Annotated in this window: 57 protein-coding genes, 1 other RNA gene and 2 pseudogenes (1 of these 60 cut by a window edge); 41 read left to right on the forward strand and 19 right to left on the reverse strand. The window is 63.8% G+C overall.

What is annotated here, in order from left to right; all coding sequences use genetic code 11:
• Window positions 1-237 (reverse strand): transposase (locus YUU_RS0122315; RefSeq protein ID WP_027524408.1); only part of this gene is annotated, 237 nt, incomplete at its 3' end.
• A gap of 283 nt (window positions 238-520) precedes the next feature.
• Here YUU_RS0122315 and YUU_RS0122320 point away from each other — a divergent pair.
• The 3 genes from YUU_RS0122320 to YUU_RS0122330 all read left to right on the forward strand — a co-directional run bounded on the left by YUU_RS0122320 (window position 521) and on the right by YUU_RS0122330 (window position 2,942).
• Window positions 521-1,645, forward strand: coding sequence for a DUF2336 domain-containing protein (locus YUU_RS0122320; RefSeq protein WP_027524409.1), 1,125 nt, complete (start codon window positions 521-523; stop codon window positions 1,643-1,645).
• Between the two features lie 28 nt (window positions 1,646-1,673).
• Complete coding sequence (locus tag YUU_RS0122325) at window positions 1,674-1,925, forward strand: hypothetical protein (protein WP_027524410.1); 252 nt, start codon at window positions 1,674-1,676, stop codon at window positions 1,923-1,925.
• A gap of 339 nt (window positions 1,926-2,264) precedes the next feature.
• Window positions 2,265-2,942: a hypothetical protein gene (locus YUU_RS0122330; RefSeq protein ID WP_027524411.1), complete on the forward strand. Its 678-nt coding sequence runs from the start codon at window positions 2,265-2,267 to the stop codon at window positions 2,940-2,942.
• Between the two features lie 27 nt (window positions 2,943-2,969).
• On the opposite strand, the gene YUU_RS55170 is transcribed toward YUU_RS0122330, so the two are convergent.
• The 3 genes from YUU_RS55170 to YUU_RS0122345 all read right to left on the reverse strand — a co-directional run bounded on the left by YUU_RS55170 (window position 2,970) and on the right by YUU_RS0122345 (window position 5,916).
• The gene (locus tag YUU_RS55170; protein ID WP_051389840.1) at window positions 2,970-3,560 is read right to left on the reverse strand and encodes a hypothetical protein; all 591 of its coding nucleotides are present in this window, start codon (window positions 3,558-3,560) and stop codon (window positions 2,970-2,972) included.
• A gap of 262 nt (window positions 3,561-3,822) precedes the next feature.
• Entirely contained in the window at window positions 3,823-4,200 is a 378-nt protein-coding gene (locus YUU_RS0122340) for a nuclear transport factor 2 family protein (protein WP_027524412.1), read from the reverse strand.
• 51 nt (window positions 4,201-4,251) lie between these two features.
• On the reverse strand, window positions 4,252-5,916 hold the full coding sequence (locus YUU_RS0122345) for a sulfatase-like hydrolase/transferase (RefSeq protein WP_027524413.1): 1,665 nt from the start codon (window positions 5,914-5,916) through the stop codon (window positions 4,252-4,254).
• 205 nt (window positions 5,917-6,121) lie between these two features.
• On the opposite strand from YUU_RS0122345, the gene YUU_RS0122350 reads away from it, so the two are divergent.
• Window positions 6,122-6,469, forward strand: a complete 348-nt coding sequence (locus YUU_RS0122350; protein ID WP_027524414.1) for a hypothetical protein — start codon at window positions 6,122-6,124, stop codon at window positions 6,467-6,469.
• A gap of 162 nt (window positions 6,470-6,631) precedes the next feature.
• Here YUU_RS0122350 and YUU_RS0122355 read toward each other — a convergent pair whose 3' ends face one another.
• The 8 genes from YUU_RS0122355 to ssrA all read right to left on the reverse strand — a co-directional run bounded on the left by YUU_RS0122355 (window position 6,632) and on the right by ssrA (window position 12,777).
• Window positions 6,632-6,913 carry a hypothetical protein gene (locus YUU_RS0122355; protein WP_027524415.1) on the reverse strand — a complete coding sequence of 94 codons (282 nt, stop codon included), beginning with the start codon at window positions 6,911-6,913 and terminating at the stop codon, window positions 6,632-6,634.
• Window positions 6,914-7,199: 286 nt separating this feature from the next.
• Entirely contained in the window at window positions 7,200-9,071 is a 1,872-nt protein-coding gene (locus tag YUU_RS0122360) for a ferrous iron transporter B (RefSeq protein ID WP_027524416.1), read from the reverse strand.
• Between the two features lie 22 nt (window positions 9,072-9,093).
• Window positions 9,094-9,405, reverse strand: coding sequence for a FeoA family protein (locus YUU_RS0122365; RefSeq protein WP_027524417.1), 312 nt, complete (start codon window positions 9,403-9,405; stop codon window positions 9,094-9,096).
• A gap of 118 nt (window positions 9,406-9,523) precedes the next feature.
• On the reverse strand, window positions 9,524-9,778 hold the full coding sequence (locus YUU_RS0122370; RefSeq protein ID WP_027524418.1) for a ribbon-helix-helix domain-containing protein: 255 nt from the start codon (window positions 9,776-9,778) through the stop codon (window positions 9,524-9,526).
• Window positions 9,775-9,963 (reverse strand): DUF4169 family protein, encoded by a 189-nt coding sequence (locus YUU_RS0122375; protein ID WP_027524419.1) that lies wholly within the window; start codon window positions 9,961-9,963, stop codon window positions 9,775-9,777. Before YUU_RS0122375 ends, YUU_RS0122370 begins: the two co-directional genes overlap by 4 nt.
• 275 nt (window positions 9,964-10,238) lie before the next feature.
• Window positions 10,239-11,669 (reverse strand): class II fumarate hydratase, encoded by a 1,431-nt coding sequence (fumC, locus tag YUU_RS0122380; RefSeq protein WP_027524420.1) that lies wholly within the window; start codon window positions 11,667-11,669, stop codon window positions 10,239-10,241.
• An 88-nt stretch (window positions 11,670-11,757) separates the two neighbouring features.
• Window positions 11,758-12,276, reverse strand: coding sequence for an SspB family protein (locus YUU_RS0122385; protein WP_027524421.1), 519 nt, complete (start codon window positions 12,274-12,276; stop codon window positions 11,758-11,760).
• A 136-nt stretch (window positions 12,277-12,412) separates the two neighbouring features.
• Window positions 12,413-12,777: a transfer-messenger RNA gene (gene ssrA / locus YUU_RS55785) on the reverse strand.
• A gap of 85 nt (window positions 12,778-12,862) precedes the next feature.
• On the opposite strand from ssrA, the gene YUU_RS0122390 reads away from it, so the two are divergent.
• The 11 genes from YUU_RS0122390 to YUU_RS0122440 all read left to right on the forward strand — a co-directional run bounded on the left by YUU_RS0122390 (window position 12,863) and on the right by YUU_RS0122440 (window position 22,557).
• On the forward strand, window positions 12,863-13,465 hold the full coding sequence (locus tag YUU_RS0122390) for a chromate transporter (RefSeq protein WP_027524422.1): 603 nt from the start codon (window positions 12,863-12,865) through the stop codon (window positions 13,463-13,465).
• Window positions 13,462-13,992, forward strand: coding sequence for a chromate transporter (locus tag YUU_RS0122395; protein ID WP_027524423.1), 531 nt, complete (start codon window positions 13,462-13,464; stop codon window positions 13,990-13,992). The genes YUU_RS0122390 and YUU_RS0122395 overlap by 4 nt, the downstream gene beginning before the upstream one ends.
• 95 nt (window positions 13,993-14,087) lie before the next feature.
• Window positions 14,088-14,852, forward strand: coding sequence for a tripartite tricarboxylate transporter TctB family protein (locus tag YUU_RS0122400; protein WP_027524424.1), 765 nt, complete (start codon window positions 14,088-14,090; stop codon window positions 14,850-14,852).
• A gap of 7 nt (window positions 14,853-14,859) precedes the next feature.
• Entirely contained in the window at window positions 14,860-16,425 is a 1,566-nt protein-coding gene (locus YUU_RS0122405; RefSeq protein WP_027524425.1) for a tripartite tricarboxylate transporter permease, read from the forward strand.
• 197 nt (window positions 16,426-16,622) lie between these two features.
• Window positions 16,623-17,417 carry a thymidylate synthase gene (locus YUU_RS0122410; RefSeq protein ID WP_027524426.1) on the forward strand — a complete coding sequence of 265 codons (795 nt, stop codon included), beginning with the start codon at window positions 16,623-16,625 and terminating at the stop codon, window positions 17,415-17,417.
• A complete protein-coding gene (locus tag YUU_RS0122415) occupies window positions 17,418-17,903 on the forward strand; it encodes a GNAT family N-acetyltransferase (RefSeq protein ID WP_027524427.1) in 486 nt (161 codons plus the stop codon).
• Window positions 17,903-18,412: a dihydrofolate reductase gene (locus tag YUU_RS0122420; RefSeq protein ID WP_027524428.1), complete on the forward strand. Its 510-nt coding sequence runs from the start codon at window positions 17,903-17,905 to the stop codon at window positions 18,410-18,412. The genes YUU_RS0122415 and YUU_RS0122420 overlap by 1 nt, the downstream gene beginning before the upstream one ends.
• Window positions 18,413-18,566: 154 nt before the next feature.
• Window positions 18,567-19,706: an FtsH protease activity modulator HflK gene (gene hflK / locus YUU_RS0122425; protein ID WP_027524429.1), complete on the forward strand. Its 1,140-nt coding sequence runs from the start codon at window positions 18,567-18,569 to the stop codon at window positions 19,704-19,706.
• Window positions 19,703-20,608, forward strand: a complete 906-nt coding sequence (gene hflC, locus YUU_RS0122430; protein WP_027524430.1) for a protease modulator HflC — start codon at window positions 19,703-19,705, stop codon at window positions 20,606-20,608. The genes hflK and hflC overlap by 4 nt, the downstream gene beginning before the upstream one ends.
• 72 nt (window positions 20,609-20,680) lie before the next feature.
• Complete coding sequence (locus YUU_RS0122435) at window positions 20,681-20,884, forward strand: DUF2065 domain-containing protein (RefSeq protein WP_027524431.1); 204 nt, start codon at window positions 20,681-20,683, stop codon at window positions 20,882-20,884.
• A gap of 158 nt (window positions 20,885-21,042) precedes the next feature.
• Window positions 21,043-22,557, forward strand: a complete 1,515-nt coding sequence (locus YUU_RS0122440; protein ID WP_027524432.1) for a Do family serine endopeptidase — start codon at window positions 21,043-21,045, stop codon at window positions 22,555-22,557.
• A gap of 138 nt (window positions 22,558-22,695) precedes the next feature.
• On the opposite strand, the gene serB is transcribed toward YUU_RS0122440, so the two are convergent.
• A complete protein-coding gene (gene serB / locus YUU_RS0122445; RefSeq protein ID WP_027524433.1) occupies window positions 22,696-23,601 on the reverse strand; it encodes a phosphoserine phosphatase SerB in 906 nt (301 codons plus the stop codon).
• Between the two features lie 11 nt (window positions 23,602-23,612).
• Here serB and miaA point away from each other — a divergent pair, with 11 nt between their 5' ends.
• The 8 genes and pseudogenes from miaA (at window position 23,613) to ilvC (ending at window position 31,863) form a co-directional block, all read left to right on the forward strand.
• Window positions 23,613-24,542, forward strand: a complete 930-nt coding sequence (miaA, locus tag YUU_RS0122450) for a tRNA (adenosine(37)-N6)-dimethylallyltransferase MiaA (RefSeq protein ID WP_027524434.1) — start codon at window positions 23,613-23,615, stop codon at window positions 24,540-24,542.
• A gap of 492 nt (window positions 24,543-25,034) precedes the next feature.
• A complete protein-coding gene (locus YUU_RS0122455; RefSeq protein ID WP_027524435.1) occupies window positions 25,035-26,810 on the forward strand; it encodes an acetolactate synthase 3 large subunit in 1,776 nt (591 codons plus the stop codon).
• Between the two features lie 4 nt (window positions 26,811-26,814).
• A complete protein-coding gene (locus YUU_RS0122460) occupies window positions 26,815-27,798 on the forward strand; it encodes a threonine dehydratase (RefSeq protein WP_027524436.1) in 984 nt (327 codons plus the stop codon).
• Between the two features lie 153 nt (window positions 27,799-27,951).
• Entirely contained in the window at window positions 27,952-28,494 is a 543-nt protein-coding gene (gene ilvN / locus YUU_RS0122465) for an acetolactate synthase small subunit (RefSeq protein ID WP_027524437.1), read from the forward strand.
• 3 nt (window positions 28,495-28,497) lie between these two features.
• Entirely contained in the window at window positions 28,498-29,187 is a 690-nt protein-coding gene (locus YUU_RS0122470; protein WP_027524438.1) for a class I SAM-dependent methyltransferase, read from the forward strand.
• 61 nt (window positions 29,188-29,248) lie between these two features.
• Window positions 29,249-30,124 (forward strand): EamA family transporter, encoded by an 876-nt coding sequence (locus tag YUU_RS0122475; RefSeq protein WP_027524439.1) that lies wholly within the window; start codon window positions 29,249-29,251, stop codon window positions 30,122-30,124.
• Window position 30,125: 1 nt separating this feature from the next.
• A pseudogene (locus YUU_RS51385) lies at window positions 30,126-30,711 on the forward strand (LysE family translocator).
• Between the two features lie 132 nt (window positions 30,712-30,843).
• Window positions 30,844-31,863 carry a ketol-acid reductoisomerase gene (gene ilvC, locus YUU_RS0122485; RefSeq protein WP_027524440.1) on the forward strand — a complete coding sequence of 340 codons (1,020 nt, stop codon included), beginning with the start codon at window positions 30,844-30,846 and terminating at the stop codon, window positions 31,861-31,863.
• A gap of 504 nt (window positions 31,864-32,367) precedes the next feature.
• On the opposite strand, the gene YUU_RS0122490 is transcribed toward ilvC, so the two are convergent.
• Window positions 32,368-32,988, reverse strand: a complete 621-nt coding sequence (locus YUU_RS0122490) for a hypothetical protein (protein WP_035663051.1) — start codon at window positions 32,986-32,988, stop codon at window positions 32,368-32,370.
• 110 nt (window positions 32,989-33,098) lie between these two features.
• Between YUU_RS0122490 and YUU_RS0122495 the strand changes: the two genes are divergently transcribed.
• Window positions 33,099-33,758 (forward strand): TetR/AcrR family transcriptional regulator, encoded by a 660-nt coding sequence (locus tag YUU_RS0122495; RefSeq protein WP_027524442.1) that lies wholly within the window; start codon window positions 33,099-33,101, stop codon window positions 33,756-33,758.
• Window positions 33,759-34,110: 352 nt separating this feature from the next.
• Entirely contained in the window at window positions 34,111-35,823 is a 1,713-nt protein-coding gene (locus YUU_RS0122500) for a sulfatase-like hydrolase/transferase (RefSeq protein WP_027524443.1), read from the forward strand.
• Between the two features lie 188 nt (window positions 35,824-36,011).
• Here YUU_RS0122500 and YUU_RS0122505 read toward each other — a convergent pair whose 3' ends face one another.
• Window positions 36,012-37,571, reverse strand: coding sequence for an ABC transporter permease/substrate-binding protein (locus tag YUU_RS0122505; RefSeq protein WP_027524444.1), 1,560 nt, complete (start codon window positions 37,569-37,571; stop codon window positions 36,012-36,014).
• The gene (locus YUU_RS0122510; protein WP_027524445.1) at window positions 37,568-38,350 is read right to left on the reverse strand and encodes an ABC transporter ATP-binding protein; all 783 of its coding nucleotides are present in this window, start codon (window positions 38,348-38,350) and stop codon (window positions 37,568-37,570) included. Before YUU_RS0122510 ends, YUU_RS0122505 begins: the two co-directional genes overlap by 4 nt.
• 141 nt (window positions 38,351-38,491) lie before the next feature.
• Between YUU_RS0122510 and YUU_RS0122515 the strand changes: the two genes are divergently transcribed.
• Together YUU_RS0122515 and YUU_RS0122520 are read left to right on the forward strand one after the other, a co-directional pair.
• Entirely contained in the window at window positions 38,492-39,307 is an 816-nt protein-coding gene (locus YUU_RS0122515) for an ABC transporter ATP-binding protein (protein ID WP_027524446.1), read from the forward strand.
• Entirely contained in the window at window positions 39,307-40,095 is a 789-nt protein-coding gene (locus tag YUU_RS0122520) for an ABC transporter permease (RefSeq protein ID WP_027524447.1), read from the forward strand. The genes YUU_RS0122515 and YUU_RS0122520 overlap by 1 nt, the downstream gene beginning before the upstream one ends.
• Window positions 40,096-40,163: 68 nt before the next feature.
• Here YUU_RS0122520 and YUU_RS0122525 read toward each other — a convergent pair whose 3' ends face one another.
• Window positions 40,164-40,613, reverse strand: coding sequence for a cupin domain-containing protein (locus YUU_RS0122525; protein WP_027524448.1), 450 nt, complete (start codon window positions 40,611-40,613; stop codon window positions 40,164-40,166).
• A 137-nt stretch (window positions 40,614-40,750) separates the two neighbouring features.
• Between YUU_RS0122525 and YUU_RS0122530 the strand changes: the two genes are divergently transcribed.
• The 9 genes and pseudogenes from YUU_RS0122530 (at window position 40,751) to YUU_RS0122570 (ending at window position 49,316) form a co-directional block, all read left to right on the forward strand.
• Complete coding sequence (locus YUU_RS0122530; protein ID WP_027524449.1) at window positions 40,751-41,779, forward strand: ABC transporter substrate-binding protein; 1,029 nt, start codon at window positions 40,751-40,753, stop codon at window positions 41,777-41,779.
• Between the two features lie 42 nt (window positions 41,780-41,821).
• Window positions 41,822-42,526, forward strand: coding sequence for a hypothetical protein (locus YUU_RS0122535; RefSeq protein WP_027524450.1), 705 nt, complete (start codon window positions 41,822-41,824; stop codon window positions 42,524-42,526).
• A 112-nt stretch (window positions 42,527-42,638) separates the two neighbouring features.
• Window positions 42,639-43,985, forward strand: a complete 1,347-nt coding sequence (locus tag YUU_RS0122540) for an ABC transporter substrate-binding protein (protein WP_027524451.1) — start codon at window positions 42,639-42,641, stop codon at window positions 43,983-43,985.
• Window positions 43,986-44,002: 17 nt separating this feature from the next.
• Window positions 44,003-44,770, forward strand: coding sequence for an ABC transporter ATP-binding protein (locus YUU_RS0122545; RefSeq protein ID WP_027524452.1), 768 nt, complete (start codon window positions 44,003-44,005; stop codon window positions 44,768-44,770).
• A 5-nt stretch (window positions 44,771-44,775) separates the two neighbouring features.
• Window positions 44,776-45,480 (forward strand): ABC transporter ATP-binding protein, encoded by a 705-nt coding sequence (locus tag YUU_RS0122550; protein ID WP_027524453.1) that lies wholly within the window; start codon window positions 44,776-44,778, stop codon window positions 45,478-45,480.
• Window positions 45,481-45,494: 14 nt separating this feature from the next.
• Window positions 45,495-46,376, forward strand: coding sequence for a branched-chain amino acid ABC transporter permease (locus tag YUU_RS0122555; protein ID WP_027524454.1), 882 nt, complete (start codon window positions 45,495-45,497; stop codon window positions 46,374-46,376).
• Window positions 46,373-47,381 (forward strand): annotated as a pseudogene (locus YUU_RS51390) (branched-chain amino acid ABC transporter permease); the annotation flags it as partial. The gene YUU_RS0122555 and the pseudogene YUU_RS51390, both read left to right, overlap by 4 nt.
• Window positions 47,353-48,282: a polyphosphate kinase 2 family protein gene (locus tag YUU_RS0122565; protein WP_027524455.1), complete on the forward strand. Its 930-nt coding sequence runs from the start codon at window positions 47,353-47,355 to the stop codon at window positions 48,280-48,282. The pseudogene YUU_RS51390 and the gene YUU_RS0122565, both read left to right, overlap by 29 nt.
• Window positions 48,279-49,316 (forward strand): patatin-like phospholipase family protein, encoded by a 1,038-nt coding sequence (locus tag YUU_RS0122570; RefSeq protein ID WP_027524456.1) that lies wholly within the window; start codon window positions 48,279-48,281, stop codon window positions 49,314-49,316. Before YUU_RS0122565 ends, YUU_RS0122570 begins: the two co-directional genes overlap by 4 nt.
• A 93-nt stretch (window positions 49,317-49,409) precedes the next feature.
• Here YUU_RS0122570 and YUU_RS0122575 read toward each other — a convergent pair whose 3' ends face one another.
• Both YUU_RS0122575 and YUU_RS51395 read right to left on the reverse strand, forming a co-directional pair.
• Complete coding sequence (locus YUU_RS0122575; protein WP_245288071.1) at window positions 49,410-50,345, reverse strand: MurR/RpiR family transcriptional regulator; 936 nt, start codon at window positions 50,343-50,345, stop codon at window positions 49,410-49,412.
• A 2-nt stretch (window positions 50,346-50,347) separates the two neighbouring features.
• A complete protein-coding gene (locus YUU_RS51395; protein WP_051389841.1) occupies window positions 50,348-51,064 on the reverse strand; it encodes an HAD-IIA family hydrolase in 717 nt (238 codons plus the stop codon).
• Between the two features lie 246 nt (window positions 51,065-51,310).
• Between YUU_RS51395 and YUU_RS0122585 the strand changes: the two genes are divergently transcribed.
• The 5 genes from YUU_RS0122585 to YUU_RS0122615 all read left to right on the forward strand — a co-directional run.
• Window positions 51,311-51,880, forward strand: coding sequence for a sigma-70 family RNA polymerase sigma factor (locus YUU_RS0122585; protein ID WP_027524458.1), 570 nt, complete (start codon window positions 51,311-51,313; stop codon window positions 51,878-51,880).
• Between the two features lie 550 nt (window positions 51,881-52,430).
• Entirely contained in the window at window positions 52,431-53,606 is a 1,176-nt protein-coding gene (locus YUU_RS0122600; protein ID WP_027524459.1) for an ABC transporter ATP-binding protein, read from the forward strand.
• Window positions 53,599-54,540 carry a carbohydrate ABC transporter permease gene (locus tag YUU_RS0122605; RefSeq protein WP_027524460.1) on the forward strand — a complete coding sequence of 314 codons (942 nt, stop codon included), beginning with the start codon at window positions 53,599-53,601 and terminating at the stop codon, window positions 54,538-54,540. Before YUU_RS0122600 ends, YUU_RS0122605 begins: the two co-directional genes overlap by 8 nt.
• A 5-nt stretch (window positions 54,541-54,545) precedes the next feature.
• Complete coding sequence (locus tag YUU_RS0122610; RefSeq protein WP_027524461.1) at window positions 54,546-55,388, forward strand: carbohydrate ABC transporter permease; 843 nt, start codon at window positions 54,546-54,548, stop codon at window positions 55,386-55,388.
• 41 nt (window positions 55,389-55,429) lie between these two features.
• Window positions 55,430-55,846 carry the start of an extracellular solute-binding protein gene (locus YUU_RS0122615; RefSeq protein ID WP_027524462.1) on the forward strand. It continues 876 nt past the right edge of the window, so the window shows 417 of its 1,293 coding nt (coding positions 1-417); its start codon is at window positions 55,430-55,432; its stop codon lies beyond the right edge, outside the window.

Below are 55,846 nucleotides of genomic sequence, written 5' to 3' on the forward strand. Positions count from 1 at the left end.
CTCGAGCTCACGCTCCGAAAGACCGTAGAGCGACTGCAACAGCAGCGCGCGAAACAGCACCAGCACCGGATAGCCCGGTCGGCCAGGGCTTCCTTCATCCCGCAAATGCGCCATCAGCTTCTCGAACCGGTACCATTTGACCAAGCCCGACAACCGATTCAGCGCCGCATTGGCACCGGCTCCCTTCGGCAACCACGCCTCAATAAAACTCGGCTGCCCAGTCTGCTTCACTGCCATCGTTACCTCCAAGGCTTCTGCCCTAGAGAATCACAATCGCGGATTACGCAACAGGCCCACAAGCAATGCGCAGCGCGTTTGTTGCGTTTGACCTTAATCCGCCTGCCTTGCGCTCTTACGCTGGCGTAAAGCTATCAGCGCAAATTTTAGGGAATTTTGCTCGGAAAAACTGATTTGCCGATTTTACCGAATTCTCGCGTTTTACGGCTAGCGTGGTTCCCAGAGGAATTCGGCGTGCTGCCAAGCGGACAGGGCGGCCCGCCAAGAACTGGGGACATTCGCCATGAACGAAGCGAAATCGCTTCTGCAGGATCTGGATGACGCGATCGCGCGCGGCACCGACGAAAGCCGTGCACGTGCGTTGTGGCATGCGACCGACCTGTTGATCACCGGCCGCTACAGCGCCGACGAGATCAGCATGTTCGGCGAGGTGATCGGCAAGCTCGCCGACGAGATCGAGGTGGCGGCGCGGGCGCAGCTCTCCGATCTGATGGTCGCCTGCGACCATGCCCCGCTCAACGTGTTGCATCAGCTCGCCTTCGACGACGAGATCGCAGTCGCGGGCCCCGTTCTGCGCGAGTCCGACCGGCTCGACGAGAAGACGCTGATCGAGAACGCCCTGCGCAAGGGGCAGGATCATCTGCTGGCAATCTCCCAGCGCAAGTCGATCGGCGAAGCCGTGACCGACGTGCTGGTCAAGCGCGGCAACCAGGAGGTCGTGACTTCGGTCGCCAGGAACGAGGGCGCGCGCTTCTCGGGCTCCAGCTTGTTGCACATGGTGAGGCGCGCCGATGGCGATTCGATCCTTGCCGAGCAGCTTGGCCTCCGCAAGGACGTGCCCCGGCACATCTTCCAGCAGCTCATTGCGAAAGCGTCGGAGGACGTCCGCCGCCGGCTCGAGAGCGAGCGGCCGGAGATGATGTCGCAGATCCAGAGCTCGGTGACTGGCGTCACCGGCGACCTGCAATCGAAATTCGGACCGTCCTCGCGGACCTATTTCGTCGCCAAGCGCGTGGTGACGACGCAGCACCGCCAGGGCAACCTCAACCAGGATTCGATCTCGAACTATGCGCGCCAGCACCGTTTCGATGAGGTGCAGATCGGCCTGTCGCTGCTCTCGGCGCTGCCGGTCGACGTGATCGAGCGCGCGCTGATGGACCGCAATCGCGAGATGCTGCTGGTGCTGTGCAAGGCGCTGAATTTCTCGTGGGATACGACCATGTCGCTGCTGTTCCTCGGCGCCAAGGATCATCTGATCACCGCGCGCGACCTCAAGGACAATGAGCGCGACTTCGGCCGGCTCAAGATCGAGACGTCACGCAGCATCCTGAAGTTCTACCAGTCGCGCAAGAACAGCACCGCTGCCGATCCGGCGGCAGGCCGCAGCGCCGAACTCCAGATGCACTGAACAGGGAATTGGCAGGGGAGTATTTGCCATGTTGCCTCAATTCGGCACCGCAGCCCGCAAGAATCTCAACAAGACCCTCAACAAGCCGCTGAGTGCCGATGCCGGCGGAGCGAAACCGGACAAGGCCTCGGTCGATGCGGCCTGGCTCGTGCTCGAGGCCGCCAACGATCTCGGCGACCACGCCGCCGTGGAAGCCTGCCGCCGGGTGATCGACGCCGACCTCAACGGCGCCGCCGCCGGCCGCTCCGACCTCGATCTGGTGCTGGATTATTTCCGCTAGGGGTAAGTCTGCTGACCGCCGCGTAGACTCATTGGCAAGTCGCGCTCACCGAGCGCAGCAAAAGAGCGTCCGCTAAGACTGTAGGATGGGTAGAGCGAAGCGAAACCCATCATTCCTCCCCTGATCAGGCACACCTCTGTCATCGTCCCTGGCTCCGGCTACAGAGGGCGGCGTTGATCTTGATCAATAGTTTGGGCTGAGAACCACATGCAATGACCTGCTTCGTCCGCGGGCAGATCGATCGTGGCGATTCCCGGCCTCGTTTCCGTGCCTCACAGGTATCGCGCTCTGGGCGGTGATGGTCCCCGCGGGCAATTTTCTTGAGAGGGGAGCACTGCCATGCGCGATTCTGCTGACCGGCCGAGCGTGATGCACGCCCATTTGCGAACCCCGCGAGCCGCCGCCATCGCGGGTGTCGTGTTCTCGATCCTGCTCTTTGCAGTCTTCCTGCTCATGCGGCATTCGGTGCCGCGGGATCCCATGGAAACGGGCGCCTGGCTGCACACCGGAGCGACCAACGTCGTGATCGCGTTGAATCTGGTGCCTTTTGCCGGAATAGCCTTTCTCTGGTTCGTCGGTGCACTCCGCGACAGGCTTGGGCAGCGCGAGGACCAGTTCTTCGCAACCGTATTTTTCGGCAGCGGTCTTCTGCTCCTGGCGATGCTGTTTGCGGCAGCGGCCGTCGTGGGGGCGATCATACTGGCGTTTCACGCCGCCCCGGAGGTTCCGGTCGATTCGACGACGTTCCATTTCGGACGCGCGCTGGCCTACGGCATGATCAACATCTATGTGGTGAAGACAGCATCCGTTTTCATGATCACGACGTCGACGATCGGCGTCTACACCGGCCTTACGCCGCGCTGGCTGGCGCTTGGCGGATACGCGATCGCAGCGATCCTTCTGGTCGGCAGCTACTATTTCGACTGGAGCATCGTGGTTTTTCCGGTTTGGGTTCTCCTGATCAGCATCAGCATTCTGACCGACAAGAATGCCGCAACGACCGGGCCAACCGCATAGTGCCTCCCGGAGGCGCTCCCGAAGTTCTCAAAGGGCTGCGAGGATCAGAAGAACGAGGCCCAGGATGGCAAATCCAACCAGGCCATAGGTGATCGTCCATGCCAGGCTGTCACGCGCGAGCCTGATCCCGAACCACGGCAGCACGCGCCTGACGACCGCCGTCGAGACGGCCGTGAGCAGGGCGCATCCGACGGCCATGGCAACAAGCATGGACCAGGGCGGATCGACGAGACCGAGCGGCACCAGCCAGGCGGGTGCGGCCGCCCTCCAATGCGTGAGCAAGATGGATGCGCCGGTCCCCCACACAAAGGAATGCACGAACGTCTCGCCGAGCGAGTCGGGAACGAGCCGTATCCCGACCTTGCGCAACGCCCACTCGGTCATCCTCTCACTGGTGAAGAAGATGAACAGGCCGAGATCGAGCGGAAATCGCGTCCGCAACAAGCCTGCGATGAGGCCGAAGAACAGCACATGAAAGATGAACGACACGAAATATTCGGGGGCAGCCCATTCGGAGCCGGATGGCTGTGCCGATGCTTTCGAAGGGCCGGCCGCCGGGACGCGTGGGGGCGGAGGCGCCGGCGGCGTCCATTGGCGTGGCTCCTTGCGTGGCTGCATTGATTTAACCCCTGCGGAAGGATGGATAACCTGGCATGCCCCCCGCATGGACCGCCACTTCGAACGCTGTAGTGGGATTAGTCGTCGATAGCGCGGGACCGGTTCAGGCGCGAACGGCATCCCGGCGACGCGCCAGATCCGATGATGCCGTAGCCCGGATGGAGCGAAGCGCAATCCGGGGCGGCTGTGGTCGCTGGTGCGGGATCCCGGATTTCGCTTCGCTCCATCCGGGCTACGCGTGCTGGTCCAAAAGACTGTCCATTCAAGCGCGCGCGACGAGATGCGCACGCGAGGGCGCGGGCTCGAATTCGTCTGCGAAATATTGCGTTTCGTGCGCCACCAGTCCCTCGCGGAATTCCATGATGCTCACGGCATAAGAGGGGATGTCATCATAGCTGAGCGTGAATTCAGTCACCCAGAGATCGCCGCCGCCAACAATTCGCCGGACCGCAAAGCGCTTCCTGTTCGGCTGCACGAACCGGCTCTCCCTGATGTTATGCCGGCCACGGATACGCTCGCCGGACTGCGGATAATCCAGCACGGCATCCTCGCGGTAGATGTCATGCTCGACGTCGAAATCGCCGGCATCCGACGCATTCCAGTGACGCTCCAGCGCAAGCCGCACGGTCCGGTCATCCATATGAGCCTCCTGCATGGGGGCGCCGAGCAAAGCATGGAAGAAAGCGCCACGCTAGCGGGCGTGCTGAACGCGCGGCTTCAAGTCTATCAAGCCCCGATTCACAAGTGTGCGGTGGAATCGGCGTTTCCGTTCGGAGGCCGATGCAAAGTAGGTTTCTCCGCAATCGTCAAGCAAGCTCGCACGCGTGGCGAATATTGGGTCAAGCGGGAGGCCCGCACGTTGCAACGCGACGGTTCCAAGAAAAGCGATATCGAGGTCCGCGCCCCGTCCGGGGTCGAACTGGGGGATATTCAAAGCCTCGATCGCGTAGAATGTGCGAAACGGACGCCGGCCGTCTCCCGGACCTTCCAGGTGGCGATCGATACGTCTCGTCAATACGGGTTGGTGGTCTCCATAGTGCATCACGAGAACAGGGCGCCCCGGAAAACGGTTTGCCAGCTTCTCTCTGAGCTGTTGCCAGGTCGAGGCGGTCTCGACGAGCCGCGCGTAGTATTCGGCATATTCGGCATCGGCGAGGCTGGCCATGGCAAAGGCGCGCTCCCGCTCAAGCTGTCCTGGCGGCACAAGCCGCCGATTATGCGGACCGTGATTGAAGTTGGTCAGCACGTAGAGAAATCGAGGTGATGGGTCGTCGACAATCCTCTTGGCATGAGCATCGATCACCGCTTCCAGAAACGTCGCGTCCGAATTTGTCGCCTCGAAACGCCTGATATCAAAGGGTGGCGGAAAATCGTCGATGAAGATGCGTTCGTCGATGCCGATCGAGCCGTAAAACTCGTCGTAGTCGAGAAAGTCGCGACGACAACTCGATGTGAGTGTCGTCTTGTAGCCGAGCGAGGCCAGCGAGCGCGGCAGGCTGCTGTGGAACCGGCCGGCGCCTTTCCTGAAGAGGTAGTAGGCGCTTGAACCGAAGCTGGCGCTTGAAAGACCGGTCAGCAGGCTGAATTCCGACTGCCACGAGCCGCCACCGTAGATGTCCACGTTGAGGCGCCCGAATTCCCCCTCTGCCGGAGACAGGAACGCTTCGACGACCGGCTCGATGGGCAGTCCAAAGATGCGCGGGTCGAAGATCGACTCGTGCTGGATGACGATGATGTCCGGACGGTCGCCGGAGCGCTCGGGAATCGCCTCCTTCAGCGTCAGCGGTTCGTTTGCGATATCGCTCAGAGCCAGCCCATTGAACTGCCGCCAGGACGCGGGGTCGATGAGCGAGGCCATGAAGGTGGAATAAAAGCACCGCCCTTGCGTCAGCGTAAGCCGCAGGGACGTGGCGCCCTTTATGGCGGAAGCCTTCGCAAAGCCGATGAGTGCAAGGCAGAACAAGGGAATTCGAAAGGCCACAGAAATCGGAGATCCGGCGGCGTAGACCAGAACCGCGATCGAAGCGAGAGCGAGCAGGATGCCGGCGAACAGGACACCCAGCATCATGCGTGGGTATTGCAACACAAAGAATGGGACTGTGCCTGCAAACGCAAGCGGCAGATCGGAAACGATCAGTTTGAGTGCGCTGTGCTTGAATTTGACGATCGATACACCGGCGATTGCGACTGCCAGCACGCCGGACAGCAGGATCGCTCTCTCGAGATCGGCAACGAAAACCAGCAGCAGAGCTGCGTTCAGGAAGAGCGCTGCGATCGCAAACAGCAGGTGCTCAACGCTGCGCTCTGTCAGCGCAACGGCGCAGATGGTCGTCACAAGTGCCAGGGTCAAAGCCATGGCAGCAGAATGCCCTGAGCAATCGGTTTCTTCAATTTGGCTCGCGGGCTCTGATGGTTTTTGTGGACCATCGCCAGTCAAACTTGGGCGCTGACGGCGGGAACCGGCCGGGCATTGATCTAGCTCAATGGCTTGTGAGGGCCCTTCGGAGAGGTGGCGTCGGCAAACATTCCCGAATAGCATCGGGCGTCCCAAGGAGGGCGCGATGGACAGGACGGACCGGTATATCGCCCAGGCCAACATCGACCACTATCTCAGCCTCCTGAACAGCGCTGATCTCAGCGAGAAAAATCGCGACACGATCATGAAGCTGCTGCTCGCCAACGAGGACATGCTGAGCCATGATCTCGAGCAGCTTGAATTCGCCGAGCGTAGGGCGGCCAATGGCCGAAACCGCGTAACCTACCTTACAATTCTGCGAAATAGCTTTGTTGCGGGGTCAGCGGATCGCGAACAAGCCGACAAGTTGCTCGCGAATTTCGAGGCCATCCAGCGTCAGTTGGAAGCCTTTTGTCACAGGATGCGTGAAAAGGTGAATTCGCGTCCGATGTGACGAACGTCTTCGTGCGGCGCGACCATGGTCGAGAGGCGTTTTCGAAAGACCGCGGATGGCGTGCCCGGGCAGAAGCCGCACCGCAAACGTCCCGCTGACCGAGAGGATGAGGAAAGAAGCGACGAGGCTCGTCGCGGCCAAGCAACGAGCCTCCCGCGAGCCTCAATAGCAGGGCGGATACGGATAGTAGCCACAAGCCCGGCGATAGCCATAGGCTCCGTAGGCTGCGGCTCCTGCCGCGGCCGCACCGTAATAGGCGCGACGATGTACTCTGCGGTTGACGCCTGCAACGCTCATGGGCGTCAGTGGCCGCCCAACGCGCGCCTCGGCGCGATCGACGGACACCGACAGCGCCTCCGTCGGCGAATAACTGAACGACAGAGGGGCTGCCGTTAAGAGCGCGGCACTCACGATCAGTCCAAGAAGCCTGGCATGTCCAGTCATTTGCTCTCTCCTTGCAGGACGATGAGAAGACGTGACATGCGACCGGGTCCCGCCATTGATCGAAATCAATGCGGAACCGGCGACCGGTCGGGGCTGACGAGCCTTGATGTTGCAAGCTGGGCGCGACTCAGTGCCGGCGATTTGCCCGACGTGTCAACGGATTTTCCGAATATGCAGGGGCGGCGTCGGCCGCCGCCGGCTACTTTGCATGGGGTTGTTTTCGAGATTTTGGTTTTGGGGGCCGGAGGCTCCGCGAAAGCGAGCCCGCCGAACGTAACGTGAAGTGTTAGCCGGCGCCCAGCGCCACTGCGATGTTGTAGGTCGCAAGGCTCGCGGCATAGGCCAGCGCCAGCATGTAGGCGAAAGTGGTCGCCATCCATTTCCAGCTTCCGGTCTCGCGCCGGATCACCGCGAGCGTGGAGGCGCATTGCGGGGCAAAGATGTACCAGGCGAGCAGCGACAGGGCGGTTGCCAGCGACCATTTCGTCGCCAGCACCTGGCCGATCTGCTCGGCCGCTTCCTTGCCGCCCTCGATCGCATAGACGGTGCCGAGGGCTGCCACCGCGACCTCGCGCGCCGCCATGCCCGGGATCAGCGCCACCGCGATCTGCCAGTTGAAACCGACGGGCGCGAGCAGCGGCGCGATCGCCTTGCCGAGGATCGCGGCGAGGCTGTAGTTGATGGCGGGGTCCGCGGCGCCCACCGGCGGCTGCGGGAACGAGGCCAGGAACCAGATCAGGACCATCATCGAGAAGATCGTGGTGCCGGCGCGCTGCAAAAACATCTTTGCGCGCGTGAAAATGCCGATCGCGATCGATTTGAGCCGCGGCATCTTGTAGTCGGGCAGCTCCAGCATGAACGGCGCCGGCGCGTAGTCTCGCAGCATGAAGAACTTGATCAGGAACGAGACGAGAAGCGCGCTGGTGATGCCGGCGGCGTAGAGCCCGAACATCACGAGGCCCTGGAGATTGACGAAGCCCCAGACCTGCTTGGCCGGAATGAAGGCGGAGATGATCAGCGTGTAGACGGGAATGCGCGCCGAGCAGGTCATCAGCGGTGCGATCAGGATCGTGGTCAGCCGGTCGCGCCTGTTGTCGATCACGCGCGTCGCCATGATGCCGGGAATCGCGCAGGCAAAGCTCGACAGCAGCGGAATGAAGGCGCGGCCGTGCAGGCCGGCGCCGCCCATGATGCGGTCCATCAGGAAGGCCGCGCGCGCCATGTAGCCGAAATCTTCAAGCAGCAGGATGAACAGGAAGATGATGATGATCTGCGGCAGGAACACGATGACGCTGCCGACGCCGGAGATTACGCCGTTCTGCAGGAAGCTCTGCAACAGGCCGGCGGGCAGGGTGTCGTGCACGAACTGCCCGAGCGCGTCGAACGAGGACGACAGCAGCTCCATCAGCGGCTGCGCCCAGGCGAACACCGCCTGGAACATCACGAACAGGATGAGGGCGAGCACGATGAGGCCGCCGACGGGATGCAGCACCACGGCGTCGATCCGCGCGGTCCAGGTGTCGGGCCGGCTCGGCAGGCTCACTGTGGAAGCGATGATGCGGTCGGCCTCGCGCTGGGTGGCGCGCAGCTCGGCGACGCTGAGCGGCCGCCACGTGTTCTCTTGCGGCTCGGGCTGAATCTGCGCCGAGATCTCGTCGGTCAGCTTGAGCAGGTCGGCGGTGCCGCCCTTGCGCACCGCGATCGAGGTGACCACGGGCACGTCGAGCGCGTTGGCCATCTGCGCCACGTCCACCGTGATGCCGCGGCGCGTCGCGATGTCGAACATGTTGAGCACCAGCACGATCGGCCGTCCGGTGCGCTTGAGCTCGAGCAGAAGGCGGATGGTCAGGCGCAGATTGGTGGAATCGGCCACGCACAGCACGAGATCGGGCCGCGTCTCGCCCGACGCCTTGCCGAGTACGATGTCGCGGGTGATCTCCTCGTCCGGGCTGCGGCCGCGCAGCGAATAGGTGCCGGGCAGGTCGACCACCGAGACCTGGCGTCCCAAGGGAGTGACGAAGAAGCCTTCCTTGCGCTCGACGGTGACGCCGGGATAGTTCGCGACCTTCTGCCGGCTGCCGGTCAGCGCATTGAACAGCGAGGTCTTGCCGCTGTTCGGCGTGCCTACGAGGGCCAGATGCAGCAGGGGAGCTTCCATGGGATCAAGGTCCGGTCGCTATCTACGCGACGATGATGGCCATGGCTTCGCGACGGCGCACCGCGATGGTGACGTTGTCGACGCGCACGGCGATCGGGTCACGGCCGACGATGCCCTCGTGCAGGATCTCGACCTTGGCACCCTCGACGAAGCCGAGCTCGATCAGGCGGCTTTCCAGCTCGACGTCCGACAGGGCCGAGCCCGCATCGCTGGCGGAAAGATGCTGGATGACGCCCGAATAGCCGCGTTCGGCCAGCCCCAAGGGCAAACTCGAGGGTGAACCCGAGGGCATGTGCGTGGATATTTGCGGGCGCGTGATCTTGTCGTCGGTCATGCCCTGTATTTTCAACGGCAGCGGGACAGGTCAAGCGCGCTCACGCAGCCGCGCCCGCACCTTAGAGTGATTATAAAGTGCGGGTCTCGCGACGGGTTTTGTCGAGCGCCTTCGCGCTCTATTGCGCCGGGACCTTCTGCTCGGGCAGGACGGCCATGGCGCGGGCCTTGAAGTAATCCAGCACGAACAGGCGGATCGCGGACGACAGGTTGCCCTGCTGGCGGTTGTTGTCGATCTCGCCGACCAGTTCCGACAGCGTCATGTTGCGCAGGCCGGAGATCTCCTTCATGCCGTTCCAGAAGGCCTCTTCCAGGCTGACGCTGGTCTTGTGGCCGGCGACGACGATCGATCGCTTGACGACGGGCGATTTCATGGCTGTTCCTCGCGCTCGATCCGATGCTGATCCAGGCGCTCCTTCGCTTGGGCCTCGCGCTTCTCCTCCGCCGATCGCTCGGCCTTGGTGCGGCCGAACTTCGCCCGGTTGGCCTCCGCCTGCTTCTCCGAGGCTTCCCGCTCGGCGCGCTTCCGGAAGCGGTTCAGGTTGATGACGTTCCCCATGCCGCGTCTCCATCAGCCGGTCCTCGGCAGGGAGGATGAAATCTTCAGAAATGATGCGCTGCGTTGCGTCCCATGAGACTTGATCGCCATTTGGTCCTCGTCAATCGGCCTCTGATACCATCAAACAATCAATTTCGCCCGGTCGTGGGCAAACACCCGCCTAGCATGCGCCAAGGCCAGAACATTGACGGTAATCAAATCCCCTTGCCCGGATCTTATATTTCTTGCCATTTTTTCCTCCGTATCTTTACGGAGGTCTAGCGAAATTCGGCAATTCAACCGGGACGGGTCATCTTCTCGGGCTGGACCAGCCGCTCGAACTCGTCGGACGACACCAAGCCGAGCCGGAGCGCCTCTTCCTTTAACGTGGTACCGTTGGCATGCGCCGTTTTCGCCACCTTGGCCGCATTGTCGTAGCCGATCTTCGGCGCCAGTGCCGTGACCAGCATCAGCGAGCGCTCCATCAGCTCGCGGATCCGCTTCTCGTCGGCGCGGATGCCCGAGACGCAATGCTCGGTGAAGGAGCGCGCGGCGTCGGCCATCAGCCGGATCGAATGCAGCATGTTGTAGGCGAGCACGGGCTTGAAGACGTTGAGCTCGAAATGGCCCTGGCTGCCGGCCACCGTGATCGCGGTGTGATTGCCGAACACCTGGCAGCACACCATGGTCATCGCCTCGCACTGGGTCGGGTTGACCTTGCCGGGCATGATCGAGGATCCCGGCTCGTTCTCAGGGAGGATCAGTTCGCCCAGCCCCGAGCGCGGGCCCGATCCCAGCAGGCGGATGTCGTTGGCGATCTTGAACAGCCCCGTGGCCACCGAATTGATTGCGCCGTGCACCAGCACGTAGGCATCGTTCGACGCCAGCGCCTCGAACTTGTTGGCGGCGCTGGTGAAGGGCAGTTTCGTGATTCCGGCGACATGCTTGGCGAACAGCTTTGCAAAGCGCGGCTTTGAATTGAGACCGGTGCCGACTGCGGTACCGCCTTGCGCGAGCGGATAGAGATCCTTCACCGCGACCTTCAATCGCGCGATGCCGCTTTCGACCTGTGCGGCATAGCCGGAAAATTCCTGGCCGAGCGTCAGGGGCGTCGCGTCCTGGGTATGAGTGCGGCCGATCTTGACGATCTCCGCGAATGCCTTCTCCTTCTTGCGCAGCGCGCCGAGCAGCTCGGACAGCGCGGGAATGAGATCGGCCGTGATCCGGCCGGCGGCCGCGATATGCATCGCGGTGGGAAAAGAGTCGTTCGACGACTGGCTCATGTTGACGTGGTCGTTGGGATGAACCGGCTTCTTGGTGCCGAGCTCACCGCCGAGCAGCTCGTTGGCGCGGTTGGCGATCACCTCGTTGAGGTTCATGTTGCTCTGGGTGCCCGAGCCGGTCTGCCAGACCACCAGCGGAAAGTGGTCGTCGAGCTTGCCCTCGACCACCTCGCGCGCAGCGCGGATGATGGCATTCGCACGGCGCTGGTCGATGAGGCCGAGCTCGCGATTGGTCTGGGCTGCGGCCAGCTTGACGATGCCGAGCGCATGCACGAGCGAAATCGGCATGCGGTCTTCCCCGATGCGGAAATTCTGCCGCGAGCGTTCGGTCTGCGCGCCCCAGTAACGGTCGGCGGGGACCTCGATGGGACCAAAACTGTCGGTCTCGATCCGGGTGGAAGAGCGGCGTGAGGGGCGGGTCGTCTTGTCCATGAGCACATCCATTCCGCCGCGCAGAATGCGCGCGGCTTCTCGATGCTCATCTATATAGATGGTTTGGCCGCGCTTGCGCTCTCGCGCGCCGCGACCTCAATCATTTCTTGCGGAAGCGATCCAGCCGCACGACCTCGGCGCCGCCTTGGTTGGGCGCGGTCGGCTCGTCCTCGGCTTCCGCCTTCTCGGCAGCCGGCGCGGGGACCGACACGGCCGACGGAGCAGGGGCCGCAGGGAGTGCCGCGGGCGGCACTTCGGCGACATCGGAGGTGTCGAACTGGAGGCCGAATTTCACCGACGGGTCGAGGAAGCTCTTGATCGCGCTGAACGGCACAACCAGGCGCTCCGGGATGCCGCCAAAGGACAGGCCAACCTCGAAGCGGTCCTCGAGCACGGTCAGATCCCAGAACTGGTGCTGCAGGATGATCGTCATTTCGTCGGGGTATTGCGCGAGCAGCCGCGGCGACAGCTTTGCGCCCTCCGCCTTCGACACGAAGGTGATGAAGAAGTGATGCTCGCCCGGCAATCCGTGCGCTGCGGCATCGCTCAGCACCTTCCGCAGCACGCCGCGCAATGCGTCGCGTGCCAGGACGTCGTATCGGATATGATCGGTCGCCATTATGGATCCTGACTATCGGTCCTGTCGTATTTCCCTAGCCGGTGCCGCGCCGACTCGCCAAGCCGCAATGGTACCGCGCCCGACCGGCCAACAGGAGTCCCCGCCCGCGAGAAAAAATGGGCGGGAGAAAAATGGAAGTGGAGGCTTCTGTTGCCAGGTGCCTCCGAACCCCGCCTAGCGGAGCTTAACCCACTAGGACTTTAAAGTGGTCTTTCAAACTGCGTTACGCAGCCTGAGCAACCTGAGCAACGTTGTCGTTGGCAACTATTGCAGTAGCCCGATAACGGCGGAACAATACCGGGAAAAAGTACGCCCTTTACGCCCTCGTCGATCCTATTTCGCCCCCGCCAAAGCCCGCTTCTCGGGTAGCTCTAGTGGGCTTTGGTGGAGGCGCCGGGTACCGCCCCCGGGTCCGAATGGTTTATTGCGACGACCGTTTATTTCCATAGCCGGCAAGCCGGCATCCCCAATATAGGGGGCAAAGGTCGGGAAAGACAGAGATTTGATGTGAGTTCCTTTGGATAGGTGCCGGCCGCCCGCAAGGCCGGCCTTGGCGCCGGGATAATCGCCCCCTTAAGCTGCCGCCATGTCCTCGGATTCCGCACCGGCCGTTCAAGAGCCGGATAGTCCCGCCAAGACCGTCCCGCCGGGCCTCTTCGCCCTGTTCATGGCCTTCGCCAGGATGTCGCTGGCCGGTTTCGGCGGCGTCCTGGTGTTCGCGCGGCGGGCGATCGTGGACGACCACCGCTGGATGACGGCGGACGAGTTCAACGAGACCTTTGCGCTTTGCCACTTCCTCCCCGGTCCCAACATCGTCAACCTGTCGATGGTGTTCGGCTCTCGCCTGCGCGGGCTGGCCGGCGGTATCGCTGCCTTCGCCGGGCTATTGGTGCCGCCGACGCTGATCATGACGGCTCTGGCCGTGCTCTATGCCCATTTCGGCGAGCTGGAGGTTTTGCGCCGCACCCTTGCCGGGGTGTCCTGCGCGGCGGTCGGGCTGCTGATTGCGGTGGTCTTTCGCATGATGACGCCGCTCTTGAAGCGGGCCGACGCCATCGCCCTCGTCCTGATGGCCGCCGTGTTCGTCGCGATCGGCGTAGCTCGGCTGCCGCTCCAGGCTGTGCTGCTGGTCGCGATCCCCACCAGCATCGCGATCACGGTTGCCCTGCGACGGAAGGTAGCAGCATGAACAGCGACAACCCGATCTGGGCGCTGATCTCGACCTTCGGCCTGATGTCGCTGTTCGCGGTCGGCGGCGCGGCTGCCGCGGTGCCGGAGATGCACCGCATCGCCGTCGACGTGCATCACTGGATGACCGACAAGCAGTTCGCCGACGCCTTTGCGATCTCGCAGCTCTCGCCCGGCCCGAACGTCCTGATCGTCACGCTGATCGGCTATGCGGTTGCCGGGATTCCCGGCGCGCTCGCGGCAACGCTCGCGATGTGCCTGCCGACGGCCCTGCTTGCCTACTATGTGAGCCGCCTCCTCAACCATCCCAGCCAATCACGCTGGCCCGCCATGATCCAGGCTGCACTGGTTCCGCTGTCTATCGGCCTGATGGCGGCAAGCGCCCTGATCCTAGCTCGATCCACCTCGCACACGCTGATTGCCGCGCTGCTGATGGCGGCCGTTGCGGTGCTTGCCTCGGTGTCGCGCGTCAATCCGCTCTGGCTGTTGCTCGCCGGGGGCATCTTGGGTTTTGCTGGCGTTGTGTAATGAAAGTCGCTAGGCAATGATGCTGGTGGTGGGGGTCCAATTCCATCCAATAGAACAACAAGGCTCGTGACTTAGGGGTCGCGGAGGAGACATGCATGGCCGACACGATGGGCCACTCGGCGACAACGACGCGAAACACATCGGTCGCGATCGGCATCGTCCTGCTGGCGTTCGCGCCGCAGATATTCGAATTCATCTGGTCGATCGGCACGATCTTCGGATGGGGTAGCGGGCCTGGCCCGGCAACCGTCCTGATCAGCCATGCGACAGCGTTGTTTGGCGGAGCTCCCGGCGCGATGCTGGGATCTTTTGCTGCCGATGCCAAGAAGACACTGTCTTCCGACGTCCTGCTGGCGCTGATCTACTCCTATCCTCTGATCGTGGTCGCGATCCTCACGCTCTTCATGATCATCCGCGCGCCGCAGGACTATATCGGCGGCATCGTGTTGATGGCGGTGGCCCTGTTCGCGCTGTGGGCCTCGAGCGATCTGCACGGCATGCAGGGCTTCAAGTTCGGTGCGGGCACCGCGCCGCGCATGTTTGGCGGGCTGCTGGTCGCGCTGTCCGCGGCCATCGCGCTGACGGGACTGCTGAGCGAAGGAGCGGGGCTGTCGCATTATTCCTGGCGCGGGCCGCTGTTCGTGATGGCGGCGATTGTCTTCTTCGCCCTGGCGATCCGGCCGCTCGGCCTCGTGGTCACAGCCTTCGTGAGCTTCCTGATCGCGGCGACCGGCTCGCACGAGACACGCTGGATCGAAGCCGCCATCGTCGGCGCCTGCCTGACGCTCGGCTGCGCGCTGCTATTCCCTTACGTGCTGGGATTGCCGATGCCGATGTTCCCGCGATTCCTGGTCCAGTGAGGGCGTGATGGTCGATCTCTTTCACAATCTGGGCCTCGGCTTCGGCGTCGTGTTCCAAGTCAGCTGGTGGTCACCCTGGTGGCTCTTCGGCCTGTCGCTTCCGATCTCGATCAATATCCTGATGTGCCTGATCGGGGCCCTCGTCGGCACGCTGGTCGGCGTGCTGCCGGGCATCGGCACGGTTGCAACGGTTGCGATGCTGCTGCCGATCACGTTCGGGCTGCCGCCGGTCGGCGCGCTGATCATGCTCGCCGGCATCTATTACGGCGCCCAATATGGCGGCTCGACCACCTCGATCCTGGTCAATATCCCCGGTGAAGCGACCTCCGTCGTCACGGCCATCGACGGCCATCAGATGGCCAAGCAGGGCCGTGCCGGTCCGGCGCTGGCGATTGCGGCGATCGGCTCGTTCTTCGCCGGCTGCGTGGCGACCGTCCTGATCGCCGTTCTCGGCGCGCCGCTCACAAAACTCGCGCTGGCGTTCGGTCCGGCCGAATACTTCTCGCTGATGGTGCTCGGCCTGATCTTCGCAGTGGTGCTGGCGAAAGGTTCGGTGCTCAAGGCGATTGCCATGATCGTGTTCGGCCTTTTGCTGTCGATGGTCGGCTCCGACATCGAGACCGGTGCCTCGCGCATGGCCTTCAACATCCCCGAACTCGCCGACGGCCTCGGCTTTGCGACGGTGGCGATGGGCGTGTTCGGCTTTGCCGAGATCATCCGCAACCTCGACGCCGGCGCGGAGATGAACCGCGATCTCGTGCAGCAGAAGATCACGGGCTTGATGCCGACCAGGAAAGACCTGATCGACTCGGCGCCCGCGATCGGACGCGGCACCATCCTCGGATCGATCCTCGGCATCCTCCCCGGTGGCGGCGCGGTCATCGCGTCCTTCGCCGCCTATACGCTGGAGAAGAAGATTGCGAGGAATCCGTCGCGGTTCGGCCGCGGCGCGATCGAAGGCGTGGCTTCGCCGGAGAGCGCCAACAACGCTGCGGCGCAGACGTCCTTCATCCCGCTGCTCACGCTCGGCATCCCGCCGAACGCGGTGATGGCGCTGATGGTCGGCGCGATGACCATTCACGGCATCGTGCCGGGCCCGCAGGTGATGCAGAAGCAGCCGGACCTCGTCTGGGGCATGATCGCCTCGATGTGGATCGGCAACCTCATGCTGATCATCATCAACCTGCCGCTGGTCGGCATCTGGGTGCGCCTGTTGCGCGTGCCCTACCGGCTGATGTTCCCCTCGATCGTGATCTTCTGCGCGATCGGCATCTACTCGGTGAACAACGCGCCGGTCGACGTCATTCTCGCAGGCGTGTTTGGCCTCGTCGGCTACTGGCTGATCAAGCACGATTTCGAGCCGGCACCGCTGCTGCTCGGCATGGTGCTCGGACCGCTGATGGAGGAGAACCTGCGCCGCGCGCTGCTGATCTCGCGCGGCGACTGGAGCGTGTTCGTGACGCGTCCGCTCTCCGCCGTGCTGCTCGCGATCGCAGCCGCCCTCCTGGTGCTCACGGTTCTGCCGGTGCTGCGCGCCAAGCGCGACGAGGTGTTCACGGAATCGGAGAATTGAGGCCGGCGTTTGCCCACTTGGCCAGTATTATCAAGAGGGTAGGGCAGGGGCGGGACGCAAGTTCCGCCCCTTGTCGTTTGCCGGCGGAACGCTCACTTTTCCGGGTATAATCTGTGCGAAGCAGCGAATCGCTGCTGTCGAAGCACGGGACCGGCCGCTAAGTTCGCCGTCCCCCAAAAGGCCCATAGCGCACGCAAATGCACCAGTATCAGGACCTGCTCGAGCGGATTCTTTCGGACGGCGCCGAGAAGCGCGACCGGACCGGCACCGGCACACTGTCGGTGTTCGGCCATCAGATGCGCTTCAACCTTGCGGCCGGCTTTCCTATGCTGACCACCAAGCGGTTGCCGCTGAAGGCGATCGTGCACGAGCTGCTGTGGTTCCTCAAAGGCGACACCAACATCAAATATCTGCGCGACAACGGCGTCACCATCTGGGACGAATGGGCTGACGCCAATGGCGATCTCGGGCCGGTCTACGGCCATCAATGGCGCTCCTGGCCTACGGCCGACGGGCGCAGCATCGACCAGATCGCCAATGTCGTCGAGATGATCAAGAAAAACCCGGATTCGCGCCGGCTGATCGTCACCGCCTGGAATCCGGCTGACGTCGAGAAGATGGCGCTGCCGCCCTGCCACCTGCTGTTCCAGTTCTATGTCGCGAACGGCAAACTGTCGTGCCAGCTCTATCAGCGCTCGGCTGACGTCTTCCTCGGCGTCCCCTTCAACATCGCCTCCTACGCGCTGCTCACGATGATGGTCGCGCAGGTCACGGGCTTGAAGCCCGGCGACTTCGTGCACTCGCTCGGCGACACGCATCTCTACTCCAATCATCTGGAGCAGGCGCGGCTGCAACTGACGCGGACGCCACGTCCACTGCCGGTGATGCGGATCAATCCGGACGTGAAGGATATCTTCTACTTCCGCTTTGAGGATTTCGAGCTCGTCGGCTACGACCCGCATCCGCATATCAAGGCGGAAGTCGCGGTATAAATGTCGCTCAACATCCGCCGCGCGCGCCCGGGCGAGGCCGGGCTCGTTCTCTCCTTCATCCGCGAACTCGCCGAGTACGAGAAGCTCACGCACGAGGTCGAAGCGACGGAAGCGATGATTGCGGAGGCGCTGTTCGGCGCGAATCCTCGGCTCTATTGCGCACTCACCGAATGGAACGGCGAGGCGGTCGGCTTCGCTGCGTGGTTTACAAATTTCTCCACCTTCAGCGGCCGCCACGGCATCTATCTCGAGGATCTCTATGTGCGGCCCTCGCATCGCGGCAAGGGCATCGGCAAGGCACTGCTCAACTATCTTGCGAAGGAATGCGTCGACAACGGCTGGTCACGGCTGCAATGGGCAGTGCTGGACTGGAACGCGCCGTCGATCGCGTTCTACAAGTCCCTTGGCGCCGTCATGATGGATGACTGGACGCTGTGCCGCGTCACCGGTGATGCATTGACGCGGCTTGCGGGGAGGGCGCGCTGATGGAGATCGTCTTCATCGTCGCCATCGCGGAGAACGGCGTCATCGGCGCGGGCAACGCGATTCCATGGCGGCTGAAATCCGACATGCAGCGCTTCAAGGCGCTCACCATCGGCAAGCCCGTGGTGATGGGCCGCAAGACCTTCGAGTCGCTGCCCCGGCCGCTGCCGGGCCGCACCAACATCGTCATCACCCGCGATGCGAGCTTCCGTGCGGCTGGCGCCGTCGTGACCACGTCCTCGGCTGATGCCTATGCGATCGCGCGCGGCGATGCCCTGCGGCGCTCGGTCGCCGAGATCGCCGTGATCGGCGGCGCCGAGATCTACCGGCAATGGCTCGATCGCGCCGACCGGCTCGAAGTCACCGAGGTGCACGCGCGGCCCGAGGGCGACACTGTTTTTGAGATCAGCAACGTAGATTGGGAGGAGGTCGCGCGCGTCCGTCATCCGGCGGCAGGCGACGACAGCGCCGACTTCTCCTATGTGACATATCGTCGGCGGCAGCAACATTAACCGCTTTGACCAATGTTTACATTGACATTTCCCCAGCGCGGCATAGCTCGGAGGCGGTCAGGCGTGCGTTGTAAGGGGGCAAGGCGTCCCCTATAAAGCCGGACCGGACAAAGCGGGCGGGGGCAATTCCAGACCCTGCCGAGGAGACTGTCGAATGCCGTGGAAGAATCAGGGCGGTGGCCCGTGGGGCTCGGGCTCGAAAGGGCCATGGGGCACAGGCCCGCAACCGGTCGGGCCGAGGCCGCCGGATCTGGAAGACCTTCTGCGACGCGGCCAGGACCGGCTCCAGCAGCTCCTGCCCGGCGGATATTTCAGCGGCATCGGCATCACCGTCATCGTGCTGTTCATCGTCGCGATCTGGCTCGCCTCCGGCTTCTTCCGTGTGCAGTCGGAAGAGCTCGGCGTCGTCCTGCGCTTCGGCAAGCATGTGCGCACCGTGCAGCCGGGCCTGAACTACCATCTGCCCTATCCGATCGAGACGGTGCTGCTGCCCAAGGCGCTGCGTGTCTCGACCATTTCCATCGGCATGACGCTGATCGACGATCCGTCACGGCGCGGCCGCACCATCCGCGACGTGCCGGAAGAGAGCCTGATGCTGACCGGCGACGAGAATATCGTCGACGTCGACTTCACCGTGCTCTGGCGTATCAAGCCCGACGGCGTCGGCGACTTCCTGTTCAACATCCAGAATCCCGAGGGTACCGTGAAGGCGGTCGCCGAAAGCGCGATGCGCGAGGTGATCGGCCGCTCGCAGATCCAGCCGATCCTGACCGGCGCCCGCAACACCACCGAGCAGGGCGTGCAGGAACTGATGCAGAGGACGCTCGACGGTTACGGCTCCGGCATTCTGATCACCCAGGTGCAGATGCAGAAGGTCGACCCGCCGGCGCAGGTCATCGACGCCTTCCGCGACGTGCAGGCGGCGCGCGCCGACCTCGAGCGGTTGCAGAACGAGGCCCAGACCTATGCCAACCGTGTCGTGCCGGAAGCGCGCGGCCGTGCCGCGCAGATCCTCCAGGCCGCGGAAGGCTACAGTCAGCAGACGGTCGCCGACGCCAAGGGTCAGAGCGCGCGGTTTTTGAAAGTGTACGAGGAATACAAGAAGGCGCCGGACGTGACGCGTGAACGGATCTATCTGGAGACGATGGAGCGCGTGCTCGGCGGCTCGGAAAAGCTCGTCTATGACGGCGCCGCGACGGGCCAAGGCGGTGTCGTGCCGTTCCTCCCGCTCAACGAGCTGACGCCGAAGCGGCCGCCGGCCACCTCCGGCCAGCAGAGCGGAGGCACCCGATGAGGTCTCCGGTTACAGGCATCGTCTCGCTGATCGTCCTCTTGCTCATCCTGATCGTGGCCTACAGCTCGGTCTTCACGGTGCAGCAGACCGAGCAGGCGCTCGTGGTCCGGCTCGGCGAACCCGTGAAGGTCGTCACCGAGCCCGGGCTGAACTTCAAGGCGCCGTTCATCGACAGTGTGATCAGCATCGACAATCGTATCCTCGATCTGGAGAACCCGTCGCAGGAAGTGATCGCCTCCGACCAGAAGCGGCTCGTGGTCGATGCCTTTGCGCGCTACCGCATCAAGAACGCGCTGCGCTTCTATCAGAGCGTCGGCTCGATCCAGGCGGCCAACCTCCAGCTCACCACGCTGCTCAACGCGGCTCTGCGCCGCGTGCTCGGCGAGGTCACCTTCATCACGGTGGTGCGCGACGAGCGCGAGAAGCTGATGGGCCGCATCCGCGAGCAGCTCGACCGCGAGGCCGACGGCTACGGTATCTCGGTCGTTGACGTCCGGATTCGCCGCGCCGACCTGCCCGAGCAGAACAGCCAGGCGGTCTACGATCGGATGAAGACCGAGCGCCAGCGTGAAGCGGCCGAGTTCCGTGCGCAGGGCGGCCAGAAGGCGCAGGAAATCCGCGCCAAGGCTGACCGCGAGGCGACTGTGATCGAGGCAGAAGCCAGGTCGCAGGCCGAGCAGACGCGCGGCGCCGGTGAAGCGGAACGCACCCGGCTGCTCGCGGAAGCCTACGGCAAGGACCAGGACTTCTTCGCCTTCTTCCGTTCGATGTCGGCCTATGAGACCGGGCTGCGCTCGAGCGACACCCGCTATCTGCTGCGGCCGAACTCGGATTTCTTCCGGTACTTCGGTAGCCCAAGCGGCAAAGCGGGCGCCGAAGCGCAGGCGGCGCCGAAACAGTAAGACGATACAAGGGGCGGCGCCAAAGCCGCCCCTTCGCGGAACAAGAACGGCACAAGGGGAGGTTCCAGTCCGATGAGGTCCATAGCGTTTGCCGACTTCCTCATCGGCTTAGGCATCCTGTTTGTGCTGGAAGGCTTGATGTTCGCGGCAAGTCCCGCCTGGATGCGCAAGGCGATGAAGAGCGCGCTTGCAACTCCCGATCACATCCTGCGCGCCGTGGGCATCTGCTCGGCCGTGGCTGGCCTGATCCTGATCTGGTGGATCCGGCACCACTGAGCCCGGCACCTGCAAGGCGAACGCTAAAGTGAAGCGAAGCCGCCGGTTTTTCGCCTTATTATCCGGGTCTTGAGGCCCGTTAACCTCCGTGCTTGCGCCGCCACCCCGTTCGAGCGCAGTCTGGAGAACGAATCCTTAATTCTCTTTCGGAGATCACAATGACCGCTGCCACCATTGCCACGACCCGTTTGCGCCATTGCGTGCGACTTGGGCTGGCTGCGATCGCCATCAGCGCGTTCAGCGCGTTCGGTTCGCCGGCTTACGCGCGCGGACCGGAGGGCATCGCCGACGTCGCCGAAAAGGTGATCGACGCGGTCGTCAACATCTCGACCTCGCAGACCGTCGAAGCCAAGGGCGGCGGCACCAACACCATGCCGCAACTGCCGCCCGGCTCACCCTTCGAGGAGTTCTTCGACGACTTCTTCAAGAACCGCCGCGGTCCCGGTGGCGGCAGCAAGGGTGGCGACAGGGGTGACAACGGTCCGCCGCGCAAGACCAACTCTCTGGGCTCCGGTTTCATCATCGACACCTCCGGTATCGTCGTGACCAATAATCACGTCATCGCGGATGCCGACGAGATCAACGTCATTCTCAACGACGGCACCAAGGTCAAGGCCGAGCTCGTCGGCGTCGACAAGAAGACCGACCTCGCCGTCTTGAAGTTCAAGCCGCCGAAGACGCTGGTCTCGGTGAAGTTCGGCGACTCCGACAAGCTGCGTCTCGGCGACTGGGTGGTCGCGATCGGCAATCCCTTCAGCCTCGGCGGCACGGTGACTGCCGGCATCGTCTCGGCCAAAAACCGCGACATCTCGTCGGGCCCGTATGACAGCTACATCCAGACCGACGCCGCCATCAACCGCGGCAATTCCGGCGGCCCGCTGTTCAACCTCGAAGGCGAGGTCATCGGCGTCAACACTCTCATCATCTCGCCCTCCGGCGGCTCGATCGGCATCGGCTTCGCCGTGCCGTCGAAGACGGTAGCCGGCGTCGTCGACCAGCTTCGCCAGTTCGGCGAGCTGCGGCGCGGTTGGCTCGGCGTGCGCATTCAGAGCGTGACGGACGAGATCGCCGAAAGCCTCAACATCAAGCCGCCGCGCGGCGCGCTGGTCGCAGGTGTCGACGAGAAGGGCCCGGCCAAGCCCGCCGGCATCGAGCCTGGCGACGTCGTCGTCAAGTTCGACGGCAAGGACATCAAGGACCCGAAGGATCTCTCCCGCGTCGTCGCCGATACGGCGGTCGACAAGGAGGTCGACGTCGTCGTCATCCGCAAGGGTCAGGAGGAGACCAAGCGCGTCAAGCTCGGCCGCTTGCAGGATCCCGACAAGGTCCAGGCCGCAGTGAAGACCGACGAGCCGGTGCCGGAGAAGCCGGTGACGCAGAAAGCGCTCGGCCTTGATCTGGCGACGCTGAACAAGGACCTGCGCACGCGCTACAAGATCAAGGATACGGTCAAAGGCGTGGTCGTCACCAATGTCGACGCCAATTCGGATGCCGCCGACAAGCGGCTCTCGGCCGGCGACGTCATCGTCGAGGTGGCGCAGGAGGCTGTCTCCAGCGGCGCCGACGTCCAGAAGCGCATCGACCAGCTCAAGAAGGACGGCAAGAAGTCGGTACTGCTGCTCGTCTCCAACGGCGACGGCGAGCTGCGCTTCGTAGCGCTGAGCGTGCAGTAAGGCACGCTCTCGGCCACACACTCACTGTCATGCTCCGCGAAGGCGGGGCATCCAGTACGCCGTGGCCTCTCCGTGTACGTCGCTGTCTCTGGAATACTGGATCACCCGCATTCGCGGGTGATGACGTCGTAGGAGACGTCAAGCTTCGACGAACTCGTCGCGCCGGTACCCTTGCGCATAGAGCAGCGCGGTGAGATCGCCATGATCGATCCGCGCGGCCGCCGCAGCCGCCACGGCAGGCTTGGCGTGATAGGCGACACCCAGCCCTGCGGCCTGGATCATCGCGAGATCGTTCGCGCCGTCGCCGACGACCAGCGTATCGATCTCATCGAGATCAAACGACTCGATCAGGTCGACCAGCGTCGCAAGTTTCGCCGCGCGGCCGAGGATCGGCTCCTTCACTTCGCCGGTGAACTTGCCGTCGCGCACGATCAGCTCGTTGGCGCGGTTCTCCTCGAAGCCGATTTTCGCGGCGACCGCATTCGTGAACAGCGTGAAGCCGCCGGACACGAGACAGGTATAGGCGCCGTGGGCGCGCATGGTCGCGACCAGTTGGCGTCCGCCTGGCGTCAGCGTGATGTGCTTGGCGAGGACGTCGTCGACGACGCCGACCGGCAGATCCTTCAGCAGCGCGACGCGTTCGCGCAAGGCGGGCTCGAACTCGATCTCGCCGCGCATCGCGCGCTCGGTGATTCCAGCGACATGCGCCTTGAGCCCGACGAAATCGGCGAGCTCGTCGATGCACTCCTGGCCGATCATGGTAGAATCCATGTCGGCGAGCAAAAGTCTCTTGCGCCGGAAGCCGACAGGCTGCACGACGATGTCGATCGGCAGGTCGCCGCGCAGCTCGCGCAACCGCTCTTCAATGGCGTGACGATCGCCTTCGAGGTTATCCTGCGCACCAAAGGGAATGTCGACCGCGACCCCGTCGAACAGCCAGTGCGCGGGCGCGGCCGAGGGCAGCACGGCACGCGCGCCGTCGACGATGGTAGAGTCGAGCGCGGGACTATTGGGGTTGCAGATCAGCGTGGCGACGAGGGACATTTGAGGTTTTCGTGAGCGAGGGGCAAGTGAGCAAGGCCGTGCTTATCGCAGGCCCGACCGCCAGCGGCAAGTCGGCGCTCGCGCTCGAGCTTGCGCTGAATGCCGGCGGCGTGGTGATCAATGCCGATTCCATGCAGGTCTATCGCGATCTGCGCGTCATCACGGCGCGCCCGACGCAGGAGGAGGAGGCGCAGGTCCCGCACCGTCTCTATGGCCATGTCGACGCGGCCGTGAATTTCTCCGCCGGCGCCTGGCTCGCGGATGCGGCGGCAGCGCTCGCCGAGGCCCGGGCGCAAGGCCGCCTGCCGATCTTCATCGGCGGCACCGGGCTCTATTTCAAGGCGCTGACGAGGGGCCTCTCGACGGTGCCGCCGATCCCGCCCGAGGTGCGCGACAGCGTGCGTGCGCGGCTCGAGCAGGGCGGCGTCGAGGCGCTGCATGCGGAACTCGCTGCCCGCGATCCGGCCGCCGCCGGGCGGCTGAATGTGCGCGACCGCACCCGCATCGCACGCGCGCTCGAAGTGGTCGAGGCGACCGGACGCTCGCTGCTCGACTGGCATCGCGAGGGCCAGCCGCCGCTGTTGCCGAAAGACAGTTTCAGCGCGCTGTTTCTCGCTCCCGAGCGCGATGAGCTTTACGCCCGCATCGATGCCCGCTTCGACGCCATGCTTGGGGCCGGCGCTCTCAAGGAGGTCGAGCAGCTCGCCGCGCGCGATCTCGATCCGCTGCTGCCGGCGATGAAGGCCCACGGCGTGCCTACGCTGATCCGGCACCTCCGTGGCGAGATCAGCCTGGACGAGGCGGCGGCGATCGGCCAAGCCGACACCCGCCATTACGCCAAACGCCAGTTCACCTGGTTCCGGCACCAATTGCCCGAGTTCGAATGGGTGAAGCCCGAGGAGGCGAGGGGGTGGCTGGCTGCTGCCGTGAGGGCGGGGTGAGGCGTCTCGCTCAGCCGTCGTTCCGGGGCGCGCGCAGCGCGAGCCCGAAACCCATAACCCCAATCGGGCGAGTGGCGATGATTGCCGGCCATCGCTTCGCGTCAAATCACGGCCTGGGGTTATGGATTTCGGGCTCGCTCGCCTTGCGCGAGCGCCCCGGAATGACGAGCTTTTGCGCTTCCGCCATAAATTCTCTCTCGCCGAACCGCCGGAACGCCGCTACACTTCTCGAAATCGCGCGAAAATGGCCGCATTGCCTTGACATCCGGGCTTTGGCCGCTATGGTTCGCGCAACCTTTGGGAAGCCGGGCCGACCTCATGCGTAACATTATTACCAAACTCCTTATCGTCGTCGTACCCAGGCGCATCGCCGGGGATGGCTAGCGGCCATCCAAAACCGAGCGGTGCGCATGGGGCCTCTTGGGGCCCTTTTTTATTTCCCGAACCAGACCTCGAAGAAGCCGCTGACAACAGCGCATCCGGAGCAAGACAATGACCGAGAACAGCCACGATCCGAACCAGATGACCGGCGCCGCGATGATCGTGCGCGCGCTCATCGATCATGGCGTGACCGACATCTTCGGCTATCCCGGCGGCGCGGTGCTTCCGATCTATGACGAGATATTCCAGCAGAGCGAGATCCAGCACATCCTGGTCCGGCACGAGCAGGGCGCGGGCCATGCCGGGGAAGGCTATGCGCGCTCGACCGGCAAGCCTGGCGTCGTGCTGGTGACGAGCGGCCCCGGCGCCACCAACATGGTGACGCCGCTGACGGACGCGCTGATGGATTCGATCCCGCTGGTCTGCATCACCGGCCAGGTGCCGACCCATCTGATCGGCAATGACGCGTTCCAGGAATGCGACACCGTGGGCATCACGCGTCCCTGCACCAAGCACAACTGGCTGGTGCGCGACGTCAACGATCTCGCCAAGGTCCTGCACGAGGCATTCTACGTCGCGACCTCGGGCCGGCCGGGCCCGGTGCTGGTCGACGTGCCGAAGGACGTGCAGTTCGCGACCGGCACCTACCATCCGCCGCGCAAGTCCGACGTGCACGTCTCCTACGCGCCGCGCGTGAAGGGCGACGCGATGCAGATCCGCAAAGCCGTTTCGCTGCTCGCCAATGCCAAGCGTCCGGTGATCTATTCCGGCGGCGGCGTGATCAATTCCGGGCCTGAGGCCTCGAAACTGTTGCGCGAGCTGGTCGAGGTCACGGGCTTCCCGATCACCTCCACGCTGATGGGCCTGGGCGCCTATCCGGCGTCGGGCAAGAACTGGCTCGGCATGCTCGGCATGCACGGCACTTACGAAGCCAACATGACCATGCATGACTGCGACGTCATGCTGTGCGTCGGCGCGCGCTTCGACGACCGCATCACCGGCCGCGTCGACGCGTTCTCCCCCAACTCGAAGAAGATCCACATCGACATCGATCCGTCCTCGATCAACAAGAACATCCGTGTCGATATCCCGATCATCGGGGACTGCGGCAACATCCTCGGCGACATCCTGCAGGTGTTCAAGGCCGAGGCGAAGAAGCCCGACATCAAGGCGTGGTGGCAGCAGATCGCGCAATGGCGCGCGCGCAATTCGCTGTACTTCAAGAAGAACAACGACGTCATTCTGCCGCAGCACGCGATCCAGCGCCTGTTCGAGCTGACGCGCGGCAAGGACGTCTACATCACCACCGAGGTCGGCCAGCACCAGATGTGGGCGGCACAGTTCTTCGGCTTCGAGGAGCCGCATCGCTGGATGACGTCCGGCGGTCTCGGCACCATGGGTTACGGCCTGCCGGCCGCGGTCGGCGTGCAGGTGGCCCACCCGGACAGCCTCGTCATCGACATCGCCGGCGATGCCTCGGTGCAGATGACGATCCAGGAGATGTCGACGGCCGTGCAGTACGAGCTGCCGATCAAGATCTTCATCCTGAACAACCAGTACATGGGCATGGTGCGGCAGTGGCAGCAGCTGCTGCACGGCAACCGGCTGTCGCATTCGTACTCGGAGGCGCTGCCGGATTTCGTCAAGCTCGCGGAAGCCTATGGCGGCGTCGGCATCCAGGCGCACAAGCCCTCCGATCTCGACGGCGCGATCAAGGAGATGATCTCGGTCAAGCGTCCGGTGCTGTTCGACTGCCGCGTCGCGGCGCTCGAAAACTGCTTCCCGATGATCCCCTCCGGCAAGGCGCATAACGAGATGCTGTTGCCGGAGCAGGCCAATGACGAGGCCACGGCAGTCGCGTTCGCCGGCGGCAAGGCGCTGGTGTGATGCGATGTTCGACCTGAAGGAACTCGAACGCGCACATGCGATCGTGGGGCAGGCGGTGCCGGCGACGCCGGCACACGCCTGGCCGCTGCTGAGCCAGCGGCTCGGTACCCGCGTCGTCGTCAAGCATGAGAACCACACGCCGATCGGCGCCTTCAAGGTGCGCGGCGGGCTCGTCTATCTCGAGCGGTTGAAGCGCGAGCAGCCGAACACGCCCGGCATCATCTCGGCAACGCGCGGCAATCACGGGCAGAGCCTGGCGTTTGCCGCAAGCCGCCACGGCGTGCCGGCGGTGATCTACGTGCCGCGCGGCAACTCGGTCGAGAAGAACCGCGCGATGACGGCCTTTGGCGCCGAGCTCGTTGAGCACGGCGAGGACTTTCAGGCCGCCCGCGAGGAGGCCGAGCGCCGTGCGCAGTTCGCCGGCCTGCACATGGTGCCGTCGTTCCACCCGGACCTGGTGCTGGGCGTTGCGACCTATGCGCTGGAATTGTTCCGGGCCGCACCTGACCTCGACATTCTCTACGTGCCGATTGGCCAGGGCTCAGGCATCTGCGGCTGCATCATGGCGCGCGACTTGCTCGGCCTGAAGACCGAGATCGTCGGCGTGCAGTCGACGGAGGCGCCGTCATACGCGCTGTCGTTTGCGGCGGGCACGGTCGTGACGACGGAGACCAGCAACACGCTCGCCGACGGCATGGCGACGCGCATTCCCGACGCGGACGCGCTCGCACTCATCCGCAAGGGCGCTTCGCGCATTGTGCAGGTCACCGACGACGAGGTCGGCGCGGCGATCCGCGCCTATTGGACCGACACGCACAATCTCGCCGAAGGCGCCGGCGCGGCCGCGCTTGCCGCTGCGCTGCAGGAGAAGAGCAAGCTCGGGGGCAGACGAGTGGGTCTCGTGCTCTCGGGCGGCAATATCGATTTCGATCTGTTCCGCCGATGGGTCGGGACGGACGCGCCGACAACCCAAAGGGTGGTCGCATGATGTTGCGGGTCGGATCAACAACACCGCTGTCATCGCCCGGCTCGACCGGGCGATCCAGTACGCCGCGGCGGTCGTGGGAATCTCAGGCGCCGGTGATTACTGGATGCCCCGCCTTCGCGGGGCATGACAAGAGAGACATTTGAGGGGACGATAATGAACCAGCCCGCATCCGCCTATTTCCTCGAGGACCGCCACGATCCCAACGAGACGCATACGCTTTCGGTGCTCGTGCAGAACGAGCCCGGCGTGCTCGCCCGCGTCATCGGCCTGTTCTCGGGACGCGGCTACAACATCGAGAGTCTCACGGTCTCCGAGACCGAAGCCCAAAAACATCTCTCGCGCATCACCATCGTCACCACGGGCACGCCGATGGTGATCGAGCAGATCAAGCACCAGCTCGACCGCATGATCCCGGTCTATCGCGTCGTCGACATGACGCAGACCAAGCGCTCGATCGAGCGCGAACTGGCGATGGTGAAGGTGCGCGGGGAAGGCGAACATCGCGTCGAGGCGCTGCGGCTCGCGGACGCATTCCGCGCGCGCGTGATCGACGCCACTACCGAGAGCTTCGTGTTCGAGATCACCGGCAATACGGACAAGATCAATCAGTTTATCGACCTGATGCGTCCCATCGGCCTGGTCGAGGTGTCGCGCACGGGCGTTGCCGCGATCGGTCGCGGGCCTGAAGGGATGTGAACCATGCTGGCGCGCGACTGGTACTACAACGAACGCAACCGGATGGGCATCGAGCCCGCGGTCGCTTCGATCTACGACAATCACGATGACGCCGATCTGCGCGCGCGCGCCGCGCTGAAAATGCTCGGCGTACAGCGGGGCTGGCGCATCGCCGACATCGGCTGCGGCAACGGCGTGCTCGCGACCGAAGCCGCGCTGATGGGCGCCGAGGTCGACGCCATCGATATCTCGCCGGCGATGCTGGCTCTTGCCGAGATCTATGCCCGTGACCGCAAGGCCAAGGTCGCGACGCAGTCGGCCGGCCTGCTCAGCTTCGCCTATCAGCCGGACTCCTACGACCTCATCGTCAGCGAATTCACGCTGCATCATTTGCCGGATTTCTGGAAGGTGGTGGCGCTGTCGCGCATCTATCGCGCGCTGAAGCCGGGCGCGAGCTTCTATCTGCGCGACATCGTCTTCGTCTCGATGCCGGATGCGGCAGAGCGCGACGTCGAGCAATGGGCCGACTTCCAGATCAAGAACCACGAGTTTTCGCGCGAGAGCGTCGTCACGCATATGCGCGACGAATATTCCACCTTCGGCTGGGTGATGGAGCGGATGCTGACTGACGTCGGCTTCACGCTGGTCTCGGCCGACTACCACGCCCCCATGCACGGCACCTATCTGCTGTGCAAACCCACCCCTTCGACGTAAGCGCCGGCGAGCAAGGCTGAACGACAAGAACACGCAACAGAACAGAGCCCGAAGAAGAACAATGAAGCCGGCCGACATCCTCATCGCCGTCATGGTGGCGATCGTCTGGGGACTTGCCTTCGTGGCGAGCCGGCTGGCGCTCGACGAATTGTCGCCGGAGTTGATGACTGCACTGCGCTTTTCGATCGCCGCGGTGCCCTGCCTGTTCATCCGCAAGCCTGACATCGCCTGGCCGCTCCTGATCGCGATCAGCTTCACGCTTTTCCTCGGCCAGTTCCTGTCTCAGGCCTACGGTATCGCCCATGGCGTGCCGGTGGGGCTCACGAGCGTCGTCGTGCAGAGCCAGGCGCTGTTCACCATCGGCTTTGCCGTGCTCGCCTTCGGCGAACGGCCGACGCCGGTCCAGACATCAGGCGTTGCCATTGCCGCGGTCGGCCTGCTCTTGATCTGCGGCACCGTCGGCTATGATTTCAGCGTCAGTGCCTTCGCCGTGCTGATGATCTCGCCGATCTCCTTCGCGATCGGCAATCTCCTGCTGCGCGGCGCCCGCGGCGTTCCGATGTTCGAGCTCTTCGCCTGGCTGTGCCTGACGTCGGCCGTGCCGCTGTTCGCGCTGGCGCTGATCGCCAATGGTCCCGGGCCGACCTGGCGAGCGCTGACGCACATGTCGCTGACGTCAGCCCTCTGCATGCTGGCGCTTGGCGGTGTTTCGACCAGCATCGCCTATTGGCTGTGGGGCCGGCTCTTGCGCGACTATCCGGCTGCGCAGGTCGTGCCGTTCGCGCTGCTGGTCCCCTTCGTCGGCTCGGCTGCGTCCAGCATCGTGTTCGGCGAACGGTTCGGACCCCTGCGGCTCGCCGGCATGCTGACTGTGATCGGCGGTATCGCGGTGATGCTGCTGGCCAGGCGCCCGCAAGTCCTGCCGAAGACAGCGTGAGGTGAAGATGTCGCTCCTCTATGCCTTCATCGTCTTTGCGGTCGTGATGTACTTTACCCCCGGGCCGAACAACATCATGCTGCTGTCGTCGGGCCTGACCTACGGCTTCCGCCGCACCATTCCGCACATCGCCGGGATCACCATCGGCTTTGCTTTCATGGTCGCAACGGTCGGTCTGGGGCTGGGGACGGTCTTCCTGGCCTATCCGATCCTCCAGACCATCCTGAAATATGCCGGCGCCGCCTATTTGATCTATCTGGCTGCCGCGATCGCCCTTTCCGGCCCGACCAAGCCGGGCGAGGAGAAGGGCAGGGGCCCGATGACCTTCTGGGGCGCGGCCATGTTCCAGTGGATCAATGCCAAGGGCTGGGTGATCGTGATCGGCACCATCACTGCCTATGCGGCCATTGCCCAATTCCCCGTCAATATCGCCATCCAGACCTTGATCAGCCTGATCGTAGGCACGGTCTCGACCGTGGTCTGGGCCCTGTTCGGGAGCGCGCTCCGGCCGGTCCTGACCTCAGAGCGCCTTGTCCGCGCCTGTTCTGTTGCTTGCCTCTCTCTACCCCGTTTTCATGGATGCATGATGTCGCGGATTTCCATGCAGAAACGGGTTTCCTTCGGGGCGGAAAATGCTCTAGACAGCCCCCGAAATCCGCAAATTTCACCTTTGGACCCTGACCATTGGCCGATTTTCGGCCCTCAATGAGGAAACGACTATGCGTGTTTATTACGATCGCGACGCCGACCTGAACCTGATCAAGGGCAAGAAGGTCGCCATCGTCGGCTATGGCAGCCAGGGCCACGCCCATGCGCTCAACCTGAAGGACTCCGGCGTCAAGGAGGTGGCGATTGCGCTGCGCAAGGGCTCGGCCTCGGCCAAGAAGGCGGAGAACGCCGGCTTCAAGGTGATGGAAGTCGCCGAGGCCGCCAAATGGGCCGACCTCGTCATGATGCTGACCCCGGACGAGCTCCAGGGCGACATCTACCGCGAGCACCTGCACGACAACATGAAGAAGGGCGCCGCGCTCGTCTTCGCCCACGGCCTCAACGTCCACTTCAACCTGCTCGATCCGCGCGCCGACCTCGACGTGCTGATGATCGCCCCGAAGGGCCCCGGCCACACCGTGCGCTCCGAGTATCAGCGCGGCGGCGGCGTGCCCTGCCTGATCGCGATCGCCAAGGACGTCTCGGGCAACGCCCATGACCTCGGCCTTTCCTACGCTTCGGCTGTCGGTGGTGGCCGCGCCGGCATCATCGAGACCACCTTCAAGGAAGAGTGCGAGACCGACCTGTTCGGCGAGCAGGTGGTGCTTTGCGGCGGCCTGGTCGAACTGATCAAGGGCGGCTACGAGACCCTGGTCGAAGCCGGCTACGCCCCTGAGATGGCCTATTTCGAGTGCCTCCACGAGGTGAAGCTGATCGTCGACCTGATCTATGAAGGCGGCATCGCCAACATGAACTACTCGATCTCCAACACCGCCGAATACGGCGAGTATGTCACCGGCCCGCGCATCATCACCGACGAGACCAAGAAGGAGATGAAGCGGGTTCTCAACGACATCCAGTCCGGCAAGTTCTCGCGCGACTGGATGCTCGAGAACAAGGTCAACCAGACCTCGTTCAAGGCGACCCGCGCCAAGCTCGCGGCCCACCCGATCGAGGAAGTCGGCGCGAAGCTCCGCGACATGATGCCCTGGATCAAGAAGGGCGCGCTGGTCGACAAGAGCAAGAACTAAGGCCTCTTTCCCCGGACGCAGCGCGGCGCGCAAGTGATGCGCTGCTGATCCGGGGGCCATGGGTCCCGGCTCTACGGTGCACCGCTTACGCGCTGCACCGCGTCCGGGACGCGAGAGTCAAGCAACTGACGCGCTCTCGACGGCCAAACCAAATCTTAAACCTTCGCAACTACAACCGGCGCGAGATCGCAAGCTGCGATCTCGCGCTTTCCTCTCAGCGCCAAGCGCTGGTGCTTCATTCAAATTCTTCGATGTTGAAGCGCAGTCTGAAGATCAAGAACTGACGCTTAAAGCACATTCTTGATCTCGCGCGATTTCTGAGGCTTTGGCCTCACCCTCCCAATCCTCAAAAGCCCTGCGACTTCAGAGTCTAAGATTCGGCTCTTCATCTGCGCTGTGATCATTCGCGCGAATCCACGAAGACGGCTTCGCGTAGTACATCATCTTAAGAGCTGACGTCTGATCGATATTCTTGCCGGCCATCGCAGATGCGAGCGCTGGCGCCTAGTCCGCCGCAGCCGGCTTCGGGCGCGAGCTCGCGGCCATCGCGATCAGCCGCAGCGCCATCACGGCGAGGAGGGGGACGAGGAAGGCCGCATAGAGCGGCATCGCCGGCACGCGCTTGCCGAACGAGACCATGAACTGAAACCAGAGATAGTAGCCGCCTGTCAGGTGCAGGGCGCGCCAGGCGCGGGGGCCGAGCAGCTCGGCCGTGCGGTCGAACGAGGTCGCCGCCATCGCGATGATGGCGGCGTAGCCGATCCCGCCGAAGAGGTAGGATGCGGCCGAGGTCGCTGCCGCAAAGCCGGCCGGATCCATCCTGGCGAAGGCGAAGATCGCAACCGCATGGAGGCCGTGGGAGAGGGCAAAGCCGAGGCCGAGATAGCGCCGGTTGCGGCGCTGCCAGCGGGTCCAGGCGTTGGGCCAGAGCCGCGCCAGGGCGGCGGCACTGAAGGCCAGGCAGAAGAGGAGGAGCGAGCTGCGCGCCGTGAAGCGGATCACCATCCGAACGCCCTCGACCTCGAACTGCCGCATCGCGGCGATCCAGATACACAGGACGATCAGGTTCAGACTGAGCAGGGCGAGCAGGCGCCAGCCCTCGAACCAGCTTTGACGTTGCGACATGACGACGGTCTCCTCCGTTATGTAATCATCGATTACATTTGGCGGACTCGTCTAGGTCAACGGTGTAATCGGCGCTTACATTCACGTTCGGGTGATGCTAGGAGTTTTCGATGCCCGCCCGTGAGCCCCCGAAGCGCCGCTCCCGCGCCGCCGAAGCCCGGCCTTACCACCACGGCGATCTCCGCCGCGTGCTGATCGACGCTGCGCTGCAACTGGCGGCCGAAGGCGGTGAGGTCTCCGTCCGCGAGGCGGCGCGGCGGGCGGCGGTTTCACCGGGAGCGCCGTTCCGGCATTTTCCCAACCGGGACGCACTGATGGCTGCGGTCGCCGAAGAAGCGCAGCGCCGGTTTCGGGTGGAGATCGATGCTGTGCTGACGCAGGCGCCGGCTGGCGATCCGCTCGCCCGCCTGCGCGCCTTCGGCCTTGCCTACCTGCGCTGGGCGATGCGCAACCCCGCCCACTTCGAGATCATCTCGACAGGGCGCTACTTCGCCCACGGCAGCTCGCCCGGGCTCACCCGCGACAATGCCGAGCTGATCGGGTTGACCGAACGGATGCTGCGTGAGGCCGCGGCGCTTGGCCTATTGCGACAGGGCGAGCTGAAGCCGATCCAGATCGCCGCCCGCGCCCTGGTTTACGGTTTCGCCCGCATGAACCTCGACGGCCACTTTCCGCGTTGGGGCGTGGAGGAGGGCGAGATCGAGACGATGGCCGAAGCGGTGATTGACGTCTTCATCTCCGGCATCGCGAAGCCCAAACGCGGCAGCTGACCCTGTCCAACCCTCATGGTGAGGAGGCGCGCACAGCCGTCTAGCGGACGATGCTTCGCATCGCCGCGAGAACCATAGAGGCCCGGCCGCCGGTCCGGGCCTCGCCCTTCGAGACGCCTGCTTCGCAGGCTCCTCTGGGTGAGGGGATAGAGTAGGGCGCGCGGCGCGCACTTCATTCGCCGCCCGCCAACATTAAGCGAAGGTCGGACAGCGCATCGCGTTGCCTGTCCATGGCTGTTCCGTTACAGTTTTGTGACACGGCGCTCCCCGGCGGCGCCGGACGCCCTGGCCGCCAGCAGGCTGGCCAGATGGCTTGGCATCACCGCGCCGGATCGTGTTCAGCGTGTCGTCGATGGCGTCCGCGCCTAACCCAGGTCCTTCCGCCGCCACCGCCGTGCTGGCGAGCGTTGCCGCGATCGGCATCTGGCGCTTGCTCGCCGTCGCGGCGCCGCATCTGGCCGCGCTCGCGCTGATGTACGAGACCGAGACCGATTTCAGTTCGCGCCTCGGCTTCGCGCTCAGTTGGGGCATCCTCAATTTCTTCTGGATCACGCTGCTCCGCCGCCCCGCGCTGTCGGGCGCGCTGTCGCTGACCATGGTCGTGGTGCTGGTGCTGCTGTCGCGGCTCAAGCACGACGTCGTGCAGATGACCGTGAACTTCATCGACCTGATGATGATCGACCGCGACACCGTCGCCTTCCTGTTCACGATCTTCCCAAACCTGCGCTGGTCGGTGATCGGCGCCTGCCTCGTCATCCTGCCGCTGATGTATGCACTGTGGTGTCTCGATCCGTTCCGCGTCCGCCGCCTGCCGGCGCTCACCTGCAAGCTCGCCTGCCTTGCCGCGCTGGTCGGCTATTCCCTCTATCATCCGGACGAAGCCTGGCGCGGCTATTACGACGACGGCTATCTCTCAAAATTCTTCCGCTCCGGTGTCACCGCGGTCTCCGACTTCGCGCAATACGGCTTCATGGAGTCGGCCGCGTCCACCGGCGAGCATCTCAACATGCCGCTGGTCGATGCCTGCCACCCCGCGGGGCGGCGGCCGAACATCATCATGATCCATGATGAATCCAGTTTCGACATCCGCGCCGCGAGAGGCATCAAGGTGCCGCCTGACTATGGCAGCCATTTCAAATCTTGGGACGGCAAGCAGCGCACCTTCCTCGCCGAGAGCAATGGCGGACCGAGCTGGTTCACCGAATACAACGTGCTCGCCGGCCTGTCGTCGCGCTCCTTCGGCCGTTTTGCCTATTTCGTGACGCGCATCGCCTCGGGGCGCGTTGAGCGCGGCCTGCCGCTCAGCTTGCGCCGCTGTGGCTACGACACGATGTCGCTCTATCCGGCTTACGGCGCCTTCATGAGCGCGCGCAGCTTCCAGATGACGACCGGCATAGAGCGCTTCTACGACGCGAAGGATCTCGGCGCCAAGGACGTCGAGCCCGACTCCTTCTTCTACGACAAGGCGCTTGAGTTGATGGGCCAGCAGCCGCCGAACAAGCCGCTGTTCAGCTTCATCTATCTCGGCGCCAATCATTTCCCCTGGGAGACACGCTTCCGTCCCGACCTGATGCCGAACTGGCGCGCGCCGGGCAACACATCGTCGATCGACGAATATCTGCGCCGGCAGGCGATGAGCGCCGAGCAGTACCAGGCCTTCCTGGCCGGCCTGAAGAAGAAATTTCCGAACGAGCCGTTCCTGATCGTGCGCTATGGCGATCATCAGCCGGAATTCGCGCCGCAGATCCTCGAACCGGGCCTCGACGAAGGCAGTCTCGGCAAGAAGCTCGACGACTATGATCCGCGTCTCTACGCCACCTATTATGCGATCGACGCCATCAATTTCGAGCCGGTGAACAGCGACGCCGTGATGGACACGATCGACGGCGCCTATTTGCCGCTGGTGATCCAGGAGGCCGCCGGTATCCCGCTTGACCCGTCCTTCGCCGCGCAGAAGGACGTCATGCTACGCTGCAAGGGCATCTTCTATGGCTGCAAGGACGGCCAGGAGGCGCGTCGCCTAAACCGCCTGCTGATCAACGCCGGCATGATCCACGGGCTGTAGCGTTGCTCGCCCGAGCGACGCTCTCTCGCCGTCACCCTGAGGTGTGAGCCCTGCGGCGCAAGCTCGCCGCTGGGCGAGCCTCGAAGGACGACGGCCAGGCTGCGTCTCGGCCGTTCACCCTTCGAGGCTCGCGTTCCGCGAGCACCTCAGGGTGACAGGTCTGGCAGATGCGCGTGAGGCCACCGCGCCTACCGCTTCCCCACCTTCTCCCACAGCCACTTCGCCACCACGTCGGGCGACGAGTTCGCATCGTTGCCGCTGGCGCGCAGATTTGCTTCGCGCATGTCGGCGATGTCGATCCGTTCGAGCAGCGGTTTCAGGGCGGCCTTGAGCCGGTCATCGCCGGCGCGCTTGGGAGCGAGTAGCAGAATGGCGTCGTAGGGCGGGATCGCGTTCTTGGGATCGTCGAGGGTCACGAGGTCGTATTTCGCGATCAGGCCGTCGCTGGTGTAGCCCGCGATGACGTCGACCTCGCCGCTTGCGACCGCCGCATACATGAAATCAGGCTGCATCTGGCGCTGGGCGCGGAACGCGAGCCCGTAGGCATCGCGCAACGCCGCCCATTCCGGGCGCGAGAAGAACTCGTAGTCGGCGGCGATCGAGAGGCCTGCCGTATGCGCGGCGAGATCGGCGACGGAGTGAATGCCGAGCGCCTCGGCGCGCTTGCGCGGCATCACCAGCGCATAGGCGTTCTCGAAGCCGAGCTCGCCGAGCAGAGTGATGTTCTGTTTGGCGAGTGCCGTCTTCAGCTCGTCGATCAGCTCCTTGCGCGGCTTGATATCCGTGCGGTGCAACTGATTGGCCCAGAGCGTGCCGGAATAGTCGACATAGAGATCGATGTCGCCGGCCTTCAGCGCTTCGAAGGCGACGTTCGAGCCGAGGCCCGAGCGCGTCGTCGCGGGCAGGCCAGCCGCCGCCAGGCGGTCCCGGATCAGGGCCGACAGCACGTATTGCTCGGCGAATGTCTTGGCGCCGACGACGTAAGCGGGCGACGAGCGTCCAAGCGATGGCACCAGCGTCGCGGCGACCAGCGCGGCAATCCCGACGCCGCCGAGCGTCGTGCGCAGCCGGTTGCGGTTGCGCAAGCCGGTTTCGATCAGGCCAAGCAATTGATCCACCGCGAGCGCCAGCACGGCGGAGGCAAAGCAGCCGAACAGCACGAACACCCAGTTCTGGGTTTGCAGGCCGGCGAAGATGTAATTGCCGAGGCTGGTCTGCCCGATCGGCGTCGACAAAGTCGCCGTGCCGATCACCCAGACGGCGGCGGTGCGAATGCCCGCCATCATCACCGGCAGCGCCAGCGGCAGCTCGACCATGACAAGCGATTGCCGCGGCGTCATGCCGACGCCTTGGGCCGCTTCGAGCAAAGCGGGATCGATGCCGTTCAAGCCGGTGATGCCGTTGCGCAGCACCGGCAGCATGGAATAGAGCGCCAGCGCCAGCATCGCCGGCAGGAAGCCGAAGGCCGAGAAGGCGACGCCGAACCAGGCGAGTGTCACGGAGGCCGCGAGCAGCAGGAGCGGATAGAACAGCGCGAGCAGGGCTAGCCCCGGCACGGTCTGCACGATGCTCGCGAGCGCGAGCAGGATATTGCGCGCCACCGGGCGATTGCGGCAGAGGATCGCGAGCGGCAGGCTCACGATGAGCCCGAGCGCGAGCGCGGCAAGGCTCACCCGCACATGGTTGCCGAGATAGTCCGGCAGATGCGACAGCGCCTCGCCCCAGCGTGGATCGGAGATCAGGCTCATGCCGCACCACCCTGCGGCAGCCGCTCGTTCAGTCGCGCGACCTGGCGCCGCGGCGTGCGGAGCAGCTCCAGCACATAGGCATCGTCGCTTCGGCCGAGCTCCGCCGGTGTGCCCTGTGCGAGCAGCTTTCCGGCGCGCATCACCGCGATGCGGTCGGCAAGCAAGATTGCTTCCGTCATGTCATGGGTGATCATGACCGTGGTCAGGCGGAGCTTGTGATGCAGCGCGCGATAATCTTCGCCGAGCGCGTCGCGGGTCAGGGGATCGAGCGCGCCGAACGGCTCGTCCATCAGCACGATGCGTGGACGCGCGGCCAGTGCCCGCGCCACCCCGACGCGCTGGCGCTGTCCGCCGGACAGGTCTTGCGGCAATCGATCGCGATGCTGGGTACGGTCGAGCCGTACCAGGTCGAGCAGCTCATCCACGCGTGCGGCAATCTCCTTCTCCGGGATGCCCAGCAGCTTCGGCGTGATGCCGATATTGTCCGTGACGCTCAGATGCGGAAACAGCCCGCCGCTCTGGAAGACGTAGCCGATGCGCCGTCGCAGCGCGACAGGGTCGACGTGGCTGATATCCTCGCCCTCAACCGTGATCGTGCCACGGTCGGCCTCGATCAGCCGGTTGGTCAGCCGCAGCAGGGTGGTCTTGCCCGAGCCGGAGCCGCCGACGATGGCCAGAAACTCGCCCTCGGCGACGTCGAGCGAAACGCCGTTCACGGCCACGACCGAGCCGAAGTTTTTCGCGACCTGCGCGTAGCCGATCACGGGTTTGGAGGCCATCGGTACCGACCCAGCCCTGCACTCCCGCAAGGGGAGTTTGATGGAGGCGACCCCGCATGCGTACCACGCTTGGCCGCTCGATTGAACTTGCCGGCGCAAGCGGCTAAGGCATCCAGCCAAGAGCTGGGAGAAAATCGGCAGATGACAATGCCCACGGCGGTGGCGCTCGAGGATACGAAAGTCGCATTCCGGCTGGGGGACGGGCGCGTCTATACCGCGGTCGAACAGGCGCAGCTCGCTGTCGGCCAAGGTGAGTTCGTTGCCATCGTCGGCCCGACCGGCTGCGGCAAATCCACCCTGCTCAACGTCGCCGCGGGGTTGCTGAAGCCCGCCGCTGGCAGCGTCAAGGTGTTCGACCGGCCGCTCGCCGGCCTCAACAAGGATGCCGGCTATTTGTTCCAGGCCGATGCGCTGTTCCCCTGGAAGACGGCCGTCGACAACGTCGCGATCGGCCTCGAGATCAGGGGCACGCCGCGCCCCGAGGCGCTTGCGCGCGCACAGAAATGGCTGACCTCGGTCGGGCTTGGCGCGTTCGCGGGCCGCTACCCGCATATGCTCTCCGGCGGCCAGCGCAAGCGTGTGGCGCTGGCGCAGGTGCTGATCCGCGATCCAAAAATCCTGCTGATGGACGAGCCGTTCGGCCCGCTCGATGCCCAGACGCGGCAGGTCATGGGCAATCTCCTGCTCGAGCTCTGGAGCGCCGACCGCAAGGCGGTGCTGTTCGTCACCCACGATCTGGAAGAGGCGATCGCGCTCGCCGACCGCGTCGTGATCATGTCGGCAGGCCCGTCCTCGCGCATCATCGGCGACTGGCGCGTCGAGCTTGCACGCCCGCGCGACATCTTCGAGGTGCGGCTGGACAAGGAGTTCCATGCGCTCCATCGCGAGATCTGGAGCGTGCTCAAGGATGAGGTGATGAAGGGCTACGCACAATCCACCCAGGCGGAGGCGGTCTGATGTCGCGCCTCACGCTGCTTTCGCTGCAATTGCTGGTCGCCGTGGTCGCGATCGTGCTGTGGCAGGTGCTCTCTACGGTTCCGGTGTTCGGAAAGATCCTGTTGCCGCCATTCTTCTTCTCCAACCCGGTCGACGTGTTCAGCCAGATCGTCAAATGGTTCGCGAGCGGCGTGATCTGGAAGCATCTCTGGATCACGCTCTGGGAATCGATCCTCGCCTTCGTGATCGGCTCGCTCGGCGGCGTGCTGGTCGGCTTCTGGTTCGCGCGGCAGCCGGTGGTCGCCGCCGTGTTCGATCCCTATGTCAAGATGGTCAATGCGCTGCCGCGCGTGGTGCTCGCGCCGATCTTCGCGCTGTGGCTGGGCCTCGGCATCTGGTCCAAGGTCGCGCTCGGTGTGACGCTTGTGTTCTTCATCGTGTTCTTCAACGTCTATCAGGGCGTCAAGGAGGTCAGCCGCACCGTGCTTGACAATGGCCGCATGCTCGGCATGAGCGAGCAGCAATTGATGCGGAACGTCTACTGGCCCTCGGCGCTGTCGTGGATGTTCTCTTCGCTGCACACCTCCGTCGGCTTTGCCGTGGTCGGCGCAGTCGTCGGCGAATATCTCGGCTCGGCCGCAGGCCTCGGCTATTTGATCCAGCAGGCTGAAGGCGTGTTCGACGTCGCCGGCGTGTTTGCAGGGATGTTCGTGCTGTCAGCCTTCGTCCTCCTGATCGACATGGGCGTGACGATGGTGGAGCGCCGGCTTCTCGTGTGGCGGCCGACGGCCGCGGACGGGCGAGGCTAGTGATGGTGCGACCGTTGCCGGACCCGCGCAGGGATGCGGGCCCGGACACCTGTGCGAGCCACTCGAGCTCAGTCCAGAAGCTTGGTGTCGTCGGGGGCCTGTGGCGGCGTCTTGATCGCGATCGCCTTGACCTGTCCGCTGATCGGCTTGGTGCCGCCATGCGGCGTCCCCTTGGGAATGATCACGAGGTCACCCGGCTTTACCGTCACCTCCTTGTCGCCGAGCCAGATCGTCCCGGTCCCGTCCAGGATGTACTGGATCTCGTTGGTGTTGGGATGCAAATGCTTGGGCACGTTGCCGACCTGGATCGAGACGGTGGCGCCGTCTGCGGCCATGAACATCTTGGAGCGGTAGCCGACCTCGTTCGCAGGCCCGAGCGCATCGCCTTGCATCTCGCCGGTGTGGATGAGTTGCGCGGTGATGTTCTCGGCAGCCCAAGCCGGCTGGAACAGGTAGGTCACGCCGCACCCTGCGGCGAAGGCGGCGGCGAGCGAGACGGCGATTGCGATGCGGTTCATGGAAGATCCTCCGGATCCAGGGTTGTTGTTATGCCGTCATGCTATTGCGTCGAAAGTCCGATGACCAGTGTCCTGGCCAGCGCTTCTCAAGCCAGTCCTGCTGCTCTAATGTGCCGCCAGCCGAACGGAGGAAACTAATGAAGAACACGATTGCCAGGCTCGCGGGCGCGCTGCTCGCGCTCACGCTCACCACCGGCTTCGCCGCAGCGCAGAGCAAGGTCACCATCGCGGTCGGCGGCGGCTCCTGCCTGTGCTATCTGCCGACGGTGCTGGCAAAACAGCTCGGTGAGTACGAGAAGGCCGGCGTCAATGTCGACCTCGTGGACCTCAAGGGCGGCTCCGATGCGCTCAAGGCCGTGCTCGGCGGCAGCGCCGATGTCGTCTCCGGCTATTTCGACCATTGCGTCAACCTCGCCGCCAAGAAGCAGGAGTTGCAGGCCTTCGTGGTCTATGACCGCTATCCCGGCCTCGTGCTGGTGGTCGCGCCCTCGCATACCAACGAGATCAAGTCGGTGAAGGATCTCGCCGGCAAGAAGGTCGGCGTCAGCGCGCCCGGCTCCTCGACCGACTTCTTCCTGAAATATCTCCTGAAGAAGAACGGCCTCGATCCCGCCGGCACCGCGGTGATCGGCGTCGGCCTAGGTGCGACCGCGGTCGCGGCGATGGAGCAGGGCCAGATCGATGCGGCCGTGATGCTCGATCCCTCCGTCACCGTGCTCCAGGGCAGCCACAAGGACCTGCGCATTCTCAGCGACACCCGCACGCAGAAGGACACGCTCGAGACCTTCGGCGGCGAATATCCGGGCGGCGCGCTGTATTCGACGGCGGCCTGGGTCGCCGGCCACGAGAAGGAGACGCAGGCGCTGACCAATGCGATGCTGAATACGCTTGCCTGGATCCATTCGCACTCGCCGGAAGACATCATGGCGAAGATGCCGGAGGAAATGGTCGGCAAGAACAAGGAGCTCTATCTCGCCGCGCTGAAGAACACGATCCCGATGTTCTCGGAGACCGGCAAGATGGACCCGAAGGGTGCGGACGCCGTGCTTGCGGTGTTCAGCGTCGGATCGCCCGAGGTTGCGAATGCCAAGATCGACGTCAGCAAGACCTTCACCAACAAGTTCGTCGAGCAGGCCAAGAAGACCACGGGGATGAACTCAAAATAATAATGCCAGGCAAATGACGTGAAACTTTGATATGCAGGCGTCATGACGTCTCCGAGCATTCATCGCGTCAAGACGCTTGATCTATCGGTAGGATCGGAGGCGTGGCCGTTCGAGCAAGAGCGGCGCGCCGAGATCGTGGCGCATTTCGCCGAGAAGCAGCGCGAACGGCCAAAGCTATGGAACGGCCGCGTGCTGATCGGCCGCGATCCCGTTCTCTCCGAAGATCGTTTCGCAGCGAGCTACTTCGAGACCGACTTCGCCAGCTTTCTCGCTTGGCGCGACTGGGGTTTCCCCGACAAGGCTGTGTTCAACGGCTTTGGCATGGGCGCGCTGCGCGCCTCGGACGGAGCCTTCGTGCTGGGCGTAATGGGCGAGCATACGGCGAATGCGGGACGCATCTATTTTCCGTCGGGCACGCCGGACCTCGATGACGTCAAGGACGGCGCGCTCGACATTCCCGGCAGCGTAGAGCGCGAGATCGAGGAGGAGACAGGGCTCACAGCCGCCGACTATCAGGCGGAAGCGCATTGGCATTGCGTGGTGTCGGGACCTGCGATCGCGCTTATCCGGGTGCTAGACATGAAGCTGCCGGGTGAAGCGGTTCGCGCCCGGATCGAGGCCAACCTTGCAGCGCAAGAGCATCCGGAGCTTGCCGGCATTCACCTGGTCCGCGGGGTCAGTGATCTGACGCCGACCATGCCGCGGTTCGTCACGGCCTTCATCGAGCAGCAGTTCGCCGCGCGCTGACGCGTTAAGCCCGCGACGCTATTCGGCTTGACATCGCATCTCCCAGCCCATGTGATGGGCAAAAAAGTAAAAGCAAGAAGACTGCAACGCACAATCGTCCAGGGAGGTTTTGATGCGCATGCGCATGGCTGCCCGCTTGGTACGTCACTTGGTACATCACCTAGTACATCGCCTTGTACCTGGGCTGATGGTCGCGATCGCGGCGTCGGGTCTGGTGGCATCTGCCCAGGCTCAGGAGAAGAAGATCAAGATCGGCGTGATTTTTGACCTGACCGGCCCGCTCGCCGGCGGCGGCTCCGAGCTCGAATATATCGGCGCCAAGATCATCCTCGACCAGTTCGCAAAGACCGGCGTCGAGGGCTACAAGGTCGAGGCCGTCTACGCCGACGCCCAGAGCAAGCCCGACGTCGCCATCAACGAATCCGTCCGCCTGCTCGAGCAGGAGAAGGTCGACATGGTGCTCGGCTTCTTCTCCTCGGCGCAATGCGTGCCGGTCGCGGCCCGCGTCGAACAGTTGAAGAAGTTCATGTGGATGACGACCTGCATCTCGTCCGCCGTATTCTCCGACAAGAACTACAAATACGTGTTTCGCCCGCAGGCGAGCGGCGACCAGTTCGGCATGATGACGATGGACTTCATCGCGCAGAACGCGAAGGAGAAGCTCGGCAAGGAGCCGAAGGACCTGCGCGTCGCCATCATCCACGAGGACGGCACCTACGGCGTCGACGTCGCCAAGGGCAACGAGGCCGGCGCCAGGAAGGCCGGCTTCAACGTCGTGCTGAAGGAGGGATATTCGGCGACCGCGCCCGACCTTTCCGCGCTGGTCACGAAGCTCAAGCGCGCCAAGCCCGACGTGATTTTCCACACCGGTTATAATCCCGATATCACGCTCCTGCTTCGCCAGGCGCGCGAGCAGGGCCTGAAGTTCGGCGCGCTGATGGGTCATGGTGCGGGCTACGGCGTCTATGAGAAGCTGAAGGAGGGCATGGGCGCTGACGCCAACTACATCTTCAACACCGATCCGATCTCGATCTGGCTCGCCAACCAGAAGACCATGGATCCGAAGCTCGCGCCCGTGATCAAGATGGTCGGCGAGGAGTTCGACAAGTTCAAGCCGGGTGTCGCCATCCGTTCCGCCCATGTCGGGATCGGCGCTTCCAACACCTACGTCTTCATGGCGGACGTTCTGCCGCGCGCGATCAGGAAGTATGGCGGCATCGATCCGGACGCGCTGCGCCAGGCAGCGCTCGATACCGACATCCCCGAAGGCGGCACCATGCTCGGCTTCGGCGTCAAGTTCTATGGCGAGGGAACGCCGATGGCGGGCCAGAACGAGCGCTCGTTTCCTGTCGTGATCCAATATCTCGACGACAAATCCTATGTGGTGTGGCCGAAGAGCCAGATGCAGCGCGAGGCCGTGCTGCCGCTGCCGAAGGGCACCACCTACAGCAACCAGTAGCGCGGCGGAGGGATGCGGTGCTGGAAGTTCGCGGGCTGGTGAAACGTTTTGGCGGCTTCACGGCCGTCAACAACGTATCCTTCAGGGTCGATCAGGGGGAGATCCTCGGCCTGATCGGCCCCAATGGCTCGGGTAAGAGCACCATCTTCAACATGCTCTCGGGCACGCTCAACCCGACCGCCGGCTCGATCGTGTTCGCAGGTAGCGAGATCGCGGGGCTCGCCCCGCATAGGATCATCAATCGCGGCATCGGCCGCACCTTCCAGATCCCGCGGCCGTTTCGCCGCCTGACGATATTCGAGAACGTCGCGCTCGCCGGCTACTACGGGCAAGGCCGCCACAGCCGCGCCAAGGCAGAGGAGGCCGCCGAGCGCGCGCTCGCCATGGTCGGCCTGCCGACCGATCGGCATGCCGGTGTCGACGGCTTGGGTGCCGCAGGGCTCAAGAAGCTCGAGCTGGCAAAGGCGCTCGCCACGGGACCAAAGCTGCTGCTTGCCGATGAAAGCCTCGGTGGCCTTGATGAAGCCGAGATGGACCAGGCCGCCGACATGCTGCGAAAGATCCGCGACGATCTCGGCATCACCATCATCTGGGTCGAGCACATCATGGGCGTCCTGATGCGCGTGGTCGATCGCGTGATGGTGCTCGATCACGGCGAGAAAATCTCGGAGGGGCTGCCGAGCGCAGTCGCCAGCGACGTGCGGGTCATCGAGGTCTATCTCGGCACCGACGCCGAGACCACACAAGCCGCGGCTGCCGAAGCGCGGCGCCGCGCCGGAGGTTAGCAACCATGCTGGAGCTTCGATCCGTCGACGCCGGCTATGGCAGCTTCCAGGCGCTGTTCGACGTCCGTCTCGAGGTCAAGCCCGGCGAGGCGGTCGGCGTGATCGGCCCGAACGGTGCTGGCAAGACCACCTTGATGCGGGTGATCTCGGGCCTGATCCGTCCCGTGCGCGGATCGATCCGGATGGAGGGCGTCGACGTCGTGACGACGCCAGCGCACCGCATCGTCGGTCTCGGCATCGCGCATGTACCAGAGAACCGGCGGCTGTTCCCGCAACTGTCGGTCGATGACAATCTCAAGATGGGCGCCTTCATGAAGGAGGCACGCCACAAATATGCCGAGCGTCTGGAGATCGTCTTCGACCTGTTCCCGCGCCTGAAGGAGCGCCGCCACCAGATGGCCGGTACCATGTCGGGTGGCGAGCAGCAGATGTGTGCGATCGGCCGCGCGCTGATGTCCGATCCAAAGCTCCTGCTGCTCGATGAGCCCTCCGCAGGGCTCGCCCCGGTGGTCGTGCAGCAGGTGTTCGAGCTCGTGAAGCGGATTCGTGCGAGCGGGCTGACGGTTCTGATCGTCGAGCAGAACGTGCAGCAGGTGCTGCGCGTGGTCGATCGCGCCTATCTGATCGAGGCCGGGTCGATCCGCGCGTCCGGCAGCTCGGCCGAGATGCTGGCGAGCGATACGGTCAAGGAAGCTTATCTCGGGGTGTGAGGGCGGGCAGGCGCATGCAGGCGTTTCTAGACATCTTCGACATCTACCTGCTGGAGGCTGTCATCAACGGCATCCTGCTCGGCGGCGTGCTGGCGCTGCTCGCGCTCGGCCTGAACCTGATCTTCGGCGTCATCGACGTCACCTGGATCTGCTACGCCGAGCTCGTGATGATCGGCATGTACGCCATGTACTTCATGGTCCAGTATTACGGCATCAGCTATTTCATCGCCGCGCCCTTCACCATCCTGCTGGTCGCGTTGCTCGGTGCGGCGCTGCATTATCTCGTCATCGCTCCGCTCCTGACCGCGCCGCCCATCAACCAGTTGCTCGCAACCGGCGGCGTGCTGTTCGTGCTCCAGAGCTTCGCCACTGTCGCTTTCGGCATCGACTTCCGCAATCTCGGCATCCGATTGCCGGTGCTCGCGCTCGGCGACATGAATTTCAGCTATGCCCGGCTGTTGTCCTTCATTGCGGCGCTGGTCGGCATGGTCGCCGTCTATCTCTTCATGACGCGTACCTTCACCGGTACGGCGATCCGCGCCATCGCGCAGGACCGCCAGATCATGGCGCTGATGGGCGTCGATACGAAGAGGATGTATATCATCACCTCGGCACTTGGCGGCGCGCTCGCCGGCCTCGCCGCCTGCCTCCTGGTGTTGCAATACGACGTGCATCCATTCGTCGGCCTGTCGTTTGGGCCGATCACCTTCCTGATCTGCGTGCTCGGCGGCCTCGGCAATTTCATCGGCGGCTTCATCGCCGCCTTCGTCTTTGCCGAGATCATCTCGCTCGGCGGCCTGTTCTCCGATCTCGAATGGGGCTACGTGCTGGCGTTCGCCTTTTTCATCGTCATGATGTTCATCCGGCCCGCCGGCCTGCTCTCGAGGCGCCGATGACGAGACAGGCGCAGCTTGTTGCATGGGCGGTCGGGCTTGCAGCGCTCGTTGCGCTGCCATTTGTCTATCGGGATCCCTATCACCTGCACATATTGGTGCTGATCCTGATCTGGTCGTTCGCCTACACATCCTGGTCGATGATGGGGCGGTTCGGCCTGGTCTCGCTCGGCCATGGCGGCTTCATGGGGATCGGCGCCTATGTCACGGCGCTGTTGTGGAACCATCTGGGCTTGTCGCCCTGGATCGGCATTCCCATCAGCATGATCGCGGCCGGTGCGCTGGCGCTTGTGGTCGGCTATCCCTGTTTCCGCTTCCGGATCACCGGGCACTACTTCGTTCTGGTCACCCTGGCGCTGTCAGGCATCGTGCTCCAGGTCATTACCGCCACGCGCGACTGGACCGGCGGCTCGCTCGGCTATACGCCCAACCGGGCGGCGGGCAACAAGCTTTGGGCGCTCCAGTTCGATGACAAGACGACCTGGTATCTGGTCGCGCTTGCGGTCTGGTTCGCCGGGCTCGTGGTCTGGCACTGGGTTGATCGCAGCATGAGCCGCTTCGCGCTGGAGGCGATCTCGGAGGACGAGGACGCTGCGGCCGCCGCCGGCGTCGACGTCACCGCGGAGAAGCTGAAGATCACGCTGATCAGCGCGCTGATGACGGCGCTGGCCGGCGCGATCTACTGCCAGTACCAGATGTTCATCACGCCCGACACGGTGAGCGGCATCGCCGTGTCGCTCCAGATGGTCTTTGCGGCCATCGTCGGCGGCCTGTTCGTTTCACTGGGCCCGACCGTCGGCGCCATCATCACCATCCTGCTCGCCGAATCCCTGCGCATCGGATTTGGAACCAAGGCCGTCGGATGGGACAACCTCGTCTACGGCGTCCTGCTCGTCCTCTTCATCATATTCCTCCCCAAGGGCATTCTTGGTAGCCTGCTCGAACGATTGAAGCCGCAACGCAAACCGTCTCCGAGCTCATGAACAAGAAACCCTCCAAAACGCTCGCCGCAGAGCTCGCCAGGTTCATCACGCCGTACCGTTTCGACGGTTCGGGGAAATTTCACCTGAAGGACCACAAGACGAACGAAAGGGGCGGTCTCGACAAGGACGAGGCGCAAAAGATCCTCGAGGTCAACAAGAAGCATCTCGCCGATTTCCAGGAGAAGCTCTACGCGCAGGACCGCTGGTCGGTCCTGATCATCATCCAGGGTATGGATGCGGCCGGCAAGGACAGTGCGATCAAGGCGCTGTTCGAAGGCATCAACCCGCAGGGCTGCGAGGTCCATGCGTTCAAGGCGCCGACCAGCCACGAGCTCGATCATGATTTTCTCTGGCGCCATGTCGTTGCGCTGCCGGCGCGCGGTCTTATCGGGATATTCAACCGCTCCCATTACGAGGAATGCCTGGTGACGCGCGTGCATCCGGAAATCCTCGCCAAGGAGAAGCTGCCGCCCGGGCTCGTCACCAAGAACATCTGGCGCGAACGGTTCGAGGACATTTCCGCCTTCGAGCGCTACCTCGTCCGCAACGGCACCGTCGTGCTGAAATTCTTCCTCAACCTGTCCAGGGAGGAGCAGCGCCAACGCTTTCTCGACCGGTTGGAGGACCGCTCCAAGCAGTGGAAATTCTCGATGGATGACATCAAGGAGCGTGCGCTGTGGCCGCGCTACCAGGCGGTGTATCAGGACATCGTCCGGCACACTGCGACGACCCATGCACCCTGGTATGTCGTGCCCGCCGATCACAAATGGTTCGCGCGTGTCGTCATCGGGGCCGTCATCGTCGCCGCGCTCGAGCGGCTCGACCTGCAATTTCCGCGCGCCGACAGGGCTTCGCTGCGCGAGTTCAAGGCGGTGCAGCAGGCCCTGGAGGGTGAAGCGAAGGGAGGGAGGAAGCGCGCAAGGTGAGGGGCAACGGCAGCAAGAACGTGAAGAACGTCAACTTCGCGCTACAGGGCGGCGGAGCGCACGGCGCGTTCGTGTGGGGCGTGCTCGACCTCGTGCTGGAGGACGGGAGGCTAGCGATCGAGGCGATCAGTGCGACCAGCGCCGGTGCGATGAATGCGGTGGCGATGGCTTCGGGCATGGCGCTCGGCGGCGCGGAAGCCGCGCGCGAGAACCTGCATCAGTTCTGGTACGAGGTTTCGCGCATGGACATGGTGTACGACCTGTTCTCGCCGCTCAACCAGTGGATCCAGGCCCTGAAGCTGCCGCCGGAGTATCATCCGGTGCACTCCTTCATCCACACCCTGACCCACACGGTGCCGCCGAACGTTCTCAATCCCTTCCACTTCAACCCGCTGCGCGCGCTGTTGCAGCGGGTCGTCGATTTCGACCGGCTGAATTCCTCGCCGGATGCGCCCCAGCTGTTCCTCAATGCCACCAATATCCGCACCGGCAAGATCAAGGTGTTCCAGACGCCACTCTTGAGTGCGGACGCCGTGCTCGCCTCGGCCTGCCTGCCGCCCTATTTCCAGGCCGTCGAGATCGACGGCGAGCATTATTGGGACGGCGGCTATCTCGGCAACCCTGCGATCTTTCCGCTGATCTATCGCAAGGGCAGCCACGACGTCATCATCGTGCAGGTGACTGCGATCCGGCGTGACGAGTTGCCGGCGAGCGCGGCCGACGTGCTCCACCGTATCAACGAGATCAGCTTCAACTCATCGTTGATGCGCGAGATGCGCGCGATCGCCTTCGCGACGAAACTGATCGACAATGGCGAGCTCGACAAGGAGACCCACAGTCGCATGTACATGCACTGGATCGGCAACGATCAGTTGATGTCGCAGCTCGGCACTGCGACGCAATTCCACCCGGAATGGAGCCTGTTGTGCCGGTTGCGCGATGAGGGCCGCGAGGCGGCGCGAAGCTGGCTCGACAAGCACTTTGGGCAGATCGGCAATGCCTCGACGGTCGATCTGACCGAGATGTTTCTCTGAGGTCGGGTTGCCTGTTCGAGCTGCCTCTTGCGATCCCGACGCCTTGCGGGGCGGCAGAAAGAGATGCACCCAGGTTGGCAATCATCGCGAGACTTAGGCTCGCTTGATTGAGAGCACTTCAAAGGTCTTGGTGATTGTTGCGACCGCGTTGTCATATTTGGCGAGCGCCACACAGCAAACGAGCGCGTCAACTATCGCCAGCTGAGCGATGCGGCTCGTCATAGCTTCCGTCCGGAAGCTGGTTTCCTTGGCCATCGTGTGTAGCATGATGTCGCAGTAGCGCTGAATGGGCGACTTGCCGAAGTTCGAAATGCAGATCGTCGTCGCGCCGGCCTCCTTCGCAAGCCGTGTCGCCGCAATCGTCTCATGCGTGCTGCCGGAATGCGAAATCGTAAGGACCGCGACGTGCGGCCCGGTCAGCGAGGCGCTGATCGCCTGAACGTGTGAATCCAGGACGACCTTCGATTCGATTCCGATCCGGAGCAGGCGATAGTTCGCATCCTCAGCCACGGGCGCGGCGCTGCCGATTCCGTAGACCTCGACGCGATCGGCCTGGAGGATGGCCTTCACGGCAGCAGCCATCTTTGCGGAATCGACGACCTTGCGCGTGTCCTGCAGGGCCTGCAGGTTGGACTGGAAGATCTTCTCGACGACAGTCGCGACGTCGTCGTTCCGCTTCAGATCCTCGTGGATGAACTGAACCGGTTGCACAAGATCGCGCGCGAGCGCGATCTTGAGCTGCTGGAACCCGCGCGCACCGAGTTGCTGGCAGAACGCGACGACGCTGCCTTCGCTCGCTCCGGCGCGTTCGGCAACCTCCGTCACGGACATGTGCACGACTTCCGCAGGATGGGCGCTGATGAAGTCCGCGATCCGGCTCGCCGTTGGCGGCAGGTCGGCCTTGGTCGCTGCGATCCGTTCGAGCATGCCGCTCGGAGAAAGAGTCGGCGAATGCTCGGGCTTGGCGGCTGGGTCCGCCTGTTTCATGCGTGGTTTTTGCACGCCGCGCTTCTTCGTCGTTGAGGGCATTTTCAATCACCTGATAGGACGAGACGTTGCATCGTCTCGACATTAAGATAGCGGATTCCGAGCCGGCCGGCGCCTGCTCCATCGGTGTGCGGGTTGTCACCGATCATCACGGCCTCGGATGGACTGACGCCGAGTCGCGTCAACGCTCGTTCGAACAGCGCAGGCTCGGGTTTGCCGATGATGCGATATGAGACGGCGCCGGCACAAGACAGGACCGCCGCAAGCAGTGCGCCGGTTTCCGGTACGACCGATCCGGCCCTGCCGGGATGCGTGGTATCCGGGTTCGTCACGATCAGTTGGGCGCCGTCCCGTACCAGGTTTGCCGCGAATGACAACTTGTCATAGTTGAAGGCGCGATCGCGCGCGATCACGACGATGTCCGGCTCGAGCATTGTCATGTTCAGACCCAGGCCGCGGCCATATTCGCGGAGGGCAGGGCTGCCGAGCAGCATCACGCGCGAAGCGCGCCGCTCTTGCGCGATGATGTCGAGCGTGCAGGCACCGGCGAGCACGATCCGGCCGGGGTCAATTGGAAGGCCGATCTGGAGCAGCAGCCGGGCAAGCTCGGCGGGCGTGTGCTCCGCGTCGTTGGAAACCAGGGCGAATTGTCCGCCGAAGGCGTCCAGCATGCGCCGCGCACCTGGCAAAGGTTTGTTGTCGCTGATCAGTGTCCCGTCGAGATCGACGAGATAGCCCCGTGCTCTCCATCCCTGCTTCACCTTCCGCCTCTCCGCCCTTGAATTGAATGTTATTCAGTCTATAAGCAAACTAGGACTGAGACAAATTCATCAAACTATTATCCGACGGTGCCAATGATCGGCAACATGGAGGCGGGGCATGGCCCGGATTTCGGTCGAGAACATCGGCAAGGCGTTCCGTCAGACGGAGTCTTGAAGGATGTGTCGCTCGACATCGCCGACGGTGAGTGCCTGACGTTGGTCGGCTCGAATCCTGTGAGACGGACCTTGAGCGAACAACGGGTGGCTTCGGATGAAGTCCTGATCGCGTGGATCGCGCAAGGCGACCGGCGCGCCATGCAGGTGCTGTACGGACGGCACCATGTCAGGGTATTCAGTTTCGGGCTTCGGCTCGTCCACGACGAACAGGTTGCGGAAGATCTCATCAGCGAGGTCTTTCTCGACGTCTGGCGTCGGGCTGGCAAGTTTGAAGGCCGATCTGCTGTCTCAACCTGGCTGCTGGCGATTACGCGCTTCAAGGCCCTCTCGGCGCTACGGCGCAGGAGGGACCTTACGTTGGAAGACGAGGCTGCCCACGCGATCGAGGACACGTCCGACGACCCGGAAGTGGCCACGACGAAGAAGGATACCGGCGAAGCGTTGCGCAAGTGCCTGGGCGGGCTTTCGCCGGAGCACCGGGAGATTGTCGATCTCGTCTACTACCACGAGAAAGCCCTGGAAGAGGTGGCCGAAACCGTCGGGATTCCGGAGAACACCGTGAAAACGCGCTTGTTCTACGCGCGGAAAAAACTGGCCGAGTTGCTGAAGGCTGCCGGCGTTGAACAAGGTTGGCGATGAGGGGATCGAGCAAAAAGGTGCTGGAAGAAGACGGAAGACGCCAATGAAGTCGAGCTACTGCTTCCAGGGTACGCCGGGGCCTGCTGAACGTGCGCGCTGGGTCGAGGAGGGGCTGACTCGTGATCCCGCTCGCCGGCGAATATGCCGTTATCCGCGAGGAACATGCCGAGACCATCGCTTGGGTCGGCGCTTGCGATTCGGTGATCAGACGATGAGCAAGGGCGATCTCACCAACCTGATCAACAGAGTTTCAAGCGAGAAGATCGTCAATCTCGCCGTGAGCATAGCCTCTGGTTTTCCACTTTAGTCTCGCCGTCAATGAGCCGAACGACTTTAAGAGGCTTGTCGCGGCAAAGGTTTGCGACCGCTGATCAGCGTCCCGTCCAGATCGACGAGATAGCTCCGTGTCCGCACTCCTGATCCACGTTCCACCTTTCCGCCTCGGATTATTGACTGAGCTTTATTCAGCTCGTAACTAGACAATTACTGAGACAAATTCATGAAACTGTCATCCGACGGTGCCAATGATGCGGCGGCATGGAGGCGGCAGATGGCACGGATTTCGGTCGAGAACATAAGCAAGGCGTTCCGTCAGGCGGACGTCTTGAACGACGTGTCGCTCGACATCGCCCATGGTGAATTCCTGACGCTGGTCGGTCCGTCCGGTTGCGGCAAGACCACGTTGTTGCGCATCATCGCCGGTTTCGAAGACCAGGACAGCGGCAGCATTCGGATCGGTGACCGCTGCGTCGACGCCTTGCGGCCGAAGCAGCGCGACCTGGCGATGGTGTTTCAGTCCTATGCGCTGTACCCGCACATGACGGTTGCGAAGAACGTCGCGCTTCCGTTGACCATGCGCCGCATGAATGTCTTGCAGCGGCTGCCGCTGATCGGTCGCATAATGCCCGGGGCAGGCGAGGCTCGGCGAGCGATCGCCGCCGACGTGTGCGCCGTCACGTCGGCGCTTGGCATTGACCATCTGCACGATCGCAGGCCATCGCAGCTTTCCGGCGGCCAGCGTCAGCGCGTCGCACTCGCGCGTGCCATGGTGCGCCAGCCGCTTGCCTTCCTGATGGACGAGCCGCTGTCCAATCTCGATGCAAAGATGCGCCTGCAAGCGCGTGCGGAGATCGCCGAACTGCATCATCGCCTCGGGGCGACGTTCATCTACGTGACCCACGATCAGGCTGAAGCGATGACCATGTCCGATCGTGTCGCCGTGATGATGGGCGGCCGCCTGCTCCAGGTTGCTCCGCCGCAACAGGTCTATGACGATCCGGCGACGATCGAGATCGCCCGCTTCATCGGGACACCGGAGATCAACGTCATTCCAGCGACGGTGCGCGCCGATGGTTGCGTCGAAGTACTGGGCCGCTCCTGGCCGATATCGGCGCGGGTCGATGCCGGCGCGCCGGTTTCACTCGCGATCCGTCCCGAAGCGTGGACGCTCGAAGACGAGAATGCTCGCGGAGCCGAGCTGACCGGCACGGTGCGGCATTTCGAGCCGCTGGGTTCGGAAACGCTCGTTTATGTGGGGGTCGAGAACCTCGCGTCCGCCGTCGTGATGCGCGCTGATCCCGTGGATGCGGCTAGGCTCGCGGTCGGGCGCCGCGTTCGCATTTGGGCGGATCCATCGCGTGTCCTCCTGTTCGACGCGACGGGCCGGCGCGTTCGGGCAACGGCGAGCAACGCCGTGTCGCGTCTTGCCGAGGTGCGTCATGGCTGAGGCGGGGACGTTGAAGGCACCGAGCGCTTCGGCTCATGCTGGAACGGCGCGCCCCGCAGGCCTGGCGGCAGAGATGCTGGCCGGATGGATACTCGCATCGCCTGCGGTGATGCTGATGTGGCTGCTGCTGCTGGGGCCAGCCGTAGCAGTCGTCGTTCTCTCCTTCACCGATTGGACGTTCGGTGCGCCGACGATCGCCTGGGTCGGGCTTGGCAATTACGCCGAGATGCTCGCGGACCCGTCGTTCTGGGTCTCGCTGAAGAATACGCTGCTTTACGTCTCGTTCTCCGTGCCGCTTTCGGTACTGCTTGGATTGCTGGTGGCGCTCCTGATCGAGGCGGGGACGTCGTTGCGCGGGTTTTACCGCGCAGTCTATTTCCTGCCGGTCACCGCGACGCTGCTGGCGATGGCCTTCGTATTCCAGTTCGCGTTCCATCCGACGATCGGCGTCGTCAATCAGCTCTTCGCGGTCCTTGGGTTGCCGACGCTCGACTGGCTGAAGACGCCGTCTACGGCGCTCTACGCGCTCGGCGTCATCGGGATCTGGCAAGCTGTCGGCCTTAATATGGTGCTGTTCCTTGCTGGCCTGAAAGCCATCCCGCGCGACCTTTACGAGGCTGCTGCGCTCGACGGTGTCGACGGCGCCTGGGAGCGTTTTCGGCTGGTCACCTGGCCACTGCTCGGCCCGGCCGCCGTGTTTGTCGTGACGATCACATCGATCCGGTCATTCCAGGTCTTCGACACCATCGCGGTCCTTACGCAAGGCGGCCCCAACAAGTCCACCAGCGTGCTGCTCTTCCAGATGTACCAGGAGGGCTTCTCTTTCCTGCGCTCGGCCTACGCGGCGGCGCTTACCTGTGTGTTCCTGGGGATCGTGCTGCTGCTGACGCTGGTGCAGACCACTCTTCTCGACAAGCGCGCGCACTACGGATGACGCGGATGAAGGGTAGAACGAATCTCGCAGGTCTTGGCTTCGGACTTTTCCGGCATCTCGTGCTCGGGGCTGGCGCGATCCTGATGCTCGCACCTTTCATCCTGATGGTGTCGATCAGCCTGAAGACGCAAGGGGAGATCTATGCACCGCATTTCCATCTGCTGCCGGATGGCTGGAACGGGCTGTCGAACTATGCGGCGGCCTTCACCAAGCAGCCGCTCGGGCGCTACCTGCTCAACGGCCTCTTCGTCGGCGCCTGCATCTTTGTAGCTCAGGTTGCCCTTGCGCTGCCTTGCGCCTACGCGCTGGCGAAGCTCCGGTGGCACGGGCGCGAGACGACCTTCGTCCTCGTGCTGGCCGGTCTCCTCGTCCCGCCCCAGGTCACCGCGATCCCGATCTACGTCATGCTGTGGAAGTTCGGCATACTGGACAGCTATCTTGCGCTGATTCTGCCGTCCTCGATCTCGGTCTTCGGCATCTTCCTGATGCGGCAGTTCTTCCGCACCGTGCCTGACGATCTCCTCGACGCGGCGCGGCTCGACGGTCTCTCCGAGTTCGCCATCGTTTGGCGCATCATGCTGCCGACCGCGATCCCCGCGCTGGTGTCGTTCGGAATCCTCTCGCTGGTATGGCATTGGAACGACTTCTTCTGGCCATTGATCGTCATCCAGTCCGAGCAGCTGGCGCCGCCGCCGCTCGGCATTCTCTTCTTCGCCAATGCCGAGGCCGGCACCAACTACGGCTACCTCATGGCCGCGGCGGTCGTGGTCAACGCTCCGCTCGCAGCCGCCTTCCTGTTCGCCCAGCGATGGTTCATCGACAGCATGACCATGACCGCGGTGAAGTGAAGGCGAAAAGCCGATCAAGCTCCAGAGACAAGGAAACGAACATGAAGCGCTCCCGACGACAGTTTCTCGCCAACGCCGCCGCGGTTGCCGGCACCGTCGCCATGCCGTCCTTTCTCCGCGCTCAATCCGCTGTCACCGAAATAAGCGTCGCCTACTCGATACCGGTGCTGTTCAAGGATTTGATGGAATCCCTGGCGAAGGAGTTCCAGGCCAAGAATCCATCGGTCAAGGTGACGCTGCGCGCGCCGGAGAACGGCTATGAGGAGATCATGCAGCGCAACCTGCGTGATGCCGTGACCAACTCGCTGCCCGATGTCGCTTTCCACGGCCTCAACCGTCAGCGCACGCTCGACGAGCGCGGCATTCCGGTCGACCTCGCGCCGTTGCTGGCGGCCGATCCCGAGACCAAGGATCTCGGGTTCTCGCCGACGCTGCTATCGCTCGGCCAGGTCGGCGGC

The organism is Bradyrhizobium sp. Ec3.3, assembly GCF_000472925.1.
Classification (GTDB): domain Bacteria; phylum Pseudomonadota; class Alphaproteobacteria; order Rhizobiales; family Xanthobacteraceae; genus Bradyrhizobium.

Coding starts and splice junctions, on each gene's coding strand:
- YUU_RS0122350 (WP_027524414.1), top strand. CDS start 6,122: ATGGACAGGACGGACCGGTATATCGCCCAGGCCAACATCGACCACTAT.
- YUU_RS0122490 (WP_035663051.1), bottom strand. CDS start 32,988: ATGTCGCAACGTCAAAGCTGGTTCGAGGGCTGGCGCCTGCTCGCCCTG.
- YUU_RS0122460 (WP_027524436.1), top strand. CDS start 26,815: ATGTTCGACCTGAAGGAACTCGAACGCGCACATGCGATCGTGGGGCAG.
- YUU_RS0122475 (WP_027524439.1), top strand. CDS start 29,249: ATGAAGCCGGCCGACATCCTCATCGCCGTCATGGTGGCGATCGTCTGG.
- YUU_RS0122455 (WP_027524435.1), top strand. CDS start 25,035: ATGACCGAGAACAGCCACGATCCGAACCAGATGACCGGCGCCGCGATG.
- YUU_RS0122575 (WP_245288071.1), bottom strand. CDS start 50,345: ATGCCCTCAACGACGAAGAAGCGCGGCGTGCAAAAACCACGCATGAAA.
- YUU_RS0122375 (WP_027524419.1), bottom strand. CDS start 9,963: ATGGGGAACGTCATCAACCTGAACCGCTTCCGGAAGCGCGCCGAGCGG.
- YUU_RS0122410 (WP_027524426.1), top strand. CDS start 16,623: ATGCACCAGTATCAGGACCTGCTCGAGCGGATTCTTTCGGACGGCGCC.
- ilvN (WP_027524437.1), top strand. CDS start 27,952: ATGAACCAGCCCGCATCCGCCTATTTCCTCGAGGACCGCCACGATCCC.
- YUU_RS0122535 (WP_027524450.1), top strand. CDS start 41,822: ATGACGTCTCCGAGCATTCATCGCGTCAAGACGCTTGATCTATCGGTA.
- YUU_RS0122385 (WP_027524421.1), bottom strand. CDS start 12,276: ATGGCGACCGATCATATCCGATACGACGTCCTGGCACGCGACGCATTG.
- YUU_RS0122550 (WP_027524453.1), top strand. CDS start 44,776: ATGCTGGAGCTTCGATCCGTCGACGCCGGCTATGGCAGCTTCCAGGCG.
- YUU_RS0122340 (WP_027524412.1), bottom strand. CDS start 4,200: ATGGATGACCGGACCGTGCGGCTTGCGCTGGAGCGTCACTGGAATGCG.
- YUU_RS0122360 (WP_027524416.1), bottom strand. CDS start 9,071: ATGGAAGCTCCCCTGCTGCATCTGGCCCTCGTAGGCACGCCGAACAGC.
- serB (WP_027524433.1), bottom strand. CDS start 23,601: ATGTCCCTCGTCGCCACGCTGATCTGCAACCCCAATAGTCCCGCGCTC.
- YUU_RS0122395 (WP_027524423.1), top strand. CDS start 13,462: ATGAACAGCGACAACCCGATCTGGGCGCTGATCTCGACCTTCGGCCTG.
- YUU_RS0122330 (WP_027524411.1), top strand. CDS start 2,265: ATGCGCGATTCTGCTGACCGGCCGAGCGTGATGCACGCCCATTTGCGA.
- YUU_RS0122500 (WP_027524443.1), top strand. CDS start 34,111: ATGGCGTCCGCGCCTAACCCAGGTCCTTCCGCCGCCACCGCCGTGCTG.
- YUU_RS0122405 (WP_027524425.1), top strand. CDS start 14,860: ATGGTCGATCTCTTTCACAATCTGGGCCTCGGCTTCGGCGTCGTGTTC.
- YUU_RS0122600 (WP_027524459.1), top strand. CDS start 52,431: ATGGCACGGATTTCGGTCGAGAACATAAGCAAGGCGTTCCGTCAGGCG.
- YUU_RS0122515 (WP_027524446.1), top strand. CDS start 38,492: ATGACAATGCCCACGGCGGTGGCGCTCGAGGATACGAAAGTCGCATTC.
- YUU_RS0122540 (WP_027524451.1), top strand. CDS start 42,639: ATGCGCATGCGCATGGCTGCCCGCTTGGTACGTCACTTGGTACATCAC.
- ilvC (WP_027524440.1), top strand. CDS start 30,844: ATGCGTGTTTATTACGATCGCGACGCCGACCTGAACCTGATCAAGGGC.
- YUU_RS0122355 (WP_027524415.1), bottom strand. CDS start 6,913: ATGACTGGACATGCCAGGCTTCTTGGACTGATCGTGAGTGCCGCGCTC.
- YUU_RS0122325 (WP_027524410.1), top strand. CDS start 1,674: ATGTTGCCTCAATTCGGCACCGCAGCCCGCAAGAATCTCAACAAGACC.
- YUU_RS0122320 (WP_027524409.1), top strand. CDS start 521: ATGAACGAAGCGAAATCGCTTCTGCAGGATCTGGATGACGCGATCGCG.
- hflK (WP_027524429.1), top strand. CDS start 18,567: ATGCCGTGGAAGAATCAGGGCGGTGGCCCGTGGGGCTCGGGCTCGAAA.
- YUU_RS0122565 (WP_027524455.1), top strand. CDS start 47,353: ATGAACAAGAAACCCTCCAAAACGCTCGCCGCAGAGCTCGCCAGGTTC.
- YUU_RS0122345 (WP_027524413.1), bottom strand. CDS start 5,916: ATGGCTTTGACCCTGGCACTTGTGACGACCATCTGCGCCGTTGCGCTG.
- YUU_RS0122415 (WP_027524427.1), top strand. CDS start 17,418: ATGTCGCTCAACATCCGCCGCGCGCGCCCGGGCGAGGCCGGGCTCGTT.
- YUU_RS0122530 (WP_027524449.1), top strand. CDS start 40,751: ATGAAGAACACGATTGCCAGGCTCGCGGGCGCGCTGCTCGCGCTCACG.
- YUU_RS0122435 (WP_027524431.1), top strand. CDS start 20,681: ATGAGGTCCATAGCGTTTGCCGACTTCCTCATCGGCTTAGGCATCCTG.
- YUU_RS0122495 (WP_027524442.1), top strand. CDS start 33,099: ATGCCCGCCCGTGAGCCCCCGAAGCGCCGCTCCCGCGCCGCCGAAGCC.
- YUU_RS0122505 (WP_027524444.1), bottom strand. CDS start 37,571: ATGAGCCTGATCTCCGATCCACGCTGGGGCGAGGCGCTGTCGCATCTG.
- YUU_RS0122365 (WP_027524417.1), bottom strand. CDS start 9,405: ATGACCGACGACAAGATCACGCGCCCGCAAATATCCACGCACATGCCC.
- YUU_RS0122525 (WP_027524448.1), bottom strand. CDS start 40,613: ATGAACCGCATCGCAATCGCCGTCTCGCTCGCCGCCGCCTTCGCCGCA.
- YUU_RS55170 (WP_051389840.1), bottom strand. CDS start 3,560: ATGCAGCCACGCAAGGAGCCACGCCAATGGACGCCGCCGGCGCCTCCG.
- YUU_RS0122370 (WP_027524418.1), bottom strand. CDS start 9,778: ATGAAATCGCCCGTCGTCAAGCGATCGATCGTCGTCGCCGGCCACAAG.
- YUU_RS0122440 (WP_027524432.1), top strand. CDS start 21,043: ATGACCGCTGCCACCATTGCCACGACCCGTTTGCGCCATTGCGTGCGA.
- YUU_RS0122605 (WP_027524460.1), top strand. CDS start 53,599: ATGGCTGAGGCGGGGACGTTGAAGGCACCGAGCGCTTCGGCTCATGCT.
- YUU_RS0122470 (WP_027524438.1), top strand. CDS start 28,498: ATGCTGGCGCGCGACTGGTACTACAACGAACGCAACCGGATGGGCATC.
- YUU_RS0122510 (WP_027524445.1), bottom strand. CDS start 38,350: ATGGCCTCCAAACCCGTGATCGGCTACGCGCAGGTCGCGAAAAACTTC.
- YUU_RS0122555 (WP_027524454.1), top strand. CDS start 45,495: ATGCAGGCGTTTCTAGACATCTTCGACATCTACCTGCTGGAGGCTGTC.
- YUU_RS0122520 (WP_027524447.1), top strand. CDS start 39,307: ATGTCGCGCCTCACGCTGCTTTCGCTGCAATTGCTGGTCGCCGTGGTC.
- YUU_RS0122610 (WP_027524461.1), top strand. CDS start 54,546: ATGAAGGGTAGAACGAATCTCGCAGGTCTTGGCTTCGGACTTTTCCGG.
- YUU_RS0122390 (WP_027524422.1), top strand. CDS start 12,863: ATGTCCTCGGATTCCGCACCGGCCGTTCAAGAGCCGGATAGTCCCGCC.
- hflC (WP_027524430.1), top strand. CDS start 19,703: ATGAGGTCTCCGGTTACAGGCATCGTCTCGCTGATCGTCCTCTTGCTC.
- YUU_RS0122400 (WP_027524424.1), top strand. CDS start 14,088: ATGGCCGACACGATGGGCCACTCGGCGACAACGACGCGAAACACATCG.
- YUU_RS0122420 (WP_027524428.1), top strand. CDS start 17,903: ATGGAGATCGTCTTCATCGTCGCCATCGCGGAGAACGGCGTCATCGGC.
- fumC (WP_027524420.1), bottom strand. CDS start 11,669: ATGGATGTGCTCATGGACAAGACGACCCGCCCCTCACGCCGCTCTTCC.